Source organism: Pseudomonas morbosilactucae (assembly GCF_023241665.1).
Lineage (GTDB): Bacteria > Pseudomonadota > Gammaproteobacteria > Pseudomonadales > Pseudomonadaceae > Aquipseudomonas > Aquipseudomonas morbosilactucae.
In genome coordinates this window covers 1-44,650 of sequence record NZ_JALQCX010000064.1, presented here as the reverse complement: position 1 = coordinate 44,650, position 44,650 = coordinate 1, and the positions used below count along the sequence as shown (strand labels likewise).

The window sequence follows — 44,650 nt, the reverse complement described above, 5'->3', positions numbered from 1 at the left end:
TTTTTGGGGGAAGGGGCGTCTTTATTGACCCGCTTGCAATTTCAAGACTTCTTGCGCCGTCACGGGCTTGCCCGCGATTCCCCAATCCCCGCTCTTGACCTCTTCGAAGATGACCCAGGTGAGGGGGCGCATGTTTTCACCTTCCACAGACACCATGGCGTCCGTCACTTTCTGAATGACTTCGGCTTTCTGCTGATCGGTAAAAAGGCCTTCAATGCTCTTGATGGTAATGAGCGGCATGGTGTGCTCCTTGATGTCTGAAGTGGCCAGTGATGAAGCAGTCAGTCCTCAGGCTTGGTCTGCAAGGTAGTGCGGGTAGTCGGTGTAACCCTTGGCGATGCGATCGCTGACACCGTAGTAAGTCGTGCGATCGCCTTCTGCCAGTGGCCAGCCGTTCTGCATGCGCTCTACCAGGTCAGGGTTGGCGATGTAGGCGGTTCCGAAGGCGATCAAGTCAAGTTCACCTTTGGCCAGCTCCGACTCAGCGAGGGCCTGGGTGAATCCGCCAGCAGCCATCAAGGTCCCTTTGTAGGCTTCACGGAACGCCGCGCTGAAACCAGGCGGCGTTTGCGCGGTGACGAGGGTCGGTTGGTAGTTAAGGTGGATATAGGCCAGCTCACGCTCGTTGAGCGCTGCTGCCATGCTCATCCAGGTTTCTGCCTCACCTTCGTAAACACCAAAGTCGTACAGGCGACCAAATGGCGAGAACCGTACGCCAATCTTTGACCCGCCGATTTCGGCAGCAATCGCGTCGATGGTTTCCAGCAGGAAACGCTGGCGATTGGCGATCGAGCCACCGTACTGGTCGGTACGGGTGTTCAAGGCGCTACTGAGGAACTGGTCAAACAGAAAGCCGTTGGCGGCCATGATTTCGACACCGTCAAAACCGGCTTCCATCGCCATGCGCGCGGACTTCACAAAGTCAGCGATGACCCGCTTTACCTCATCGGTATCCAGCGCACGGGGCACGCTGGGTTGCACAGGGCCGGACTCGCCGGGCTCGACCCAGGCGTAGACGGTGGTATCGACCGCCGGCTGAGTGCCCGAAGAAACCGGCACCAGGCCATGCACCGAAACATGGGACATGCGGCCAACGTGCCACAACTGAGCAAAGATTTTTCCGCCTTTGGCATGCACCGCGTCGGTGACCTTACGCCAGCCTGGCAAGTGTTCATCGGCGTAAATACCGGGGGTGTACAGGTAGCCGCGGGCTTCGTCGGAAACCGGTAAGCCTTCGGTGATCAACAGCCCGGCAGAGGCGCGCTGTGCGTAGTACAGCGCGGTGAACTCGTTAGGGATGTTATCCAGGGTCCGAGTGCGGGTCATTGGAGCCATGACGACCCGGTTCTGAAGTGCAGTACCGGACAGGTCGTAAGGGGTGAACAGCTTATTCATGATTAATCTCGAAGAGGTTGAGGGTTAAAAACCAAGCTGTCGGAGTTACGACTTGTCGAATGCGTCCAGCACGTGCGTGCTGTAAACCAGCGCCGCGCCAGCGTTCATGTTGATTGCCACACCCAGTGCTTCGGCAACTTCTTCACTGGTGACGCCGAGTTTCTTGGCTTCCGCGGCGTGGAAGGCGATACAGCCATCGCAACGGGTGGTGACAGCCACGGCGAGGGAGATCAGCTCGCGGGTCTTTGCGTCCAGGTGATGGGTCTTGCTGCCGGCAGCGCCCAGCGCAGCCATGCCTTTCATGGTTTCTGGAGACAGGCCGTTGAGTTCCACCAGGCGAGTGTTGATGTCTTTGCGGGTTTGCTTCCAATCTTGCATAGGATTCTCACAGAGCGATTTATTCAGGGTTTAGTTCGGTTTTTGAAATTGTTATTACGCTACCATTCAGTTGGTAGGCGTTCAATGTGGTTGTGGTGATTTCCACTATCAACGCTGTCGTATGGATTGAGGCTTATTTTCCTGATGGCCGGCACCCGTGGGGCGAGGGCGCGTCCCAAGTGGAGCAGGCAGCACGCCGATGGCTACGCGCCAGACAGTCCATCGACGAGTTGATATCGAGCGTCAAGTTGAGGGTGAAGTGGCCAGCACCATCAATGGCGGGGCGCGAGGAAGGTGGGGGGGGCAGGCAGGCGTGGACAAGTCGACCACGGCTAGTCCCCCGTTTTATGCGTATCACTTGCCCGTCATCGGGGGGCAAACCTTTCACATCACCCCTTTGAGGTGAAGACAAGGTCGTCGGGCGTCTATTGCTACGTGCGCCACCCCAGCGTCCATAGCCACCGCAAGATTCGGTAAAAACACAGGTCATTTCCGACCAGTCGACTGTTCCGTGCGTCCTTATGATGGGCTCGCAGGCCGCTGTGCCTGTTCGCGTGTAGACCCATTACAAGAATAAAAAAGGTAGTCGCAGATGAACAAGTTAAAAGCCGTTGCCATGTCGACGTTAGTGCTGTCTGTTGCCTCGAAAAGTTATGCGTTCGATGGTCATCCAGGGGATTACTTATGGCTCCCGGATCACTCTGCCGTCGCACTGATTTATGGACAGTATCAATCGGCCGACTCGTTCAAGGTCGATGGTGGCAATACCGTGCCGAAGTCGAAACTTGAAGCGGCTACATCGATTGTGCGGGGCGTGTACTTCAGGGACCTGGGGGGCGTTAAAACCTCCTTTCAGTTTTTTGTGCCGGCCGGGGAGTTTCGTACGGCGCGTGTCGGCGGGGTTGATCAGACCACGTCCAACGGCATTGGCGACCTGACGGTGGGGGCCACGATCTATCCGCTGGCTTCCATGGAACCCACCGGAACCACCCTGGGGATCACGGCATTCCTCACCGCACCTACGGGGCAGTACGACGTGCGTGATGTCTCCATCGGTGGGGGCGCCTGGGTGTTTACCCCGCAGTTGGGGATGACCCAGGGGCTGGGGCACGGCTTTTACCTGGACGCTTACCTGGATGTGGCTTTTCGTCGCGACAGCACTGACCGAGGAATAAAAGACTCGGTTGATCCGGCCACCCAGTTGCAAACCTATCTGCGTTACCAGTTCAACCCGACGGACTCGCTGACCTTTGGTTATTCGGGACGCTACGGCGGTAAACGTTACCTGGATGATGATTACACCGGGACCAAGACCCGTAATGATCAACTGCGACTGTTTGCGGGCAAGTGGATATCGGCCACCTCGCAAATCGAAGGGATGCTCGGTCGAGATATCAACGTCAAGGGTGGCTTCAAGAATGATTACGTCGTGCAGCTGCGCCTGGCGAAGTTGTTCTGAACAGTGCGTCGATATAAGCGGACAACCGAGCAAAAGACTGGATAGAACCGCCCTCCAAGTGCACTGCAGGAATAGACAAAAACGGCGGTAATTCTGTGTATAGACCCTGCCGCTGCTTCGCTCTACCTTGTTGCATAGCCCAATAATAAAAGCCCGTCGAGGGCCCCGATGGAGTCAGAGAATATGCCTGTTCTCACGTCCGACCTTGCGAACGCTGATCTTGATCAGCGCCCCGATTTGAAAAGCCCCGACCTCTATGTCAATCGGGTGCCCCACGAAGTGTTTGCCCGACTGCGCCAGGAACAGCCTGTGTATTGGAACCCCGAAGCCGATGGCGCCGGGTTCTGGGCGATCCTGCGTCATGCCGACATCGTCGAAGTCTCGCGCCAGCCGCTGTTGTTCTCTTCGGCCCATGAAAACGGTGGCCATCGGATTTTCAACGAAAACGAAGTCGGCCTCACCAATGCCGGTGACTCGGCCATTGGCGTGCCGTTCATTTCCACCGATCCACCCGTGCACACCCAGTACCGCAAGGTGGTGATGCCGGCGCTGTCTCCGGCCCGCCTGGGGGATATCGAACAACGCATTGAGGCCCGTGCCGAGGCCTTGATCGACAAGATCCCCCTGGGCGAACCGGTGGACCTGGTGCCGTTGCTGTCGGCTCCTTTGCCGCTGCTGACCCTGGCTGAACTCTTGGGTTTGGGGGAAGAAACCTGGCACGACCTGTACCACTGGACCAATGCCTTTGTGGGTGAGGATGACCCTGAATTTCGCCAGTCGCCCGAGGCGCTGGGCAAGGTCCTGGGGGAGTTCATGGCGTTCTCGCAGACGCTGTTCGAAGACCGCCTGGCCAACCCAGGCCCGGACATCGCGTCGCTGCTGGCCCATGCCCAGGTCGATGGCCGCAGCGCTTCGTTGCGGGACTTTATCGCCAACCTGATTTTGACCCTGGTCGGTGGCAACGAGACGACCCGCAACTCCATCAGCCACACCATCGTCACCTTTGCCCAGCAGCCCGAGCAATGGCAGCGCCTGGTGGACAACCCCGACCTGCTGAAAACGGCCGCCGCCGAGATGGTGCGTCATGCCAGCCCAGTGATGCACATGCGTCGGACCGCGATGCAAGACACGGTCATCGGCGGCCAGGCCATCGCCAAGGGCGACAAGGTGGTGCTCTGGTACATCTCGGGCAACCGTGATGAAGCGGTGTTTGCCAATGCCGACCAGTTCGACGTGACCCGCACCGGGCCGCAGCATCTGGGGTTCGGCTCGGGGCAGCACGTGTGCGTGGGCTCGCGGTTGGCCGAGATGCAGTTGCGGGTGGTGTTTCGCATCCTCGCTCGACGGGTCCAGCGTTTTGAATTGTGTTCGGCGTCCCGCCGCTTTCGTTCCAACTTTCTCAATGGTCTGAAAAACCTCAACGTCGTTCTGGTCCCGAGGTAGTCGATTATGCAAAGGCCACGAGAAACCTGGACCAGCGAGGCGATTATCAGCGACGCCCTGTGTTGCCCGCCCGATGTGTCGTACCGCTCGACCGAGCAGGGCTGGCAACTTACCCGCTGGCGTCAATTTGTCGGTCATTACCAACTGCCGGCTTTACCCAGCTCTTTGTACGTGGCGCACATTGGCGGCAAGCAACAAGTACGCATGTGGGAGCGCGGCAGTTGGAGCGACGTGTGCTCAAAACCCAGCGACGCCACCGTCGTGCCCCAGGGCATGGGGTCGCGCTGGTTGGTCGATGGCGAGCTGGATGTGGTGACCCTCAGCGTGGGCGTCGGCCCCCATTCATTGGCGCAGCATGAGATTCCCTTGCGCTTTGCCTACACCGATCCGTTCGGCATCGCGCTGGTCCGGCAGATTCTCACCCAGCTCTACGAGGAGGAGACGCTTGAACGCAACACCTACATCGAGGCCCTGTTCGCCGCGTTCAAGGCGCACTTGAGCCGTGGTGTGGGCATCGCGCCGACGCAGATACCCTGCACCCTGTCGTCGCCCCATCGCTTGCACGCGGTGTTGACGAAGATCCGCGAGTGCCCCGAAGCGGACTTCAGCCTGGAGTCCTTGGCAATGCTCGCCGGCATGAAGCCCTCGCACTTCTGCCGCATGTTCCGCAACGCCATGGGCACCACGCCGCACCAGTACGTGGTTCGCAGCAAGTTGCGGGTGGCCGAGGACATGTTGCGCAACTCGCGGTTGTCGATCATGGCGATCGCCGACGCACTGGGCTTCAAGACCCAAGGGCACTTCACGCGATTGTTCCGCCAGCAGGTGGGCGAAACCCCCACCGACTTTCGGCGCCGTGGTTGCACAGGAGAATGATCATGTTGCCTTTCCCGAAACTCGAACTGCCGGAGCGGGCGCTGTATGCCGGTTCCGAACGCCTGATCACCCAGGCCGTACTGGTGGATGAAGACCCGTGTAGCGGCCAGACCATCACTGAAATTGCCGACGCCACGGTCGAGGATGTCGATGCGATTGTCGGTGCCGCCAACGCGGCGTTCGAAAGCGCTGCCTGGCGGGGCATCACGCCCCTGGCCCGTGAGCGTTTGCTGCACCGCTTTGCCGATGCCATTGAGGCCGACTCAACTCGTCTGGCCGAGTTGGAAGCCCTGGACACGGGCAAGCCCATCAGCATCGCCAGCGGCGTCGATCTGCCGGCCGTGGTCAGCTGGTTGCGGGTTTTTGCCGGCTGGCCGACGAAACTGGCCGGGCGTGCCGGAAACCTGAGCGTCACGCCGGGCGATTTTCACGTGTACACCCGGCGCGAACCCGTGGGCGTGGTGGCGGCGATTACCCCGTGGAATTTTCCCCTGGTACTGGCCATGTGGAAAATCGCCCCGGCCCTGGCCGCCGGCTGCACCGTGGTGCTCAAGCCTGCCCCGGAAACCTCCCTGAGCGCCTTGCGCCTGGCACAGATCGCCCTGGAAGCCGGGCTGCCACCGGGGGTCTTGTCCGTGGTCACCGGCGGCGGGGCGGCGGGCGCGGCACTGGCGGCCCATCCGGGTATCGCCAAAGTCGCCTTCACCGGTTCCACCGCCACCGGACAATCGGTGCTGCAGGCGTCGGTGGCGGACATCAAGCGCGTGACCCTGGAGCTGGGGGGCAAGTCGCCGACCATTATCTGCAAGGACGCCGACCTTGCCCGGGCCATTCCCCAGGCCGCCATGGCGTGCTTCTTCAACAGCGGCCAGGTGTGCTACGCCGGCACTCGCCTGTACGTCCAGCGCGCGGTCTATGAGCAGGTGCTGGAGGGAATCGCCGGCGTGGCAGGGTCGCTGAACATCGGCGCCAGCCACGATCCGGCCAGCCAGCTCGGGCCGCTGATCAGCGCCCGTCAGCACGAGAAAGTCTCGGGGTTTGTCGAGCGAGCGCTGGCCCAGGGCATTGAGCGTTACCCGGCGCACTCGGGGCGCCTGCCCGAACGTGGGCACTACTTCGCCCCGACCTTGCTGCGCGACGTTCCGGCCGACGCCGAGGTGGCCCGCGAGGAGGTCTTTGGCCCAGTGCTGATCGCGGCACCGTTCGACGAGTTGGACGAGGCCGTCGCCCTGGCCAACGACAGCGTGTATGGCTTGGCCGCCCATGTCTGGAGCCGTGATCTGGCAACCAGCCATCGGACCGCCGCCAGGCTCGATGCCGGCACCGTTTTTGTGAACTGCGCGTTACTGGCCGACCCCGGTTTTCCGTTTGGCGGCATGAAGCGCTCCGGGCTGGGCCGGGAAAACGGCATGGAAGTGCTGGAGGCCTACCTGGAGCCCAAATCGATCGTCATGTCCCTGGCCTGAACACCGCCATCGCGCACCCCATAACAATTATTAGCAGGTACTCACTATGCAGATAAAAGCTGCTGTAGCTCGTAAGGCGCACGCGCCATTTACCGTTGAGCAGGCTCAGCTCGATGGGCCCCGGGACGACGAAGTGCTGGTCCGCATTGTGGGCGTCGGGTTGTGTCACACCGATTTGGTCGCCCGTGACCAGTTCATCCCGATCGCCTTGCCGGCGGTACTGGGCCATGAAGGGGCGGGCATCGTTGAGCAAGTGGGGCGGCACGTTACTCGGGTGGCTCCCGGGGATCGGGTGGTGATCAGCTTTGCCCACTGTGGTCACTGCCCGCGTTGCCACGAACAGTTGCCGTCGTACTGCCAGACCTTTCCTCAACTGAACTACAGCGGGGCCCGTGAAGACGGTTCAGCGGCGATTCACATCGGTGATGAGCGAGTTTCGTCGAACTTCTTCGGCCAATCGTCCTTTGCCAGTCACGCCCTGGCCACGGAGCGCAATGTCGTCAAGATCGACGATGAGCAACTGCCGCTGGAGATCCTCGGGCCGCTGGGCTGTGGCTTGCAGACCGGGGCCGGCGCCGTCATGCGCTCCATGGCGTGCCCGGCAGGCTCGACCCTGGCGATTTTCGGCGGTGGCCCGGTGGGCTTGGCGGCGGTGATGGCAGCGAAGATTCAAGGCTGTGCCACGGTGATCCTGGTCGAGCCGCAGCATGGGCGTCGCGAACTGGCCTTGACCTTGGGCGCGCATCACGTGATTGACCCCACGGCCTGTGACGTGGCCGCGCGCATCCGTGAAATCCTGCCCTTGGGCGTGGATTTTGCCTTTGAGTCCAGCGGCCGAGAGTCGGCGGTCGAAGCGGCCCTGGCCGCGCTGGCCAGCCATGGCTTGCTCGGCCTTGCCGGGGTGCCGCCGACACCGCAAAGCGCAGTGTCGATCAACCTGGCGTCGCTGATCACCTTTGGTCATCGCCTCCAGGGAATTATCGAAGGCGACAGCGACTTGCACGGGTTCATCCCCGAGTTGCTGGCCCATTACAAGGCCGGGCGCTTCCCGTTCGACAAGCTGATCAAGACCTATCGGCTGGAACAGATCAATCAGGCGATCGCCGACCAGGCCAGCGGTGAGTGCATCAAGGCCGTGCTTCTGCCTTAGCGCCCAGCGCCGTGTTTTACCGGCCGTGCGACCCGCGACGGCCCAACATTTCAAGGAAACGATCATGCCCACGATCAACGTGATCTGCCGCGATGGCGGCCAGATGCAAGTCCGTGCACCCGTTGGTATCTCGCTGATGGAGGCCCTGCGCGACGCCGGCGTCGACGATGTCCGGGCGTTGTGCGGCGGGTGCTGCTCCTGCGCCACCTGCCATGTGTTTGTCCTGCAAGGTGCCGAGCATCTGGCGCCGATGGGCAGCGACGAGGCCGACATGCTCGATTGCAGCCTCTATCGGCGCGACACCTCGCGCCTGGCGTGCCAGCTCAACCTGGACGCCAGTAGCGAAGGCCTGTGTGTCGAGGTGGCCCCCGATGAATGAAGCCCCGCCTGTGCAGCACTTTGACGTGTTGATCGTCGGTGCCGGGCATGGCGGCGCGCAAGCCGCCATCGCCCTGCGCCAACAGGGCTTTGCGGGCAGCCTGGCGCTGCTGGGCAAAGAGCCCCATCTGCCTTACGAGCGCCCGCCCTTGTCCAAGGAATACCTCGCCTTGGAGAAACCGTTCGAGCGCATTGTGCTGCGGGCGCAGGGCTTCTGGCAGGAGCGCGGGATTGCCTTGCAGCTGGATTGCGAAGTGGTCCGGGTCGATGCGACGCAGCATTGGGTCGAGACCGCGCAGGGCGAGCGCATCGGCTACTCCCGACTGATTTGGGCCAGCGGTGCCCGACCGCGCCCGCTGGCCGTGGCCGGCGCGCAGTTGCAGGGAGTGCACTGCATTCGCAGCCGTGCCGATGTCGACGCCATCATGGCCGAGCTGCACGCGGTGCAGCACGTGGTGGTGATCGGCGGTGGCTTTATCGGCCTGGAAGCCGCCGCGGTGCTGCGCAAGCTGGGGCGTGAAGTCAGCGTGGTCGAAGCCCAGGATCGGGTGCTGGCCCGAGTGGCCGGGGTGGCGGTGTCGCGCTTTTACGAGGCCGAGCACCGTGCCCAGGGCGTGGTGGTGCACCTGGGCCTGGGTGTTGACTGCCTCCTGGGCAAACAGGGCAGGGTGGCCCACGTGCGCCTGTCTGACGGGCGTCAACTGGCGGCCGACATGGTGATTGTCGGCATTGGCGTGCTGCCGGACATCGAACCGCTGATCGCCGCCGGGGCGGCCATCAGCAACGGCGTATCGGTGGACGGGCGCTGTCGCAGCTCGTTGCCGGACGTCTTCGCCATTGGCGATTGCGCCAGCCATTTCAACCGCTTTGCCGACGGCTTGGCGATTCGCCTGGAATCGGTCCAGAACGCCAACGACCAGGCCACGCTGGTGGCCCGGGAAATCCTCGGCAAGGGCGAAGACTACGCCGCCTTGCCTTGGTTTTGGTCCAACCAGTACGACCTGCGCCTGCAAACCGTCGGCCTGTCGACCGGGCATGACCAGGCGGTGTTGCGCGGCGACCCGTTGAGCCGAGCGTTCTCGGTCATCTACCTGAAGCGCGGGCGCGTCATCGCCCTGGATTGCATCAATGCCTCGGCGGATTACGTCCAGGGCCGCGGGCTGGTGCTCGCTCAAGCCTGTATCGCCCCCGAGGTGCTCGCGGATACCTCGGTGCCGCTCAAATCGTTGCTGTGATCGCAGCTCGCAACAGCCATAAAAAAAGCAAGGGGATCCATGCATATGCAGACCAAGGCAATAGCAGCAGTAGTGACCGGCGGTGCGTCGGGCCTGGGGGGCGCCGTCGCGGCGCGATTGGCGGCCGCCGGGGCCCGAGTGGCGATTATCGACCTCAACCCGGTGCTCGGCCGGCAGCACGCCGAGGCCATCGGCGGGGTGTTTATCGAGGCGGATGTGACCGACGAGGTCGCCATCGAAGACGCCCTGGCCACTGCCGAAGGGCTGCATGGCAAGGCCCGTATCCTGGTCAATTGCGCCGGTATCGGGCCACCGGCCAAGGCTCTCAACCGGGACGGCACGGCGCTGCCGCTCAAGGACTTCATGCGCATCATCAACATCAACCTCAATGGCAGCTTCAACGTGCTGTCGAAGTTCGCCGCTCGCCTGCACAGCGCCGAACTGCTGGGTGAGGAGCGTGGGGTGATTATCAACACCGCCAGTGTCGCCGCCTTCGACGGCCAGGTCGGCCAGCCGGCCTACGCCGCGTCGAAAGCCGGGATCGTTGGCATGACCTTGCCCCTGGCCCGGGAGTTCGCCCGCTACGGCATCCGCGTCATGACCATTGCCCCGGGGATTTTCCTCACGCCGTTGCTGGCCTCGCTGCCCCAGGAGGCACAGGCCTCGCTGGGGCAACAGGTGCCGTTCCCGAGTCGCCTGGGGCAGCCGGACGAGTTTGCTCAACTGGTCCAGGCCATTGTCGAAAACCCCATGCTCAACGGCGAAGTCATTCGCCTGGACGGCGCAATACGGATGGCTGCCCGATGAGTACGGACGACATGCAACTGGCGACCGCCATCGCCGAACGGGTGGAGCGTTTTGTGCGCGACGTGGTGGTGCCGTACGAGCAGGACCGGCGCCGCGATCATCACGATTGCCCCACTGATGAGCTGGCGGCCGAACTGCGTCAGAAAGCGCGCGAGGAAGGGGTGCTGACCCCGCACATCCTGGCGGACGGCCGTCATTTGAGTCAGCGCGGCACCGCCGTGGTGTTGGCGCGCACCGGCCTCTCGCCCCTGGGCCCGTTGGCCTGTAATACCTGCGCGCCGGACGAGGGCAACATGTATTTGCTCGGCAAGGTGGGGAGCCCGGCGATCAAGCAACAATTCCTCGAGCCGCTGATCGCCGGGCGCGCCCGCTCGGCCTTTTTCATGACCGAACCGGCAGCCGAAGGCGGCGCCGGCTCAGACCCTTCGATGATGCAAACCACCTGCTGGCGTGAAGGTGACAACTGGGTCATCCATGGCCGCAAAGCCTTTATCACCGGCGCCGAGGGTGCGCAGATCGGCATTGTCATGGCCAAGGCCGAGGAGGGCGCCTGCATGTTCCTGGTGGCGCTGCCCGACCCCTCCATCCGCATCGAGCGAGTGCCCCGCACGCTCGACAGTTCCATGCCGGGCGGCCACGCGATTGTGACCCTGGATCACTTGCGGGTGCCTGCCGAGCAGATGCTCGGCCACGCGGGCGAGGGCTTTCACTATGCCCAGGTCCGGCTGGCGCCGGCACGACTGTCCCACTGCATGCGCTGGTACGGCGCCTGCCTGCGGGCCAATGAAATCGCCACCGACTACGCCAACCGGCGCATGGCCTTCGGCAAGCTGCTGATCGACCACGAAGGCACGGGGTTCATGCTGGCGGAAAACCTGATCGAGCTGAAACAGGTGGAGCTGATGATCGACTGGTGTGCCGGGGTCCTGGACGGCGGCGCCCAGGGCGGTGCGGAGAGTTCGATGACCAAGGTGGCGGTCAGCGAAGCCTTGATGCGGGTCGCGGACCGTTGCGTGCAGGTCATGGGCGGCAGCGGGCTGACCGAAGACAGCATCGTCGAGCAGTTGTACCGGGAAATTCGCGCGTTTCGGATCTACGACGGGCCGACCGAGGTTCACAAATGGTCGCTGGCCAAGAAAATCAAGCGGGACTGGGCGAGGGCGCAAGCATGAAGGCCATGGCACAACAGACCAGTGCCGGTGCGGTACGCCCGGAAATGGCGTTCAACGAGGGGGCTCTGCACGACTGGATGCAGGCCCATGTCGAGGGCTTTCGCGGGCCGATGACGGTGTTGCAGTTCAAGGGCGGCCAGTCGATCCCCACCTACCAGCTCGACACGCCATCGGGCAGCTACGTGCTGCGACGCAAGCCCACCGGGCCGTTGCTGCAAGGCGCCCATTCGGTGGAGCGCGAGGCGCGGGTGCAGCAGGCCTTGTCCAAGGTCGGCTTTGCGGTGCCGCGCATCCATGGGCTGTGTACGGACGAGTCGATCATTGGCAGCTGCTTTTACGTGATGGAGCGGGTCCAGGGCAGGATCTTCTGGGATGCGACCTTTCCCGAGGTCGAGCGCGAGGAACGACCACGCTACTTCGATGCGATGAACGCCACACTCGCCGCGTTGCATCGTCTGGACCCGGTCGAACTGGGGCTGGGCGATTACGGCAAGTCGGGCAATTACTTCGCTCGGCAAATCAGTCGCTGGTCCCGTCAGTACCTGGAAGACACTGCCGCCGGGCGAGATTCCAACATGGACGCCCTGATCGAATGGCTGCCGGCGCACATTCCCGCGGGCGACGAGACGAGCCTCGTGCACGGTGATTTTCGCTGCGACAACATGATTTTCCACCCCAGCGAACCCCGGGTCATCGCGGTGCTGGATTGGGAGCTGTCGACCCTCGGGCACCCGCTGGCCGACTTCGCCTACCACGCGATGATGTATCAGATGCCGCCAACCATCGTGGCCGGTCTGTCGGGCGCCGATCTGGCCGCGCTGAACATTCCCTCCCAGGCCGACTACCTGGCGGCGTATTGCGCGCGTACAGGGCGCGGGCCCATTGCCTCCTGGGAGTTTTACATGGCCTTCAACTTCTTCCGCATGGCGGCGATTTTTCATGGCATCAAGGGCCGGGTCATTCGCGGCACGGCGTCGTCGGCCCATGCCCGCGAACGGGCCGAAAGCTTCCCGGTGCTGGCTGAACTGGCACGTCGCTGCATGGAGGCCTGCCCATGAACGATGGCGTACTGCTGGACCTTGACGGCCCGGTGGCCAACCTCACGTTGAATCGGCCGCAACGGGGCAACGCCATCGACTTGTCAATGGCACAGACGCTCCTGCGTGCCGCCATCCGCTGTGACCAGGACCCGGCGATTCGTTGCGTGGTCATCACCGGGGCCGGCCGGTTGTTCTGTGCGGGCGGTGACCTGGGGGCGTTTACCGCCTCAGGCGATGAGGTGCCGGGCTTTCTCAGCGAGTTGGCCGGGGTGCTGCACCTGGCCATCTCACGTTTGATGCGCATGGCCAAGCCCCTGGTGGTGCTGGTCAATGGCCCGGCTGCGGGGGCCGGCATGAGCCTGTCGCTGCTCGGTGACATCGTCCTGGCCAGCGGCTCGGCCCATTTCACCCCGGCTTATAGCGGCATCGGCTTGAGCCCCGACGGCGGCCTGAGCTGGCACTTGCCACGCCTGGTCGGCTTGCGCCGGGCCCAGGAAATCCTGCTGCTCAACCGCCGACTCGACGCCGCGCAGGCCCAGGACCTGGGCCTGATCACCCGTCTGGTCGACGACGGTCAATTGCTGCCAGAGGGGCGCCAGATTGCCCAGGCCTTGGCCGCCGCGGCCACGCCGGCCCTGGGCCGGGTGCGCCAACTGTTGTTGCACAGCTATGGCGCGCAGCTTGAAGCCCACCTGGAGCAGGAGGCGCGCAGCATCAGCGCGGTCAGCCACGGCCCGCAAGCCCGTGAAGGCTTGGCGGCATTCATTGAAAAACGTCCACCCCATTTCCATTCAGGAGTCTGAACATGGCCGATGCCTATATCGTTGAAGCTGTCCGTACCGCCGGGGGACGTCGCAATGGCCAATTGGCCGGTTGGCACCCCGCCGACATGGGGGCTGAAATCCTGGATGCGCTAATCGAGCGTTCGGGTATCGATCCCGCCCTGGTCGAGGATGTGATTTTTGGTTGTGTGACCCAGGCTGGGGAGCAGTCATTCGCTTTCGCCCGCAATGTGGTCCTGGCCTCGACACTCCCGCAAAGCGTGCCGGCGGTGACCATCGACCGCCAGTGCGGCAGCTCGCAGCAGGCGGTGCAGTTTGCCGCCCAGGCGGTGATGTCGGGCATGCAGGACGTGGTCATTGCCGGCGGGGCGGAAAGCATGAGCCGGGTGCCGATGTTCTCCAACATGTCGCTCCACGAGCAGGCCGGGATTGGCGTCGGGCCCTTCAGCGAGCGGATCCAGCGCCGTTTTGGAGTGCAGACGTTCAGCCAATTCGAAGGCGCGCAAATGCTCGCGAAAAAGTTCGGCTACGACCGTGAAACCCTGGACCGCTTCGCCCTGCAGAGCCACCAGCGCGCCTCCCGGGCCACCGCCAGCGGCGCCTTTGCCCAAGAAATCATCGGCCTGGCCACCGCCAACGGCCTGCACCTGCGCGATGAGGGCATCCGTGACGACGCCAGCCTGGCGTCGATCAGTGCGGTCAAACCGTTGCTGGAGGGCAGCGTGTTGTCGGCGGCCAATGCCAGTCAGGTCTGCGACGGCGCCTCGGGCGTGCTGGTGGTCAGTGAGCGCGCCCTCAAGCAGTACGGGCTGACCCCCATTGCCCGGCTGGTCAACATGACGGTGACCGCCGGCGACCCGGTGATCATGCTGGAAGAGCCGATCCATGCGACTCGCAAAGCCCTGAAGAAAGCCGGCTTGAGCATCGCCGACATCGACCTGTACGAAGTCAACGAGGCCTTCGCGCCGGTCCCGCTGGCCTGGCTCGATGCGCTGGAGGCTGACCCGGAGCGGCTCAATGTGAACGGCGGGGCCATTGCCCTGGGCCACCCGCTGGGCGCCTCGGGCAGCAAATTGTTGACCACCCTGATCCATGCCCTGAAAGCCCGTGGCCAGCGCTATGGCTTGCAGACCATGTGCGAAGGCGGCGGCATGGCCAACGTCACTATTGTGGAGGTGCTCTGAGATGGCTTTTCGTAATCGCGTGACCGAGATGCTTGGCATTCGCCACCCCATCGTTCAAGGCGGGATGATGTGGGTCGGACGGGCGGAGCTGGCCAGTGCTGTGTCCAACGCCGGCGGACTGGGTACCCTGACGGCACTGACCCAACCGACACCTGACGACCTGCGCCGGGAAATCGAACGGTGCCGCAGCCTGACGGACAAGCCGTTCGCGGTGAACCTGACCCTTCTGCCATCGGTCAATCCGCCGCCCTATGCCGAGTACCGCCAAGCCATCATCGACAGCGGTGTGCGCATCGTCGAAACCGCCGGCAACAAACCCCAGGAACATGTGGAGGCCTTCAAGGCCAGTGGCCTGACGGTGATTCACAAGTGCACGGCGGTGCGCCATGCCTTGTCGGCCCAGCGCATGGGCGTGGACATCATTTCCATCGACGGTTTTGAGTGCGCCGGGCACCCCGGCGAAGACGACATTCCAGGGCTGGTGCTGATTCCCGCGGCAGCCGACCAGATCCACATTCCCATGATCGCCAGCGGCGGCTTCGGCGATGGCCGGGGGCTGGCGGCGGCCCTGGCGTTGGGCGCTGAGGGCATCAACATGGGGACGCGTTTCTGTGCCACCCGTGAGGCGCCGATTCATGAGGCCATCAAGCAGTTTTTGGTGAACAACGATGAGCGCGCCACGCACCTGATTTTCCGCAACTTTCACAACACCGGCCGGGTGGCCCGCAACAGTGTTTCGGACAAGGTGGTGGAGCTGTCACAGGCCATCGGCGCCAGCTTCGACGACATTCGCGCTTATGTCTCCGGCGCCAAGGGGCGAGAAGCGCTCGAAACCGGCAACCTGGATGCGGGCCTGGTCTGGGCCGGGCAGGTCCAGGGCCTGATTCGCGACATCCCCAGTTGCGCCGAGCTGCTTGAACGCATCGTCAGCGATGCCCAGGCCATCATTCAGCAGCGGCTGGCCGGCATGCTCGATCACACACCGGGGGCCGGCCAATGACTTACCAATACATCAGCGTCGAACGGGAAGGGCACCTGACGCTGGTGACCCTCCAGCGGCCCGACAGCCATAACGCATTGAACGCCGCCGCCCATGAAGAACTGCAGCAGGCGTTCGACGCCTTTGCCGACGATGAGCAGCAATGGGTGGCCATCATCACCGGTGCCGGCAGCAAGGCGTTTTGCGCTGGCCATGACCTCAAGCAGCAAGCCAATGGCGGCGGGCTGGTGACCCCGACCAAGGGCTTTGCAGGCCTGAGTGCCCGGTTTGACCTGAACAAGCCGGTGATCGCAGCGGTCAACGGCGTCGCCATGGGCGGAGGTTTCGAGTTGGCGCTGGCTTGCGACCTGATCATTGCCTCGCCCCACGCCGTGTTCGCCCTGCCGGAGCCGAAAGTCGGGCTCGCGGCGCTGGCCGGTGGCCTGCAGCGCCTGCCGCGTTTGATCGGCCTGAAGCACAGCATGGGCATGCTGCTCACCGGCCGGCGTGTCAGCGCGCAGGAAGGGCGCGAGCTGGGGTTTGTCAATGAAGTGGCCGAAGACGACGTCCTGACGGCGGCGCGGCGTTGGGCCGAGGCCATCATGGCCTGCAGCCCGTTGTCGGTGCGGGCCACCAAAGAGGCGGTGCTACGCGGGCTGGACACGCCCATCGAGCGGGCTCTGGTGGATGAATGGGACTACCCGCAGATGCAAGCAATGCTGGCCTCCAGCGATGCCATCGAAGGCCCGCAGGCGTTTGCTGAAAAGCGTCAGCCGGTCTGGACCGGGCGCTGATTGACCGTGAAGCACGCGACCCCATAACGATAAAAACGAGGAACAGCCATGCACCCCATTACCCACGCGCGCACCCGGCCGGATAAACCGGCGTGCGTCTTGGCCGCCAGCAACCAGGTGCTCACCTACCGTGAGCTGGACCAGTTGGCCAACCAGGGGGCGCACCTGCTGCGCGACCTTGGCCTGGTCCGTGGCGACTGCGTTGCCGTGCTGCTGGAAAACGGCTTCGACATCTTCACCGTTGCCTGGGCCACCCAGCGCGTTGGCCTGTACCTGACGGCGATCTCCTGCAAATCCTCGGCGGCGGACCTGGCCTATGTGGTCGCCAACTCCGGGGCCAAGGTACTGATTGCCAGCGACGCCCTGGCGGCGGTTGCCGAGCAGGCGGCCGGGCTGGCCGGTGTCGAGGGCGTGCAGTTGTTCAGCTCGGCGCCGGGGCGCGTACCCTTTGCCCAGGCCCGCTCAAGCTACCCGACCACCGAGGTCGCGGACGCCACGGCGGGTGGCGACATGCTCTATTCGTCGGGCATGACCGGCCGCCCCAAAGGCGTCAAGCCACAGCTACCCGACGGGCCGATCGATGCAGTCACGCCGCTGATGAACATGGGCCAAAGCCTGTATGGCATGGACGCCGACAGCCGCTACCTGTCGACCTCGCCGCTGTACCACGCGGCGCCGCTGCGCTGGGCCATGGTGATTCAGCGCTTGGGCGGCACCGTGGTGATCATGGAACGCTACGACGCCGAGCAGGCCCTGCAGTTGATCGAGCAGTACCGCATTACCCATTCGACCTTCGTGCCGACCCACTTCGTGCGCCTGCTCAAACTCCCCGAAACCGTACGGCAGGCCTACAGCCACCGTTCACTGCGTGCCGTGGTACACGCTGCCGGCCCCTGCCCGGTGCCGGTCAAGCAGGCCATGATCGACTGGTGGGGGCCGATCATTCACGAGTATTACTCCGGCACCGAAATGTGCGGCATCACCGCGCTCGACTCGCAGCAGTGGCTGAGTAAACCCGGTTCCGTAGGGCGTGCGGTCCTCGGCACGGTGAAAATCGTCGGGCCGGACGGTGAAGAACTGCCGCGGGGCACCCAGGGCGATATCTACTTTGCCGACGGCCCGCGGTTCGAGTACCACAACGACCCCGAGAAAACCCGCCAGGCCTACAACCACCAAGGCTGGGCGACGCTCAACGACATCGGCTGGCTGGATGAAGACGGCTACCTGTTCCTGACCGATCGCAAGAGTTTCATGATCATTTCCGGAGGGGTGAACATCTACCCGCAGGAAATTGAAAACCTGTTGATCACCCACCCCGATGTCGAGGACGTGGCGGTCATCGGCGCGCCGGACGAAGAAATGGGCGAGCGGGTGGTCGCCGTGGTCCAGCCCCGGGTCGGCGTCGAAAGCGGGCCCGGGCTGGCTGAAGCGCTGCGGCGTTTTGTGCGCGAAGGCCTGGGCGGGGTCAAATGCCCCCAGCAGTTCGACTTTCGCGCGACATTGCCGCGTGAACCCACCGGCAAGCTGATGAAGCGGCTGTTAAAGGCGGAGTATGAGGCTCGATAGGTGGGTAGTGGGCGGGCATCCCGGCGAGAGGCATCACCGGTAAGGCCGGCGAAGCTCTGTGTCGGGGCCAGCACACCCTGAATGCCCTCACTCGATGGCGGTATCGGCGGTCTGAGCGGCCAACGATGGGCCGTCAGTGCCAGCCAGGCTGGCAGGCGAGGACCTTGGGTTTTCCGATTCGGGCCCGGCTTGATTAACGTCAAGGCCATGGAACCGTGCGCTCGATATTCTGCGGCGCAGCCCGCTGCTGGTGGGTGTCACGGCTAAAACCGTGAGCCTCCGGCAATCGGTGTTGAGCCTTGAAGGTGATTCCACCTCGACCCATTGCGCCGACCCCTTGAGAGCGAGAATCCATGCTCTATCCGCTGTTTTTAACCGTGCATTTGTTTGCCGCGCTGATCTTTATCGGCACTGTGTTCTTTGAAGTGCTGTTCCTGGGCAGCCTCCGCAAACAGTTGCCCGTCAAGGTCATGGTGCTGGTCGAGCAGGGGGTTGGCCGACGGGCTCGCCGCCTGATGCCGTGGGTCCTGTTGCTGTTGTTCGGCGCCGGCCTGGGGATGGTCTGGTTGCGCTATCTGCCAGCCCTTACCGCGCCCTGGTCCTCCTCTTTCGGCACTTTGCTGATGATAAAAATAGCGGTTGCGGCCAGCGTACTGGGGCATTTCCTGGTGGCCATGTTGTTGTTCAAGCGTGGTCGAATGCAGGCTCGATACGTGCAATTCATCCATGGCAGCCTGTTTTGCCACATGGTGATCATCGTGCTGCTGGCCAAGGGGCTGTTTTACCTGACGTGGTGAGTGCAGGTTGCCTGGGTTTGACACACATCAAGAGGCCTGTACTTCCAGCCCCAGACACTGTCGCTCCGCAGCCCGTTTCGGAGACCCCTCATGCTCAATCTGTTTCAGCAACCCGGCGAGCCGAACCTTCGGTGTGACCAGGGCGTACTCGACCCCGATATGCATGTCGGTACTGAGCAGTTTCATGAGGGCATCGGTTCTCTGGATTTGCTTCGGGCCCTGCGCAGCAGTCGCCAGAAGCGCCGCCCCTTGTCCCTGAACGTACAGGTGCCGGGCAACCTGAGGGCTTCCTTCCCTGTTCCCGACTCCTCCGATCACCGCCCAGGCGAACGGGGGACTGTCGAGCGTTACCTGCAGTGCCTGGAACATGAAATTGATATCGTCGCCTGTCACTTGGGGGCCGGGCAACGGGTCGAGCAGTTTCATTTGGGCGGTGCGACGCTGGCCATCGCTCACCTGCGGCGACTGATGAGCCACCTGCGTGGTCGCTTCAACTTCCCGGGGCATGAGTGCGTTGATTGCAGCATCGATGTCGACCTCAACACCACCGATTGGTCGACCATGGGCGTGCTGCGCGACCTGGGCTTCAAGCATGTCAGCATCGGCATTCCGGACCGGGAGGGCGACAGTGCCGGGTCGTTGGCCCGTTGTCAGGACCCGGCACCCATTGAGTCGCTGATCGATGCCGCACGAACCTTTGGTTATCGCTCCGTCAACGTCGACCTGGGGTTTGGCCGGGCCTGGCAGACGCCAGAGAGCTTTGCGCTGAAACTGGCGACCCTGATCGAGTTGGAGCCGGACAGGCTGCTGGTGTTCGACTATGCCCGGCCGCCCCAACGCTATCGTTCATTGAACCGCGACAACGCGGTGGCCCTGTGCGCCGAGGACGACAAGGCCGCGATGCGCCAAAGCTGCTTTGACCAGTTGATCGGTGCGGGCTACCACTACATTGGCCTGGGCCAGTTTGTGCGGGCCGATGACGACCTGGCGATTGCCCAGGAGCGAGGCCGGTTACGCCGCACCTGTGAAGGCTTCACCCGTCATGGCTATTGCGATCAGATCGGCTTCGGCGTGGCGGCGATCAGCCAGATCGACGAATTGTACACGCAGAATAGCGCTGAGCTTGAACGCTACAGCCGGCAACTGCAGCGCGATCAGTTGCCGACCCACCGTGGCTGGCGTTGCGAGGCGGGTCACCAGGTTCGGCAACGGGTCATGGAGCGACTGGCGTGTGATTTGGAGCTGGATATCCAGGCCATCGAAACCCGCTACGGGATGAATTTTCGACAGTATTTTTCTTCCGCCTGGCCAGTGCTGGAGCAGTTGAACCGTGATGGCCTGATTGAGCTGTCCGAGCGTTTCATCTGCATTCTTCCGGTCGGTCGGCCGCAGGTGGATGCCATCTGCAACCTGTTTAAACAGGCCAATGGCGAGGCGCTGCATTCGGTGCATGGCGGGTGATGGGTCAGCCACAGTTCATCCGGGTTCTCCTTGCCAGCGTCCGCTTGCAAGTGTCAGGAAAAGTACAGGAGTGAGGTTATGCAAGTGCTTGAACGCCGTAAAGCGATGGCGATCCCACCGTTGTTACGGTTGGCGTTTCGGCCGTTTTTTCTCGCGGGTTGCCTGTTGGCAGTGCTGGCCATCCCCCTTTGGCTGGCGGCGTTCAGTGGCTTGATGGGCAACTGGCAGCCGGCCGGCGGTTGGTTGGGCTGGCACCGGCATGAGTTGCTGTTTGGCTTTGGGCTGGCGATCATCGCGGGCTTTCTGCTGACGGCCGTGCAGACCTGGAGCGGTCGCCCCGGCCTGAGCGGCACACCCTTGGCTGCCCTGGCGCTGCTGTGGCTGAGCGCACGCCTGGCCTGGCTGGTCAATGCGCCCTGGCCGTTGCTGGCTGTGCTGGAGTTGGCGTTTCCACTGGCGGTGGCTTTGCTGATGGGGTTCACCCTGTGGAAGGTGCGGCAAACGCGCAACTACCCGATTGTGTTGGTGTTGCTGCTGTTGGCGGTGGCCGACGGCCAATCCCTGTATGGGCGGGTGGAGGGCCATGAAGGTTGGCAGCGCCAGGGCGTGCTGACCGGCCTGTGGCTGGTGGCCGCGATGATGGGGTTGATTGGCGGGCGGGTCATTCCTTTTTTCACCCAGCGCGGCCTGAGGCGGGCCGAAGGTGTCGTCGCCTGGCCTTGGCTGGACCGGTTGCTGCTGGTCGGTTCCCTGCTGGTGGCGGTGCTGTATGCGGTGGGGCCAGCGCTCAACCCCAGTGCCTGGGTCGGGGTGCTGTTCGCGGCACTGGCGGCGGGACATCTGCTGCGGCTGTTGCGTTGGCATGACCGAGCGCTTTGGCGCGTGCCGCTGCTGTGGTCCCTGCACCTGGCCTATGGCTGGCTGGCGCTGGCGTGCCTGGGCATGGCGCTGTGGCATCTGGGCGTGCCGATCAACCCGAGCCTGGCCGTGCATTGCCTGACGATTGGCGCCATGGGCGGCCTGGTTTTGGCGATGATTGCCCGGGTGACCCTCGGGCACACCGGTCGCGCCCTGGAACCGCCGTCCGGCATGACCCTGGCGTTTATTCTGCTCAACTTGGCGTGCCTGTGCCGGGTGCTGCTGATCGTGTTTTTCCCGTTGCTGGCGTTGTGGCTGGCCGGTGTGTGCTGGGCGCTGGCGTTTGCCCTCTACGTCTGGCGCTACGGGCCGATGCTGCTGCGGGCCCGGGTTGACGGGCATCCGGGGTGAGTCGGCAAATCGTTGGAGGTTGTCGCTGATGTACCCGTTTCTGCTGATCGTTCATTTGCTGGCCGCCATTGGGTTTATCGGCACCCTGTTCTTCGAGGTGGTGATCTGGCACTGGGCCCGCCAACGGTTGCCGGACGCTGCCCAAGTCACGGCGGATCAGTCGATTGCATTACGCTCGCGCAAGGTCCTGCACGCCGTGGTGTTGCTGTTGTACGGCGCCGGCATCGGCTTGGCGTGGCAATACCGAGACGCCTTGAGCCAACCGCTGGCCAGCAGTTTCGGCACCTTGCTTAGCCTGAAAATCCTCCTGGCCCTGAGCATCATTGGCCATTACCTGCTGCTGGCGTATTGGCTGACCCACGCCCGCTTGACCACCGCCCGCGCAAGGGGACTGCGCCGCAGCATCCTCGTGCACATGCTGCTGATCGTGGTCCTGGCCAAAGCCATGTTCCACTGGTCGCTGCCTTGAGCCCCTGTCGGTTCGGTCGAGGTACCTCCTTGGAGGAATAGGCCGGGCCACGATTCCGGTTCAGGCTGGGCCATACCCTCATTTACGGGAACCCCTGGATATGGCCCACCTGACGCAACGCACCTTTGAACCTCTGAACATTGCCGTATTAACCATCAGCGACACACGCACCATCGACACCGACACGTCGGGACAGACCCTGGCGGATCTGCTGCAAACCGCCGGGCATGTGCTGATCGACCGAGGCTTGGTCAAGGACGACATCTATCAGGTCCGTGCCAGGGTGTCCCAATGGATCGCCGACCCCCAGGTACAGGTGGTGTTGATGACCGGCGGCACCGGGTTTACGGCGCGTGACAACACGCCGCAAGCGGTGCTGCCGCTGCTGGATAAACACGTTGATGGCTTTGGCGAGCTGTTCCGGCAGGTGTCCCTGGAGGAAATCGGCATGTCCAGCCTGCAGTCGCGGGCCTTGGCCGGAATCAGCAATGGCGTGCTGCTGTGCTGTCTGCCGGGCTCGCCGGGCGCCTGCCGCACAGCCTGGAACAAAATCCTCCTGGGGCAACTGGACAGCCGTACCGGCCCCTGCAATTTCGCCCCGCATTTGAAGGTGCAGGCGCAGCGCTCGATCGATGCCTGCGAGACACGCTCGTGAGCACCCCAGTGTGTGACCTGGGCAACCTGATGCCGGTGGACGAGGCCATTGGCCGCTTGTTGAGTCAGGCACCGCCACCGCCGTTGTCGCAATGGGTTTCCCTGGACCAGGCCTTGGGGCGGGTGCTGGCAACAGACCTTCACTCGCCGCTGAACCTGCCGGCCTGGGACAACAGCGCCATGGACGGTTATGCCCTCAGGGCGGCAGACCTGCCCCTCGAGGGTGGGTATTTGCCGATTGGCGGGCGAATTGCCGCGGGGGACCGGGCTGACTCGCCTTTGCTTCCACAGCACGCCGTGCAGATTTTTACTGGCGCGCCGCTGCCGCCCGGAGCCGATACGGTGGTTGCCCAAGAGCGCTGCCGGGTCGAGGGCAAGCGCGTTCACGTGCCCCCCGTCACCCTGGGTGACCATGTGCGCTGGGAGGGCGAAGAGCTGCGCCGCAGCGACCTGTTGCTCAAGGCCGGCAAGCGCCTGCGCGCCCAGGAACTGGGCCTGTTGGCCGGCGCAGGCATATCGCGGGTCGAGGTTTATCGACCGTTGCAGGTGGGGCTGCTCAGCAGTGGCAATGAACTGCGTGAACCGGGTGAGGCCTTGGCGCCGGGGCAGATCTATAACAGCAATCGTTATTGCCTCGCGGCGTTGTTACGCGGCTGGGGCGTTGAAGTGCACGACTATGGGGTCATGGCCGATGAACCGCAGGCCAGCCGCCAGGCCTTGAGCCTGGCGTCGTCGGCGTGCGATCTGTTGCTGACCTCCGGAGGGGTATCGGTGGGTGAAGAGGACCACCTCAAGCCGGCCATCGAAGCACTGGGCCATGTGGCTCTGTGGCGGCTGGCCATTCAGCCGGGCAAGCCGCTGGCGTTTGGCGATGTGCTGGGCAAGCCCTGGATCGGGCTGCCGGGTAACCCATCGGCGGCGCTGATTACGGCGTTGCTGGTGGTGCGCCCCTTCCTGCTCAGGGCCCTGGGCGTGACAGACGTGCTGCCGCGACCACTGGCGGTGCCGGCCGGGTTTGACTGGCTGCGCCGCAACAAGCGCCGGCAGTACTTGCGCGCGCGGTTAGCGCCCAGTGCCGAAGGTCGTTTGAGCGTCGAATTGCACCCTCAGCAAAGCTCGGCGATGTTGACCGCTGCCTGTTGGGCCGACGGGCTGGCGCTGATCGAGTGCGAGCAGCAGGTGCTCAGGCACGACGAGGTGATGTTCCTGTCCTTCGCCGACCTGATGCAGTGAGGGCAATTGATTGCCGTCAAGGCCGGGCCTGTTGTGCTGGCTAGACTGGCCGCGGGCTTTTTTTGAGCGGTGCACCCGAGGCACCGGGCAAAGGCCCGACCGGTTTTTTCACGAGGATTAGCCATGCAACTGGTCTGCCCGGCAGGCAATCTGCCTGCGCTTAAAGCAGCGGTGCGCCAAGGCGCCGATGCGGTTTACGTCGGCTTTCGCGATGACACCAATGCCCGGCATTTCGCCGGCCTGAACATGGACGATAAACAGTTCGATGCCGCCGTTGCCCATATCCGCCAGCATCAACGCAAACTTTATGTCGCGGTTAACACCTACCCCCAACCCAAGGGCTGGGAGCGCTGGCAGCGCGCGGTGGACCGTGCCGCCGATGTCGGCGTGGATGCACTGATAGCCGCCGACCCCGGGGTTCTCGACTACGCCTGCCGGCGGCATCCGCAACTGGCCTTGCACCTGTCGGTCCAGGGCTCGGCGACCCATGCTGCCGCGCTGGAGTTTTATGCCCAGCGCTACGCTATTCGTCGCGCCGTGCTGCCCCGGGTGCTGTCGTTGGCCCAGGTGCGCCAGGTCGCCGCCAGCAGTCCGGTGCCCATTGAAGTGTTTGGCTTCGGCAGCCTGTGCATCATGGCCGAAGGGCGCTGCCATCTGTCTTCCTACATCACCGGCGAGTCACCGAACCTGTGCGGTGTCTGTTCGCCGGCCAAGGCCGTGCGCTGGAGCGAGGAGGCCGACGGCTTGAGTGCGCGCCTCAGCGAAGTGCTGATCGACCGTTACGGCCCCGATGAGCCTGCCGGTTACCCGACCTTGTGCAAAGGTCGCTTTCTGGTGGCGGGCCAACGCTTCCATGCCCTTGAAGAACCGACCAGCCTCGACACCCTGGACCTGCTGCCGGAGCTGGCGGCCATCGGTGTCGAGGCGGTGAAGATCGAAGGTCGTCAACGCAGCCCGGCGTACGTCGAGCAAGTGACGCGTGTCTGGCGGGCGGCACTGGACGCCCACCGCAGTGCGCCCGGCAGCTTTCGAGTCAAGGAGGAATGGCGCCGGGTGCTGGCCGGCTTGTCCGAAGGCAACCAGACCACCCTGGGTGCTTACCATCGATCATGGCAATGAGGGACGACACATGAAGCTCAGTCTGGGGCCGGTTCTGTTTTATTGGGACAAAGAGCAACTCAGCCACTTTTACGCCGAGATGGCGGCGATGCCCTTGGATGTGATCTATCTGGGGGAAACTGTCTGTTCGAAACGCCGGGCGTTTTCCCTGGATCAATGGCTGGGGTTGGGCCGGGAATTGCAAGCGTGCAGTCAGGCACAGTTGGTGCTTTCCAGCCTGACGCTGCTCGAAGCCGCGTCCGAACTCTCCAGCCTGCGCCGGCTCTGCGACAACGGCCAACTGCTGGTAGAGGCCAACGACATAGGCGCGGTGCAGCTCCTGGCCGAGCGCAAGGTGCCGTTCGTGGGTGGCCCGGCGCTGAATGTGTACAACGGCCACACCCTGGCGCAACTGCTGGACTGCGGAATGATCCGCTGGGTGCCGCCGGTGGAGTGTTCCGCCACGCTGATTGGCGAGGTGCTCGAGCAGGTGCGCGATCTGGGTCGCAGCGTGCCGCAAGTCGAAGTCTTCGCCTATGGGCATTTGCCGCTGGCTTACTCCGCCCGCTGCTTTACCGCCCGCGCGCAGAACCGGCCGAAGGACGATTGCCAGTTTTGTTGCATCGACTACCCCGATGGCCTGGCGCTGACCAGCCAGGAAGGGCAGGCGTTGTTCACCCTCAACGGCATTCAAACAATGTCGGCCGAGGTCACCAACCTGTTGGCGGACTATGCCGGCTTGCTGGCGTGCGGGGCCGACTTGCTGCGCTTGAGCCCTCGTGCCCAGGGCATGGCCGAGGTGATTGACGCCTATCATCGAGTGCGCCTGGGCGAGACCCCACCGTTGTTCGTCGACGGCTGTAACGGCTACTGGCATGGCCAGGCCGGGATGCTGCGGGTGGAGGAGGTCGGGCTGTGTTGAAACAGCAAACCCTGTGGTTGAAAGGCGCCGACCGTTTACTGCCGTTGGTGCACCGCGTGCCCTTTGTGGTGCAGCGCCTGGCGTTGCAGCAAGCGCTGAATCGCTGCCTCGCCGAGCCGCTGCGAGAAGGCGGCTTCGAGGTGTTGCGCGGGCGTTGGCTGTGCCTGCGCATTACGGATTTGCGCCTGTCCTGGTACGTGACCCTCGGCCATCAGGGGTTGCAGATTGCCCAGCACGCCGCGGCGCACGTGACCATCAGCGGCCACTGGCGAGAGTTCTTGCTCCTGGCCAGCCGCCAGGAAGACCCGGACACGTTGTTTTTTCGCCGGCGACTGGTCATCGAAGGCGATACCGAACTGGGGCTGGCGGTGAAAAACCTGATCGACAGCCTGGACCCCGACGTATTGCCGACCTGGCTGTGGCGCAACCTGGAGCGGGCAGGGAAGGGCCTGGTGGCGGAAAGGGGGGTGAGAGACGGCCTAGTGGAAAGCGGCTAGCTGGTCGGCGGCGAGGATGCTGATTGTGCGTCGCTCGACGGCGATCAGGCCGCTCTCCACCAGACGGTGCAAAATGCGCGAAAAGGTTTCCGGTTGAATCCCCAGCTTCGAGGCCACCAGGCGCTTGGGGATTTGCAACACCACCACATCGCTGCCCGGGTCGCGCTCCTGAAGTAGAAAGCTGACCACCCGGCGGCTGGCACTGGCCAGGGTCAGGGTATCGATGTCTCTCAGGCGCTGATGCAGGTGCACGCTCATGCTGGCCAGGACGGCCAGGCAGACCTTGGGCTGGTCCTCCAGGGCGCTGCGATAGTGGTTGCCTTCGATGCTCACCAGCACGCTGTCCTTCAGCGCCGTGGCGCTCACCGGGTAATACCGGGTGTGGCTGAACAGCAAGGCTTCGGCGAAGGTCTGCCCGGGCTGGATAATCTCCAGCAGGTTCTCTTGGCCTTCGCCTGTGAGTCGGTACAACTTGACCTGGCCACTCACCAGCAGGAAAAACCGCTTGGCCGGCTCCCCCTGGTGTATCAGCGTGCTCTGGACGCTCAGGCGCTTGAGCTGGGCCAGGTTGCAGACATCCTGGAAGACGTTGTCCGGCAGTTGGTTGAACAAGTGATGCCGGCGCAAGGTTGAAACGATGGCAGGGTGGGTGAGCATGGGGTACCTCCGCGGGCGCTCATAGTAGAGCGCGCGGGCCCGCCAACCTATGCCTCGGCAGGCCTACCTCCAAGGAGGGATGGCGATCAGTTGGAGCCGCGCAGATGCTCCATGGCCCACACGGCGGCTTCAACCCGCGAACGCAAGCCGAGTTTGTGCAGCAGGTTCTTGACGTGAACCTTGACCGTTCCTTCGGTGATCCCCAGTTTGTGCCCGATGACCTTGTTGCTGAAGCCGCTGGCGATGGTTTTCAGCACCTGGCGCTCACGTTCGGTCAGCTCCACCACGGGCTGGCGCGCCGGTGCGCGTAGCGCCTGGGCCATGACCCGGGTCAGCCCCGGGCTGATGACCAGCGCGCCATCCAGGGCATCACGGATGTACTGCACCAGCAGTTCGGGCTCCATGTCCTTGAGCAGATAACCGTCGGCATCCAGGCGCAGGGCATCACGAATATCGTCTTCGTCATCCGACACGGTGAACAGCAAGACTTTGCCGGTGTAATGCAGGGCCCTCAAGCGGCGCAGGGTCTCGATGCCGTTCATTTGCGGCATGTTGTTGTCCAGCAGGACCAGGTCCGGTTGCAGCGGTTCGATGAGGCTGAGGGTTTCTTCGCCGTTGCCGGCTTCACCGACGATGTTGAAATCGTCTTCGAGTTCGAGCATCTGGCGGATGCCACGCCGCATCATCGGATGGTCATCGACCAGCAGGATGCTGTGTTGCAGAGCAGGTTTCATGTGACGCTACCTTCTGTGTGCTGTCCGAGGAATTCCGGCTGGAAGGCCAATTGGACGCGGGTGCCTTGGGGCTCCCTGGAGACGATCTGCAACCGGCCGTGCAGGCTGCGAGCGCGCTCATCCATGATGTTCAAGCCATGGTGCTCGCGCTGGTCGACCGTGCCGCTGAAACCACGGCCATCGTCTTCGACCGAGAGCCTGACGGTCTCGCCGTCCTGGCGCAGTTGCAGCCAGGCGTTTTCTGCATGGGCGTGGCGCAGGCAGTTGGACAGTGCCTCGCGGGTGATCTGCAAGAGGTGGATTTGCTCGCTGGCCGAGAGCTGGAAGGCCAAGGCATCGACGTGCAGGTGCACCTGGAACTCCCCGCGGCGGGAGAACTCCTCGGCGGTGTCCTTGAGTTCCTGAACCAGCCCTTCATCGTGAATCTGCAGGCGAAAGGTGGTCAGCAGTTCGCGCAATTGGCGGTAAGCCGTGTTCAGCCCTTCGCGCAATTCGCCGGTGACGGTCTCCAGGGTGGCGACCGGTTCGCCCCGGCGCATCAGGGTCTGCATGCGGCTGACTTGCAACTTCATGTAGGACAGGGCCTGGGCCAGTGAGTCGTGGAGCTCGCGGGCAATAATGGTGCGCTCCTCCAGCAGTAACAGGCGATGATCCTGCTCGCGCTGACGCTTGAGCGAAAGTGACGTGCCGATAAGGTTGGCCAGGGCCTGGATCAACTGGGTTTCCCAGGCTTGGGCGCCGTGCCCGTCGATAAAGTGCGCCTTGAGTTCGCCCAGTTCATTGCCCTGGTTGCTGATGCTGAAGGTTTGCAGGCTCTGCTGATGGTGCTTCTGGCACGTGGCGCAGTCGCTGCTGGCGCATACATCCCGGCTGTTGGCGCCGTGCAGGGCGATCAATTGCTGGGCCGGTGCCTGCAAGTGACCTTGCAGGCACAGGGACAGGCGCAGGCCGGGCAGGCGTTGTTGGAAGCGCCGGATCAACTCATCCAGCCCCTCGGCATTCGCCAGGCGCGTGGCCAGGCTTTGGCTGCTTTGATAGAGCAGTTCGAGGGCGGCGTTAGCTTGTTGCAGGTTCAGGGTCTTTTGCTGGACCTGATGCTCCAGGGTGCGGTGGGAGTCGGCGATTGTCTCGGCCATGGCGTTGAAGCTTGTGGCCAACTGGCCCAGTTCGTCGTGGGACTGGTGGTTGACCCTGACCTTGAAGTCGCCCCGCCGAAAGCGTTGGGTCGCGGCGACCAATTCTTGCAGCGGCATGACCACGCCGTATTGCAGTTCGTAGAGCCCCAGCAGCAAGACCAGCAGGGTGGTGAACAGGGCCAGGCCCTGGATCATCTGCTGCCAGCCCTGTTTCTGTTCGCTCTGGCGCTGCAACAAGTGGACGAACTGGTTCAGTTGTTCGACGAATGCCGGCGCCTTGGACTGGTACGCGGCAGCATCGCCGCGCTGCAGTGCCGGCAGCAGGTCCGCGTTCCAGTACTGCTGGATTTGCCCATAGCTGCTGTGCAGCGCGGTGCTCGGACCATCTTCCAGCACCGCCTTGAGTGACTGGCTATTGAGGCGGGTTTGCAGGCTCTGGGTGATGCTCGCGATGTCGGCGGCGGGGGCGTTGGCGGCGAGTTTCCAGCTCAGGTGGTAAGTCTCCATGCGCACCGAGCCTGCGGTGTTGATCGCAGCCCCATCACCCTGGCTGAACCAGGCGATCAATCCGGCACTCAAGGAGCTGGCGAGGGCGAGCACGGCGATCAGGATCACCGCCAGCCCGGCACGCGCGGGCAGGGAGCTGCGTAACCAGTGCAGCATCAGTGCAGGTCCGCATTCAGAAAGGGATAACAGGGCATGGAGAGCGTCCGGTGTGGTTTGGCTGCCGATCCTGGGCGCGCTACCTCTAAAGAGTTGCCGACTGTTCCTGGACGGCAAAATGGCTGCTTGAGAGTATTAAGTTGCTGATACACAAGGGGTTTAACGGAATGTAGAGGCTACCTCCTAAGAGGTAGAACGGCGCAGCATAGGCTTGTAGCCCCCTGGGCTTCGTTGATATGGGTCAAGTTTTTGCGGGGTTCGCCTCTCTAGTCTGCCGCCATGGCTAACTGACTGGAGAGCACTGTGACCCAACCCCGCGTACGACAAGGCTTGGTGCTGGGCATGAGCACGCTGGCCTTCACGGTCTGCTTCATGGTCTGGATGATGTTTGCGGTGCTGGGGGTGCCGATCAAGGAGTTGCTCCACCTCAACGACACTCAATTTGGCCTGCTGGCCGCGACCCCGGTGCTCACCGGTTCGCTGGTGCGTTTACCCCTGGGCCTGCTGACCGATCGCTTTGGTGGGCGCAGCGTGTTCCTGCTGTTGATGCTGGCCTGCGTGGCACCGCTGTACCTCATCAGCCACGCCACCGCCTACTGGCAGTTCCTGGTCCTGGGCTTGTTCGTCGGCCTCGCGGGCGGCTCGTTTTCCGTGGGCGTTGCCTACGTCGCCAAATGGTTCGACAAGGATAACCAGGGCTTTGCCATGGGGCTCTTCGGCGCGGGCAACGCCGGGGCCGCGGTGACCAAGTTTCTGGCACCGGCGTTGATCGCTGCCGGCAGTTGGCAACTGGTGCCGAAAGTCTTCAGCGCGATCCTGTTCATCACCGCACTGCTGTTCTGGTTTCTCAGTGCCGAAAACAAAGACCACCGCAGTGCCGCCGGCGCCAGCCTGGCCGAACAGTTGAGCGCGCTGAAGGACCCGGCCGTGTGGCGCTACTGCCAGTACTACTCGATCGTCTTCGGCGGTTACGTCGCGCTGGCGTTGTGGATGACCCAGTACTACGTGCAGGAATACGGCTTCAGCCTGCAAAGCGCCGCGCTGCTGGCGGCCTGCTTTTCCCTGCCCGGCGGTGTGTTGCGTGCCGTTGGCGGCTGGCTGGCGGATCGCTGGGGCGCGCAAAGCGTGACCTGGTGGGTGTTGTGGGTCAGCTGGATCTGCCTGTTCCTGCTGTCCTACCCCCAGACCCAATTGCAGGTGCAGACCGTCAACGGCCCGGTGGACTTCCACATCGGCCTCACCCCGGCGCTGTTCACCGTGCTGCTGTTCGTCATGGGCATCGCCTTCGCGTTCGGCAAGGCTTCGGTCTTCAAGTACATCGCCAACGACTACCCGCAGAGCATGGGCGCCGTGTCCGGCATCGTCGGCCTCGCGGGCGGCCTGGGCGGTTTTGTGCTGCCGATCCTGTTCGGTGCCCTGGTGGACCTCACCGGCGTGCGCTCTTCCTGCTTCATGTTGATGTACGGCGTGGTCTGGGTCTCTCTGATTTGGATGTACCTCAGTGAAGTCCGCCAGCGCCCGCTGCTGGGCAAACAGCCGCCCGCGACATCGTCCCCGTTTTCCAGCATTGCCCAAGGAGAAGAACATGTCCGTTCTGCAAACGCCTGAAAAAGGTCCGGTCATTCATGACTGGCGCCCCGAGGACCCTGCATTCTGGGGAAGCAGCGGCAAACAGACCGCCACCCGCAACCTGTGGATTTCCATTCCTGCGCTGCTGTTGGCCTTTGCTGTATGGATGGTCTGGAGCACGGTGATCGTGCGCTTGAATGCCATCGGCTTCAGCTTTACCACCGACCAGTTGTTCTGGCTCGCGGCTTTGCCCGGGTTGTCCGGTGCGACCCTGCGGGTCTTCTATTCGTTCATGGTGCCGATCTTCGGCGGCCGGCGCTGGACCGCCCTGAGCACGGCCTCGCTGTTGCTGCCGTCAGTCTGGATGGGCTTCGCCGTGCAGGACCCGAGCACCTCCTACAGCGTGTTCGTGATCATCGCCTTGCTCTGTGGCTTGGGCGGCGGCAACTTCGCCTCGAGCATGTCCAACATCAGCTTCTTCTACCCCAAGTCCCAGCAGGGCACCGCACTGGGCCTCAACGCCGGCCTGGGCAACCTGGGTGTCTCGGTGATGCAGTTTTGCGTGCCGCTGGTGATCACCTTCGGCGTATTCGGCGTCATGGGCGGCCAACCGCAAGGCCTCGCGGACGGTGGTCAACTGTGGTTGCAGAACGCCGGTTTCATCTGGGTACCGTTCATTGTGTTGGTGACGCTGCTGGCCTGGTTCGGCATGAACGACCTGTCCAGCGCCCGCGCCTCGTTCAGCGAGCAGGCGGTCATCTTCAAGCGCAAGCACAACTGGCTGATGTGCTGGTTGTACCTGGCGACCTTTGGCTCGTTCATTGGCTTTTCCGCGGCCTTTCCACTGCTGATCAAAACGGCGTTTCCGGAAGTCATCGCCTTGAAGTTCGCCTTCCTCGGGCCATTGGTCGGTGCCCTGGTGCGCCCTCTGGGCGGCTGGCTGGCGGACAAGCTCGGCGGTGCCAAGGTGACCTTGTGGAATTTCGTGCTGATGATCGTGATGGTCTTTGGGGTCTTGCACTTTCTTCCGGCCAGCAGCCCCGATGCCCTGGCGCAAGGCGCCTCGGGCGGCAACTTCTACGGCTTTCTCGGGATGTTCATGCTGCTGTTCATCACCACCGGCGTGGGCAACGGCTCCACCTTTCGCATGATCCCGGTGATTTTCCGTACCCAGCATGAGCAAGCCTCGGCCGGCAAACCGGCGGCCGTACGTGAACAGGCGCTCAAGGATGCCGGCAAAGAGTCGGCCGCGGTGCTGGGCTTCAGCTCGGCCATGGGGGCCTTCGGGGCGTTCTTCATTCCCAAGTCCTTCGGCACCTCGATGGCCCAGACCGGTGGCCCGGAGGCGGCCTTCTACATGTTCGTGGGCTTTTACCTGAGCTGCATCCTGGTGACCTGGTGGTGGTACGCGCGCAAAGGCGCCGCGACGCCCTGCTGAGTCGAGCCGAACCCAACCATTGCGTGGGCGGGGCACAGAACCCCGCAGCAAGCCTGAGAGGTGTACACCGTGAGTCACTTACTGGACCAATTGCGGTTTTTCAATCGCAAGCAAAACGAATTTTCCGACGGCCATGGAGAGACCCGCAAAGAGTCCCGCGACTGGGAGAACGTTTACCGTTCGCGCTGGCAGTACGACAAGATCGTGCGCTCCACCCACGGGGTGAACTGCACCGGGTCGTGCTCCTGGAAAATCTACGTGAAGAACGGCCTGATCACCTGGGAGACCCAGCAGACCGACTACCCGCGCACCCGCAACGACCTGCCCAACCATGAGCCACGCGGCTGCCCCCGTGGCGCCAGCTACAGCTGGTACATCTACAGCGCCAACCGCTTGAAGTACCCGAAGATCCGCAAGCCATTGCTCAAACTGTGGCGCGAGGCGCGCCTGACCCTATCGCCGGTCGAGGCCTGGGCCAGCATTGTCGAGGACAAGGCCAAGGCCGACGCCTATAAAAGCAAACGCGGCATGGGCGGCTTCATCCGTTCCAACTGGGATGAAGTCAACGAGATCATCGCGGCGTCCAACGTCTACACCATCAAGCAATACGGTCCGGACCGCATCGTCGGCTTCTCGCCGATCCCGGCCATGTCCATGGTCAGCTATGCCGCGGGCTCGCGTTACCTGTCGTTGATTGGCGGCGTGTGCCTGAGTTTCTACGACTGGTACTGCGACCTGCCACCGGCCTCGCCCATGGTCTGGGGCGAGCAGACCGACGTGCCGGAATCGGCCGACTGGTACAACTCCAACTACATCATTGCCTGGGGCTCCAACGTCCCGCAGACCCGCACCCCCGACGCGCACTTCTTCACCGAGGTGCGCTACAAGGGCACCAAGACCGTGGCCATCACCCCGGACTATTCGGAAGTCGCCAAGCTCACCGACCTGTGGCTCAACCCCAAGCAAGGCACCGACGCCGCGCTGGCCCAGGCGTTCAACCATGTGATCTTCAAAGAATTTCACTTGGACAAGCCCAGCGCGTACTTCACCGACTATGCCAAGCGCTACACCGACTTGCCGGTGCTGGTGATGCTCAAGCCCATGACCGGTTTTGCCCCGGGCGCAGGCTTCCAGCCCGACCGTTTTTTGCGGGCATCGGACCTGGTCGACAACCTTGGCCAAGACAACAACCCGGAATGGAAAACCATCGCCCTCGACGAGAGCGGCGAACTGGTCTCGCCACAAGGCGCCATCGGCTATCGCTGGGGCGAGAAGGGCAAGTGGAACATCCTCGCCAAAGAAGGCGGTGAAGGCCGCGAGATCGACCTGAAATTGAGCCTGATTGGCGATGACGTCGCCGAGGTGGCGTTCCCGTATTTTGCTGGTGAAGCCCACGACTACTTCCAGCACGTGGCCGGCGATGCCGTGCAGTTCCGTCGGGTGCCGGTGCACAGCGTGACCCTGGCTGATGGCACGGTGGCCAAAGTGGCGACGGTGTTTGACCTGTCCGCCGCCAACCTGGCCATCGACCGTGGCCTGGGCGGCAGCAACGTGGCCAAGGACTACAACGACGCCAGCGTGCCGGGTACACCGGCCTGGCAGGAAGCAATCACCGGCGTCAGCCGCGAGAAAGCCATCCAGATCGCCCGTGAGTTTGCCGACAACGCCGACAAGACCCGTGGCCGTTCGATGATCATCGTTGGCGCGGCGATGAACCACTGGTACCACATGGACATGAACTACCGTGGGTTGATCAACATGCTCATGCTCTGCGGTTGTGTCGGCCAGACCGGTGGCGGTTGGGCGCACTACGTGGGCCAGGAAAAACTGCGCCCGCAATGTGGCTGGCTGCCCCTGGCGTTCGGCCTGGACTGGAACCGTCCGCCACGCCAAATGAACGGCACCAGCTTCTTCTACGGCCACAGCTCGCAATGGCGCCACGAGAAGATGAGCATGCACGACATCCTCTCGCCGCTGGCTGACAAGTCGCAGTTTCCCGAGCATGCCCTGGACTACAACATCCGCGCCGAACGCGCCGGCTGGTTGCCCAGCGCACCGCAACTCAACACCAACCCGCTGCACATTTGTCGCGACGCTGCTGCCGCGGGCATGGACCCGAAAGACTACGTGGTCAAGTCCTGGCAGGACGGCTCCCTGCGCTTTGCCTGCGAGCAGCCAGACAGCCCGGCGAACTTCCCGCGCAACATGTTTATCTGGCGTTCCAACCTGCTGGGCTCCTCGGGCAAGGGTCACGAGTACATGCTCAAGTACCTGCTGGGCACCAAGAACGGGGTGATGAACGAAGACATCGGCCACAGCACCGAGTGCAAGCCCACCGAGGCCGAATGGGTCGAAGACGGCGCCATCGGCAAGCTGGACCTGGTGACCACCCTGGACTTCCGCATGTCCTCCACCTGCGTCTATTCCGACATCGTGTTGCCGACCGCAACCTGGTACGAAAAAGACGACATGAACACCTCCGACATGCACCCGTTCATTCACCCATTGTCGGCGGCGATCGATCCAGCGTGGGAGTCGCGTTCGGACTGGGAAATCTACAAAGGCATCGCCAAGGCGTTCTCGGCCATGTCGGTCGGCCACTTGGGCGTGGAACAAGACCTGGTCACCGTGCCGTTGATGCATGACAGCGTCGGCGAACTGGCCCAGCCGTTTGGCGGCACCGACTGGAAAAGCGCCGGTGTGGCGCCGGTACCGGGCAAGAACGCGCCAAACATGGCGGTAGTGGAACGCGATTACCCGAACATCTACAAGCAGTTCTCGTCCCTCGGGCCCCTGCTGGAGAAGCTCGGCAACGGCGGCAAGGGCATCAACTGGAACACCGATGAAGAAGTCGAGTTCCTGGGTGAACTCAATCATCACGAAGGCGATGCGGGCATCAGCCACGGTCGGCCGAAAATCGACACGGCCATCGACGCCGCTGAAGTGATCCTGTCCCTGGCTCCGGAAACCAATGGCAAGGTCGCCTTGAAAGCCTGGGCCGCGCTGTCGGAATTCACCGGCATCGACCACAGCCACCTGGCGATTTCCAAGGCCCACGAAGCGATCCGCTTCCGCGATATCCAGGCGCAGCCGCGCAAGATCATCTCCAGCCCCACCTGGTCGGGCCTGGAAGACGAGCACGTGAGCTACAACGCCGGCTACACCAACGTCCATGAAAACATCCCATGGCGCACCATCACCGGCCGCCAGCAGTTCTACCAGGACCACCCGTGGATGCAGGCGTTCGGCGAGCAATTGATGAGCTACCGGCCACCGGTCAACACCCGCACCATCGAAGGGGTCAAGGGCAAGCGCAGCAACGGCGAGACCGAGATCGTCCTGAACTGGATCACCCCGCACCAGAAATGGGGCATCCACAGCACCTACAGCGACAACTTGCTGATGCTCACCCTGAGCCGTGGCGGGCCGATTGTCTGGCTCTCGGAGAACGACGCGAAACGCGCCGGCATTGAAGACAACGACTGGATCGAGTGCTTCAACGTCAACGGCGCCCTGACCGCCCGTGCGGTGGTCAGCCAGCGGGTCAAGGAAGGCATGGTGATGATGTACCACGCCCAGGAACGCATCGTGAACGTGCCCGGCTCCGAGACCACCAAAACCCGCGGCGGCCACCACAACTCGGTAACCCGCGTGGTGCTCAAGCCGACCCACATGATCGGCGGCTACGCCCAACAGGCCTACGGTTTCAACTATTACGGCACGGTCGGTTGCAACCGCGACGAGTTTGTCGTGGTGCGCAAGATGGCCAAGGTCGACTGGCTCGATGGTTCCAGCGGCGATGATTTGCCCCGCCCATTGCCGACCGGTATCGAGGAGAACTGAGATGAAGATTCGCTCACAGATCGGCATGGTCCTCAACCTGGACAAATGCATTGGCTGCCACACCTGTTCCATCACTTGCAAAAACGTCTGGACCAGCCGTGAAGGCATGGAATACGCCTGGTTCAACAATGTCGAGTCAAAGCCTGGTATCGGCTACCCGAAAGAATGGGAAAACCAGGACAAGTGGAAGGGCGGCTGGGTGCGCAATGCCAATGGCTCGATCAACCCACGGATCGGCGGCAAGTTCCGGGTGTTGGCGAACCTCTTCGCCAACCCCGACCTGCCTAGCCTGGACGACTACTACGAACCCTTTGATTTCGACTACCAGCACCTGCACACCGCGCCTCTGGGCGAGCACCAGCCGACTGCGCGCCCGCGCTCGCTGGTGTCCGGCAAGCGCATGGAGAAAATCGAATGGGGCCCGAACTGGGAAGAAATCCTCGGCACCGAGTTTGCCAAGCGGCGCAAGGACAAGAACTTCGAGCAGATCCAGGCGGACATCTACGGTGAGTACGAAAACACCTTCATGATGTATTTGCCGCGCCTGTGCGAGCACTGTCTCAACCCGACGTGCGCCGCATCGTGCCCGAGCGGGGCAATCTACAAGCGCGAAGAGGACGGCATTGTCCTGATCGACCAGGAAAAGTGCCGCGGCTGGCGCATGTGCATCAGCGGCTGCCCGTACAAGAAGATCTATTTCAACTGGAAGAGCGGCAAGTCAGAGAAGTGCATCTTCTGCTACCCGCGGATCGAAGCCGGGATGCCGACCGTGTGCGCTGAAACCTGTGTCGGGCGCATTCGTTACCTGGGCGTGCTGCTGTACGACGCCGACCGCATCAGCGAAGTGGCGAGCACCGCCGATGAACAGGACCTCTACGAGAAGCAGTTGGAAATCTTCCTCGACCCGAACGACCCAGCGGTGATTCGCCAGGCCCTGGCCGATGGCGTGCCGCAGTCGGTGATCGACTCGGCCCAGCGTTCGCCGGTCTACAAAATGGCCGTGGACTGGAAGCTCGCGCTGCCGCTGCACCCGGAATACCGCACCCTGCCGATGGTCTGGTACGTGCCGCCGCTGTCACCGATCCAGAACGCCGCCACCGCTGGCACCGTAGGCATGAACGGGGTCATTCCGGACGTCGACAGCCTGCGCATCCCCCTGCGTTACCTGGCCAACCTGCTGACGGCAGGCGATGAAGAACCGGTCAAGCGTGCACTCAAACGCTTGCTGGCCATGCGCGCCTACAAACGCAGCGAGCAAGTCGACGGCCTCCAGGACCTGCAAGTACTCCAGGAGGTGGGCTTGAGCGTGACCCAGGTCGAGGAGATGTATCGCTACCTGGCCATCGCCAACTATGAAGACCGCTTTGTGGTGCCCAGCGCCCACCGCGAGGACGCCATGAGCGACGCCTTTGCCGAGCGTTCCGGCTGTGGTTTCAGCTTCGGCAGTGGCTGCAGCGGCAGCTCCGACACCAATCTGTTCGGCGCCAAGAAAGCCAACCGGCGCGACATTCTGAAAACCGTGCAGTTGTGGGAGGAGTGAGCATGCAAATTCTTAAAGTGATTTCGTTGCTGCTCGACTACCCGACCGAAACCCTGGTGGGCGGTCGCGACGAGCTGGAACAGGCCATTATCCAGGCACGGGAAATCAGCCGGAAGCAGCGGGGCGCGCTGTTCGAGTTGCTGGAACTGATCTGCGCCCATGACTTGATGGACGGGCAGGAGCACTACGGTGCGCTGTTTGGCCGGGGCCGCGCGCTGTCGTTGTTGTTGTTCGAGCATGTGCACGGTGAGTCCCGTGATCGGGGCCAGGCCATGGTCGACATGATGGCGCAATACGAGGCGGCGGGTTTTGCCATCGGCGTTAAAGAACTGCCCGATTACATCCCGCTGTACCTGGAGTTCCTGTCCACCCGCGAAGACCTTGAGGCCCGGGAGGGCCTGGCGGATGTCTCGCACTTGCTGGCCTTGCTCGCCGCGCGCCTGGAAGAGCGTGAAAGCGCCTACGCCAGTTGCTTCCGGGCGTTGCTGCAAATTGCCGGGGCCAAGCCTCAGCAAGCGGTGGCCGAGCTGCGTGCGCACGTGGCCGCGGAACCCCGGGATGACTCGCTCGAAGCCCTCGACAAAATCTGGGAAGAGGAGGCTGTGGACTTTCTCCAGGCCGAACAACAGGACCGTTGCAGTTCGTTGCCGAGCACTCCGGGCCGGGCCCGGGAGGAAAGCGCTGTGCCGCTGCACTGGGTCGATTTTCAGCATGACGGGCTGGCCGCTGTGCCCGCCCAGGAGGTGGGCAATGTCTAAGTGGGATCTGTTGTTGTTCGGGGTTTACCCCTATGTGGCGCTGGCGATTTGCCTGTTGGGCAGTTGGGCACGTTTCGACCTGTCGCAGTACACCTGGAAGGCCGGCTCCAGCCAGATGCTCAGCTCGCGGGGCATGCGCGTGGCCAGCAACTTCTTCCATATCGGCGTGCTGTTTGTGCTGGCCGGTCACTTTGTCGGCCTGCTGACCCCCGCGTCGGTGTATCACCATGTGATCAGCACTCAGAACAAGCAGTTGCTGGCCATGGTTTCCGGCGGGTTCTTCGGCCTGTTGTGCCTGATCGGCTTGTTGATGCTGGTCAAGCGGCGCCTGACCGATCCTCGGGTTCGCGCCACCTCCAGTACCTCGGACATCGTGATCCTGCTGGTGCTGCTGGCACAGTTGCTGCTCGGCTTGCTGACGATTGTTGCGTCCACGGCGCACATGGACGGCTCGGTCATGGTGAGGCTCGCCGATTGGGCGCAGAACACCGTGTTGTTGCGTCCGATGGACGCGGCGGCCGCCATCGCACCGGTTGGCTTGACCTACAAGCTGCATGTGTTTCTTGGCTTGACCTTGTTTGTGCTGTTCCCCTTCACCCGCCTCGTGCACATGGTCAGCGCACCGATCTGGTACCTGGGACGGCGTTATCAAATCGTTCGGCAGAAGTTTTGAGGAGAGCATCATGGCAGGTGGATGTGGGTGTGGCGGCGGTAACGGGGGCAGCGGTGGCTGCGGTTCTTCTCAGCACAAGGCGCCAGAACACTCGAGCGGCGGGCCGGTGCCGTTCGAGGTGCATGACGCGGTGCCGGCGGCCGCTGAAGCCCCGGCGCAACTGATTGCCAGCAGCGAGCAGGAATGGCCGATCATCAGCGTCAATGACGTGTCGATCACCCCGCAGGCAATGGCCCAGGAACTGCAATATCACCCGGCTGAAAGCCGCGAGGAGGCCGTTTACCTGGCCGCCAGGGCCTTGGTGATTCGTGAGTTGTTGCAGCAACGCATCGCCGAACTGGGCATCGCCCTGGACATCGGCGCCGGTGAAAACGAAGAGGAGGCGGCCACGCGCTTGTTGCTTGAGCGCGAGGTGCAGGTCCCGGCGTGCGACGAGGAGACCTGCCAGCGCTATTACCAGAGCAATCGTGGGCGCTTTCACAGCGCGCCATTGCTGGCGGTGCGGCACATCCTGCTGGAGTGTGCGCCGGACGATGCCGAGGCCCGTGCGCTGGCCCTGACCCAGGCGAACAGCCTGCTGCAGCGGCTGACGGATGTTCCCGGGAGTTTCGCCGAATTGGCTTTGCAGTACTCGGCTTGCCCATCGAAGGCGCAGGGCGGTTCTCTGGGGCAGATCAGCAAGGGCCAGACGGTGCCCGAGCTGGAACGCTCGTTGTTCACCCTGGCGCCGGGGCTGGCCGGCAAACCGCTGGAAAGCCGCTACGGCTGGCATGTGATCAGCGTCGATCAACGGATCGACGGCCTGCCGTTGCCCTACGAGGTGGTCGCGACGGCGATCCGCACCCAATTGCAGCAAGGCGTCTGGCAAAAGGCCCTGGTGCAATACCTGCAAACCCTGATCGGCGCAGCGGACATTCGCGGCATCCGCTTGCAGGGCGCCGACTCACCGTTGGTGCAGTGACATGCGCCTGGTGGATGGGGTGGGGCGCCCGATCGATTACCTGCGCCTGTCGGTGACTGACCGCTGTGATTTTCGCTGTGTGTACTGCATGGCGAAAAACATGACGTTCTTGCCACGCCAGCAGGTGCTGACCCTGGAAGAACTGCAACGCCTGGCCGCGCTGTTTGTCGGCCAGGGCGTGCGCAAGATCCGCTTGACCGGCGGCGAGCCGTTGATTCGCCCGGGCATCGTCGGCTTGTGTCGCAGCATCGCTGCGCTGCCGGGGCTGAGGGAGCTGGTGATGACCAGCAACGGCTCGCAGTTGCGACGGCTGGCGCAGCCGTTGGCGGCGGCGGGGGTCAAGCGCATGAACATCAGCCTCGATAGCCTGGACCCCGAGCGCTTTCGCGCGATCACCCGCAACGGTGATTTGCGCCAGGTGCTGGACGGTATCGAGGCGGCGCGGGAGGCCGGGTTCGAACGGGTCAAGCTCAATTGCGTGGTGATGAAGGGGCGCAACTTCGATGAAGTGCCGGCGCTGGTGCAGCACGCCATCGACCAGGGCGTGGACATCAGCTTTATCGAGGAAATGCCCCTGGGGGATGTGGGGCGTTCCCGGGGAGAAACGTTCTGTGCCAGTGACGACGTGCGGGCGGTGATTGCACGGGAGCATGGGTTGCTCGATAGCACCGAGACCAGCGGGGGGCCGGCGCGGTATGTGCGGTTGGCGCGGCATCCCGATACGCGCATCGGCTTTATTTCGCCCCACTCCCATAACTTCTGTGGCAGTTGCAACCGAGTGCGGATGACCGTGGAGGGCCAGTTGCTGTTGTGTCTGGGGCAAGACAATGCGCTGGATTTTCGAGCGCTGCTGCGCCGCTACCCGTTGGACGATGGGCCGTTGATCGAGGCATTGCACAACGGTTTGAGGGGGAAGCCGCAGCGTCATGATTTTACCGGGGCAGGGGAGGTGCAGGTGGTGCGGTTTATGAACATGAGCGGGGGGTGAAGGGCTGCAAGAGCGCAACCCCATCAGCTGTTACCGCAAAAACGGATAGATCCTCGCACTGAAAAACTTGACCCCGATCAATGGCAATCCGCTTCATCCTCCGTAGCCTCACTGCATATTGTGTCAAAGCAATAAAAAACACCTATATGTAGTGTTTGGAGCCCGGAAATGCAAAGCACGCTCATCCCGCTGGTCAGCACCCGCCTACACAAACGCGACGGCAGCCTAGTTCCCTTCAACGCCGAAAAAATCCGCCACGCCCTGATCGCCGCCGGCACCGCCACCGGCGAATACCGAACCACCGAAGTCGACCTGTTACTCGGCGCCGTGCTCGCTCGCCTCAGGGGCATCGAACACCTGGACGTCGAGCAAATCCAGGACAGCGTCGAACGCGTGCTGATGGACGCCGGCCACTTCCTGTCGATGCGTGCCTACATCGTCTACCGCGAACAACACGGCCGCCTGCGCCGTGACCGCAAGACGATGGTGGAAGTCGCCACCTCGATGAATGAATACCTCGACCGCGAAGACTGGCGCGTACAAGCCAACGCCAACCAGGGCTATTCCCTTGGCGGCCTGGTGTTGAACGTGTCGGGCAAAGTCACCGCCAACTATTGGCTCGACGAGGTCTACAGCCAGCCAGTGGGCCGCGCGCACCGCGAGGCGGATTTGCATATCCATGACCTGGACATGCTCGCCGGTTATTGCGCCGGCTGGTCTTTGCGTTCGTTGCTGCATGAAGGCCTCAATGGGGTGCCGGGTCGCGTCGAAGCCGGGCCCCCCAAACACTTGAGCAGCGCCCTGGGGCAGATGGTCAACTTCCTCGGCACCCTGCAAAACGAGTGGGCCGGTGCCCAGGCGTTCAGCTCGTTCGACACCTACCTCGCGCCCTATGTGCGCAAGGACCAACTGAGCTACGCCGAGGTGCGCCAGGCGGTGCAGGAGTTCATCTACAACCTCAACGTGCCCTCGCGCTGGGGCACCCAGACGCCATTTACCAACCTGACCTTCGACTGGGTGTGCCCAGAAGACCTGCGCGAGCAGGTGCCGGTGATCGGCGGTGAAGAAATGCCGTTTGCCTACGGCGACCTGCAAGCGGAGATGGCGTTGCTCAACCGGGCCTATATCGACGTGATGCAGGCCGGTGATGCCAAGGGCCGGGTGTTCACCTTCCCGATCCCCACCTACAACATCACCCACGATTTCCCCTGGGACAGCGAGAACGCCGACCGCCTGTTCGAGATGACCGCGCGTTATGGCTTGCCGTATTTCCAGAACTTCCTCAATTCCGATATGCAACCCAACCAGGTGCGCTCGATGTGCTGTCGCCTGCAACTGGATGTGCGTGAACTGCTCAAGCGCGGCGGCGGCCTGTTCGGTTCGGCGGAGCAGACCGGATCATTGGGCGTGGTGACAATCAACTGCGCGCGCCTGGGGTATCTGTTCAAGGGCGATACCAGCGGCTTGCTCGTGCGGCTGGACACCTTGATGGCGCTGGCGATGGAGAGCCTGGAGGTCAAGCGCAAAGTCATCCAGCACCATATGGACGCTGGTTTGTACCCCTACACCAAGCGCTACCTGGGCACCCTGCGCAATCACTTCTCCACCATCGGCCTCAACGGCGTGCACGAGATGCTGCGCAACTTCACCGACGACGCGCAGGGCCTGCACACCGAAGATGGCCGGCAGTTCGCCTTGAAGCTGCTGGATCACGTGCGGGCCACCTTGCTGCGTTTTCAGGAAGACACCGGCCACCTCTACAACCTGGAAGCGACCCCGGCGGAAGGCACGACTTATCGCTTCGCCAAGGAAGACCTCAAGCGCTATCCGGACATTCTCCAGGCCGGCACGGCGCAAGCGCCTTACTACACCAACTCTTCGCAACTGCCGGCGGGCTACACCGACGACCCCTTCGAAGCCCTGGAGCTGCAAGACGAACTGCAATGCAAATACACCGGCGGCACTGTGCTGCACCTGTACATGGGCGAACGGATCTCTTCGCCCGAAGCCTGCAAGCAACTGGTGCGCAAGGCCCTTGGACGCTTTCGCCTGCCGTACCTGACCGTGACCCCGACATTCTCGATCTGCCCGGTGCACGGCTACCTCGATGGCGAGCATGAGTTCTGCCCCAAATGCGACGAAGCGCTGCTGCTGCAAACAGCGCAAGCCGACAGCGGTCACTGATTTCAACCCACCCAAGCGTAAGGAGTTTCACCATGGCATCCTCGCAAACACTGCCCCTGGCACAACGTCAACGCTGCGAAGTCTGGACCCGGGTGATGGGTTATCACCGTCCTGTTTCGGCCTTTAATCCGGGTAAACAATCCGAGCACCGCGAGCGGCTGCACTTCACCGAGCCTGCGGCGCTGGCCGAGCGTCCATGAGTCGAATACTCAGGGTTGGGGGCCTGGTGCCCCTGACCACCATCGACTATCCGGGGCAGCTGGCCTGCGTGCTGTTTTGCCAGGGCTGTGCCTGGCGTTGTCGCTACTGCCATAACCCGCAACTGATCCCGCCTCGCGGCGCCGAGGAGGTGGATTGGCCGCGGGTGCTGGCGTTTTTGCAGCGCCGTCAGGACCTGCTCGATGCCGTGGTGTTCAGCGGCGGCGAACCGACCTTGCAGGACGGCTTGCTCAACGCCATGCAGGAGGTGCGGGCGATGGGCTTCCGTATTGGCCTGCACAGTGCCGGGATCAAGCCGACAGCGTTTGCCAGGGCCCTGCGCGGTGCCGACTGGGTCGGTTTTGATGTCAAGGCGCTGCCCGAGGATTGCCAGGCGCTGACCCAGGTCGCCGGCAGTGGCGCGGCCAACTGGCGCAGCCTTGAGCTGTTACTGGCCAGTGGTGTGGATTACGAATGCCGTACCACCGTGCATTGGCACCTGTGCCAGCCGGCCCGGTTGTTGACCCTGGCGCAGCGCCTGAGTGGGTTGGGGGTCAAGCGCTTTGCCGTGCAGAGGGTGCGTACCGAGCAGATGCTTGACCCCCTGCTGCCCAATGCCGGCGCCGACGCCCCTCTGGCAGACCTGTGGGGCGCTCTGCGCGAGTTGTTCCCCACCTTTGTGTTGCGCGGCTAGCTGCGGGCCGCTTTTACATCGCGCCTGAGCGGCAAGGGCAGGGGCTCTGTATCGATTCTTGATATCCATCAAGGAGGGTTTTACCCGAAGGTTATAGCGTGCAAAAACGC

At 63.0% G+C, this 44,650-nt stretch carries 41 protein-coding genes; 35 read left to right on the top strand and 6 right to left on the bottom strand.

All coding sequences use genetic code 11. From position 1 onward, the window contains the following. Positions 1–21 precede the first annotated feature (21 nt). Genes M1B35_RS28220 through M1B35_RS28210 form a run of 3 tightly spaced genes read right to left on the bottom strand, consistent with a single transcriptional unit; the run spans position 22 to position 1,773 of the window. Complete coding sequence (locus tag M1B35_RS28220) at positions 22–240, bottom strand: tautomerase family protein (RefSeq protein WP_123333998.1); 219 nt, start codon at positions 238–240, stop codon at positions 22–24. 48 nt (positions 241–288) lie between these two features. Beyond that, complete coding sequence (locus tag M1B35_RS28215; protein WP_268263690.1) at positions 289–1,395, bottom strand: alkene reductase; 1,107 nt, start codon at positions 1,393–1,395, stop codon at positions 289–291. Between the two features lie 45 nt (positions 1,396–1,440). Next, entirely contained in the window at positions 1,441–1,773 is a 333-nt protein-coding gene (locus tag M1B35_RS28210) for a carboxymuconolactone decarboxylase family protein (RefSeq protein ID WP_123333994.1), read from the bottom strand. A 592-nt stretch (positions 1,774–2,365) separates the two neighbouring features. Between M1B35_RS28210 and M1B35_RS28205 the strand changes: the two genes are divergently transcribed. The 24 genes from M1B35_RS28205 (at position 2,366) to ubiT (ending at position 26,504) form a co-directional block, all read left to right on the top strand. Then, on the top strand, positions 2,366–3,232 hold the full coding sequence (locus M1B35_RS28205) for a transporter (protein WP_268263689.1): 867 nt from the start codon (positions 2,366–2,368) through the stop codon (positions 3,230–3,232). 183 nt (positions 3,233–3,415) lie between these two features. After that, the gene (locus M1B35_RS28200; protein WP_268263688.1) at positions 3,416–4,675 is read left to right on the top strand and encodes a cytochrome P450; all 1,260 of its coding nucleotides are present in this window, start codon (positions 3,416–3,418) and stop codon (positions 4,673–4,675) included. A 6-nt stretch (positions 4,676–4,681) separates the two neighbouring features. Beyond that, complete coding sequence (locus tag M1B35_RS28195; RefSeq protein ID WP_268263687.1) at positions 4,682–5,551, top strand: helix-turn-helix domain-containing protein; 870 nt, start codon at positions 4,682–4,684, stop codon at positions 5,549–5,551. A 2-nt stretch (positions 5,552–5,553) separates the two neighbouring features. Beyond that, positions 5,554–7,017 (top strand): aldehyde dehydrogenase family protein, encoded by a 1,464-nt coding sequence (locus M1B35_RS28190; protein ID WP_123333986.1) that lies wholly within the window; start codon positions 5,554–5,556, stop codon positions 7,015–7,017. 46 nt (positions 7,018–7,063) lie between these two features. Beyond that, entirely contained in the window at positions 7,064–8,167 is a 1,104-nt protein-coding gene (locus M1B35_RS28185; RefSeq protein ID WP_268263686.1) for an NAD(P)-dependent alcohol dehydrogenase, read from the top strand. A 64-nt stretch (positions 8,168–8,231) separates the two neighbouring features. After that, on the top strand, positions 8,232–8,546 hold the full coding sequence (locus M1B35_RS28180) for a 2Fe-2S iron-sulfur cluster-binding protein (RefSeq protein WP_123333983.1): 315 nt from the start codon (positions 8,232–8,234) through the stop codon (positions 8,544–8,546). Continuing rightward, a complete protein-coding gene (locus M1B35_RS28175; protein ID WP_268263685.1) occupies positions 8,539–9,780 on the top strand; it encodes an NAD(P)/FAD-dependent oxidoreductase in 1,242 nt (413 codons plus the stop codon). Before M1B35_RS28180 ends, M1B35_RS28175 begins: the two co-directional genes overlap by 8 nt. A 45-nt stretch (positions 9,781–9,825) precedes the next feature. Next, entirely contained in the window at positions 9,826–10,587 is a 762-nt protein-coding gene (locus M1B35_RS28170; protein WP_268263691.1) for an SDR family NAD(P)-dependent oxidoreductase, read from the top strand. After that, positions 10,584–11,759, top strand: coding sequence for an acyl-CoA dehydrogenase family protein (locus M1B35_RS28165; RefSeq protein WP_123333977.1), 1,176 nt, complete (start codon positions 10,584–10,586; stop codon positions 11,757–11,759). The genes M1B35_RS28170 and M1B35_RS28165 overlap by 4 nt, the downstream gene beginning before the upstream one ends. Beyond that, positions 11,756–12,817 (top strand): phosphotransferase, encoded by a 1,062-nt coding sequence (locus M1B35_RS28160; protein WP_268263684.1) that lies wholly within the window; start codon positions 11,756–11,758, stop codon positions 12,815–12,817. The genes M1B35_RS28165 and M1B35_RS28160 overlap by 4 nt, the downstream gene beginning before the upstream one ends. Beyond that, the gene (locus M1B35_RS28155) at positions 12,814–13,602 is read left to right on the top strand and encodes an enoyl-CoA hydratase/isomerase family protein (RefSeq protein ID WP_268263683.1); all 789 of its coding nucleotides are present in this window, start codon (positions 12,814–12,816) and stop codon (positions 13,600–13,602) included. Before M1B35_RS28160 ends, M1B35_RS28155 begins: the two co-directional genes overlap by 4 nt. Before the next feature lie 2 nt (positions 13,603–13,604). Continuing rightward, positions 13,605–14,765 carry an acetyl-CoA C-acetyltransferase gene (locus M1B35_RS28150; protein ID WP_268263682.1) on the top strand — a complete coding sequence of 387 codons (1,161 nt, stop codon included), beginning with the start codon at positions 13,605–13,607 and terminating at the stop codon, positions 14,763–14,765. Position 14,766: 1 nt separating this feature from the next. Next, positions 14,767–15,765, top strand: coding sequence for an NAD(P)H-dependent flavin oxidoreductase (locus M1B35_RS28145; RefSeq protein ID WP_123333969.1), 999 nt, complete (start codon positions 14,767–14,769; stop codon positions 15,763–15,765). Continuing rightward, the gene (locus M1B35_RS28140; RefSeq protein WP_268263681.1) at positions 15,762–16,538 is read left to right on the top strand and encodes an enoyl-CoA hydratase-related protein; all 777 of its coding nucleotides are present in this window, start codon (positions 15,762–15,764) and stop codon (positions 16,536–16,538) included. The genes M1B35_RS28145 and M1B35_RS28140 overlap by 4 nt, the downstream gene beginning before the upstream one ends. A gap of 48 nt (positions 16,539–16,586) precedes the next feature. Next, the gene (locus M1B35_RS28135; protein WP_268263680.1) at positions 16,587–18,104 is read left to right on the top strand and encodes an acyl-CoA synthetase; all 1,518 of its coding nucleotides are present in this window, start codon (positions 16,587–16,589) and stop codon (positions 18,102–18,104) included. A gap of 353 nt (positions 18,105–18,457) precedes the next feature. Continuing rightward, positions 18,458–18,901: a CopD family copper resistance protein gene (locus M1B35_RS28130; RefSeq protein WP_123333963.1), complete on the top strand. Its 444-nt coding sequence runs from the start codon at positions 18,458–18,460 to the stop codon at positions 18,899–18,901. A gap of 90 nt (positions 18,902–18,991) precedes the next feature. Continuing rightward, positions 18,992–20,362 (top strand): oxygen-independent coproporphyrinogen III oxidase, encoded by a 1,371-nt coding sequence (locus M1B35_RS28125; RefSeq protein WP_268263679.1) that lies wholly within the window; start codon positions 18,992–18,994, stop codon positions 20,360–20,362. Positions 20,363–20,440: 78 nt separating this feature from the next. Next, positions 20,441–21,631 (top strand): NnrS family protein, encoded by a 1,191-nt coding sequence (locus M1B35_RS28120; protein WP_123333959.1) that lies wholly within the window; start codon positions 20,441–20,443, stop codon positions 21,629–21,631. Positions 21,632–21,659: 28 nt separating this feature from the next. Further along, positions 21,660–22,100 (top strand): hypothetical protein, encoded by a 441-nt coding sequence (locus M1B35_RS28115; RefSeq protein ID WP_123333957.1) that lies wholly within the window; start codon positions 21,660–21,662, stop codon positions 22,098–22,100. A gap of 100 nt (positions 22,101–22,200) precedes the next feature. Next, a complete protein-coding gene (moaB, locus tag M1B35_RS28110) occupies positions 22,201–22,755 on the top strand; it encodes a molybdenum cofactor biosynthesis protein B (RefSeq protein WP_123333955.1) in 555 nt (184 codons plus the stop codon). Continuing rightward, positions 22,752–23,987: a molybdopterin molybdotransferase MoeA gene (locus tag M1B35_RS28105; RefSeq protein ID WP_123333953.1), complete on the top strand. Its 1,236-nt coding sequence runs from the start codon at positions 22,752–22,754 to the stop codon at positions 23,985–23,987. Before moaB ends, M1B35_RS28105 begins: the two co-directional genes overlap by 4 nt. Positions 23,988–24,110: 123 nt before the next feature. Beyond that, entirely contained in the window at positions 24,111–25,106 is a 996-nt protein-coding gene (gene ubiU, locus M1B35_RS28100) for a ubiquinone anaerobic biosynthesis protein UbiU (RefSeq protein WP_123333951.1), read from the top strand. A gap of 10 nt (positions 25,107–25,116) precedes the next feature. Further along, the gene (locus M1B35_RS28095; protein WP_123333949.1) at positions 25,117–26,007 is read left to right on the top strand and encodes a U32 family peptidase; all 891 of its coding nucleotides are present in this window, start codon (positions 25,117–25,119) and stop codon (positions 26,005–26,007) included. Next, positions 26,001–26,504 (top strand): ubiquinone anaerobic biosynthesis accessory factor UbiT, encoded by a 504-nt coding sequence (gene ubiT, locus M1B35_RS28090; protein ID WP_268263678.1) that lies wholly within the window; start codon positions 26,001–26,003, stop codon positions 26,502–26,504. Before M1B35_RS28095 ends, ubiT begins: the two co-directional genes overlap by 7 nt. Here ubiT and M1B35_RS28085 read toward each other — a convergent pair. The 3 genes from M1B35_RS28085 to M1B35_RS28075 all read right to left on the bottom strand — a co-directional run bounded on the left by M1B35_RS28085 (position 26,487) and on the right by M1B35_RS28075 (position 29,694). Next, on the bottom strand, positions 26,487–27,161 hold the full coding sequence (locus M1B35_RS28085) for a Crp/Fnr family transcriptional regulator (protein WP_268263677.1): 675 nt from the start codon (positions 27,159–27,161) through the stop codon (positions 26,487–26,489). The two genes, ubiT and M1B35_RS28085, sit on opposite strands and share 18 nt — an antisense overlap. A gap of 86 nt (positions 27,162–27,247) precedes the next feature. After that, positions 27,248–27,895: a two-component system response regulator NarL gene (gene narL, locus M1B35_RS28080; protein ID WP_268263676.1), complete on the bottom strand. Its 648-nt coding sequence runs from the start codon at positions 27,893–27,895 to the stop codon at positions 27,248–27,250. Continuing rightward, positions 27,892–29,694 carry a HAMP domain-containing protein gene (locus M1B35_RS28075; RefSeq protein ID WP_268263675.1) on the bottom strand — a complete coding sequence of 601 codons (1,803 nt, stop codon included), beginning with the start codon at positions 29,692–29,694 and terminating at the stop codon, positions 27,892–27,894. Before M1B35_RS28075 ends, narL begins: the two co-directional genes overlap by 4 nt. Before the next feature lie 303 nt (positions 29,695–29,997). On the opposite strand from M1B35_RS28075, the gene M1B35_RS28070 reads away from it, so the two are divergent. From M1B35_RS28070 to M1B35_RS28020, 11 genes are all read left to right on the top strand, one after another. Further along, on the top strand, positions 29,998–31,302 hold the full coding sequence (locus tag M1B35_RS28070; RefSeq protein WP_268263674.1) for an MFS transporter: 1,305 nt from the start codon (positions 29,998–30,000) through the stop codon (positions 31,300–31,302). After that, a complete protein-coding gene (locus M1B35_RS28065; RefSeq protein WP_123333937.1) occupies positions 31,280–32,701 on the top strand; it encodes a NarK family nitrate/nitrite MFS transporter in 1,422 nt (473 codons plus the stop codon). The genes M1B35_RS28070 and M1B35_RS28065 overlap by 23 nt, the downstream gene beginning before the upstream one ends. Positions 32,702–32,770: 69 nt before the next feature. Continuing rightward, complete coding sequence (locus M1B35_RS28060; RefSeq protein ID WP_268263673.1) at positions 32,771–36,544, top strand: nitrate reductase subunit alpha; 3,774 nt, start codon at positions 32,771–32,773, stop codon at positions 36,542–36,544. Between the two features lies 1 nt (position 36,545). Then, positions 36,546–38,084: a nitrate reductase subunit beta gene (gene narH, locus M1B35_RS28055; protein ID WP_123333935.1), complete on the top strand. Its 1,539-nt coding sequence runs from the start codon at positions 36,546–36,548 to the stop codon at positions 38,082–38,084. A gap of 2 nt (positions 38,085–38,086) precedes the next feature. Next, the gene (narJ, locus tag M1B35_RS28050) at positions 38,087–38,842 is read left to right on the top strand and encodes a nitrate reductase molybdenum cofactor assembly chaperone (protein ID WP_268263672.1); all 756 of its coding nucleotides are present in this window, start codon (positions 38,087–38,089) and stop codon (positions 38,840–38,842) included. Further along, on the top strand, positions 38,835–39,515 hold the full coding sequence (gene narI / locus M1B35_RS28045) for a respiratory nitrate reductase subunit gamma (RefSeq protein ID WP_123333931.1): 681 nt from the start codon (positions 38,835–38,837) through the stop codon (positions 39,513–39,515). Before narJ ends, narI begins: the two co-directional genes overlap by 8 nt. Before the next feature lie 10 nt (positions 39,516–39,525). Beyond that, complete coding sequence (locus M1B35_RS28040; protein ID WP_123333929.1) at positions 39,526–40,476, top strand: peptidylprolyl isomerase; 951 nt, start codon at positions 39,526–39,528, stop codon at positions 40,474–40,476. Between the two features lies 1 nt (position 40,477). Further along, positions 40,478–41,464 carry a GTP 3',8-cyclase MoaA gene (moaA, locus tag M1B35_RS28035; RefSeq protein ID WP_123333927.1) on the top strand — a complete coding sequence of 329 codons (987 nt, stop codon included), beginning with the start codon at positions 40,478–40,480 and terminating at the stop codon, positions 41,462–41,464. Positions 41,465–41,632: 168 nt separating this feature from the next. Next, positions 41,633–43,648: a ribonucleoside triphosphate reductase gene (locus M1B35_RS28030; RefSeq protein ID WP_268263671.1), complete on the top strand. Its 2,016-nt coding sequence runs from the start codon at positions 41,633–41,635 to the stop codon at positions 43,646–43,648. 32 nt (positions 43,649–43,680) lie between these two features. Beyond that, positions 43,681–43,848 carry an anaerobic ribonucleoside-triphosphate reductase gene (gene nrdD, locus M1B35_RS28025; protein ID WP_123333923.1) on the top strand — a complete coding sequence of 56 codons (168 nt, stop codon included), beginning with the start codon at positions 43,681–43,683 and terminating at the stop codon, positions 43,846–43,848. Next, a complete protein-coding gene (locus M1B35_RS28020; RefSeq protein ID WP_123333921.1) occupies positions 43,845–44,540 on the top strand; it encodes an anaerobic ribonucleoside-triphosphate reductase activating protein in 696 nt (231 codons plus the stop codon). Before nrdD ends, M1B35_RS28020 begins: the two co-directional genes overlap by 4 nt. The last annotated feature ends 110 nt before the right edge of the window (positions 44,541–44,650 follow it).

Excerpts from the sequence above, each read along its gene's own strand:
- M1B35_RS28220 (WP_123333998.1), bottom strand. The coding sequence starts at position 240 with ATGCCGCTCATTACCATCAAGAGCATTGAAGGCCTTTTTACCGATCAG.
- M1B35_RS28215 (WP_268263690.1), bottom strand. The coding sequence starts at position 1,395 with ATGAATAAGCTGTTCACCCCTTACGACCTGTCCGGTACTGCACTTCAG.
- M1B35_RS28210 (WP_123333994.1), bottom strand. The coding sequence starts at position 1,773 with ATGCAAGATTGGAAGCAAACCCGCAAAGACATCAACACTCGCCTGGTG.
- M1B35_RS28205 (WP_268263689.1), top strand. The coding sequence starts at position 2,366 with ATGAACAAGTTAAAAGCCGTTGCCATGTCGACGTTAGTGCTGTCTGTT.
- M1B35_RS28200 (WP_268263688.1), top strand. The coding sequence starts at position 3,416 with ATGCCTGTTCTCACGTCCGACCTTGCGAACGCTGATCTTGATCAGCGC.
- M1B35_RS28195 (WP_268263687.1), top strand. The coding sequence starts at position 4,682 with ATGCAAAGGCCACGAGAAACCTGGACCAGCGAGGCGATTATCAGCGAC.
- M1B35_RS28190 (WP_123333986.1), top strand. The coding sequence starts at position 5,554 with ATGTTGCCTTTCCCGAAACTCGAACTGCCGGAGCGGGCGCTGTATGCC.
- M1B35_RS28185 (WP_268263686.1), top strand. The coding sequence starts at position 7,064 with ATGCAGATAAAAGCTGCTGTAGCTCGTAAGGCGCACGCGCCATTTACC.
- M1B35_RS28180 (WP_123333983.1), top strand. The coding sequence starts at position 8,232 with ATGCCCACGATCAACGTGATCTGCCGCGATGGCGGCCAGATGCAAGTC.
- M1B35_RS28175 (WP_268263685.1), top strand. The coding sequence starts at position 8,539 with ATGAATGAAGCCCCGCCTGTGCAGCACTTTGACGTGTTGATCGTCGGT.
- M1B35_RS28170 (WP_268263691.1), top strand. The coding sequence starts at position 9,826 with ATGCAGACCAAGGCAATAGCAGCAGTAGTGACCGGCGGTGCGTCGGGC.
- M1B35_RS28165 (WP_123333977.1), top strand. The coding sequence starts at position 10,584 with ATGAGTACGGACGACATGCAACTGGCGACCGCCATCGCCGAACGGGTG.
- M1B35_RS28160 (WP_268263684.1), top strand. The coding sequence starts at position 11,756 with ATGAAGGCCATGGCACAACAGACCAGTGCCGGTGCGGTACGCCCGGAA.
- M1B35_RS28155 (WP_268263683.1), top strand. The coding sequence starts at position 12,814 with ATGAACGATGGCGTACTGCTGGACCTTGACGGCCCGGTGGCCAACCTC.
- M1B35_RS28150 (WP_268263682.1), top strand. The coding sequence starts at position 13,605 with ATGGCCGATGCCTATATCGTTGAAGCTGTCCGTACCGCCGGGGGACGT.
- M1B35_RS28145 (WP_123333969.1), top strand. The coding sequence starts at position 14,767 with ATGGCTTTTCGTAATCGCGTGACCGAGATGCTTGGCATTCGCCACCCC.
- M1B35_RS28140 (WP_268263681.1), top strand. The coding sequence starts at position 15,762 with ATGACTTACCAATACATCAGCGTCGAACGGGAAGGGCACCTGACGCTG.
- M1B35_RS28135 (WP_268263680.1), top strand. The coding sequence starts at position 16,587 with ATGCACCCCATTACCCACGCGCGCACCCGGCCGGATAAACCGGCGTGC.
- M1B35_RS28130 (WP_123333963.1), top strand. The coding sequence starts at position 18,458 with ATGCTCTATCCGCTGTTTTTAACCGTGCATTTGTTTGCCGCGCTGATC.
- M1B35_RS28125 (WP_268263679.1), top strand. The coding sequence starts at position 18,992 with ATGCTCAATCTGTTTCAGCAACCCGGCGAGCCGAACCTTCGGTGTGAC.
- M1B35_RS28120 (WP_123333959.1), top strand. The coding sequence starts at position 20,441 with ATGCAAGTGCTTGAACGCCGTAAAGCGATGGCGATCCCACCGTTGTTA.
- M1B35_RS28115 (WP_123333957.1), top strand. The coding sequence starts at position 21,660 with ATGTACCCGTTTCTGCTGATCGTTCATTTGCTGGCCGCCATTGGGTTT.
- moaB (WP_123333955.1), top strand. The coding sequence starts at position 22,201 with ATGGCCCACCTGACGCAACGCACCTTTGAACCTCTGAACATTGCCGTA.
- ubiU (WP_123333951.1), top strand. The coding sequence starts at position 24,111 with ATGCAACTGGTCTGCCCGGCAGGCAATCTGCCTGCGCTTAAAGCAGCG.
- M1B35_RS28095 (WP_123333949.1), top strand. The coding sequence starts at position 25,117 with ATGAAGCTCAGTCTGGGGCCGGTTCTGTTTTATTGGGACAAAGAGCAA.
- M1B35_RS28085 (WP_268263677.1), bottom strand. The coding sequence starts at position 27,161 with ATGCTCACCCACCCTGCCATCGTTTCAACCTTGCGCCGGCATCACTTG.
- narL (WP_268263676.1), bottom strand. The coding sequence starts at position 27,895 with ATGAAACCTGCTCTGCAACACAGCATCCTGCTGGTCGATGACCATCCG.
- M1B35_RS28075 (WP_268263675.1), bottom strand. The coding sequence starts at position 29,694 with ATGCTGCACTGGTTACGCAGCTCCCTGCCCGCGCGTGCCGGGCTGGCG.
- M1B35_RS28065 (WP_123333937.1), top strand. The coding sequence starts at position 31,280 with ATGTCCGTTCTGCAAACGCCTGAAAAAGGTCCGGTCATTCATGACTGG.
- narH (WP_123333935.1), top strand. The coding sequence starts at position 36,546 with ATGAAGATTCGCTCACAGATCGGCATGGTCCTCAACCTGGACAAATGC.
- narJ (WP_268263672.1), top strand. The coding sequence starts at position 38,087 with ATGCAAATTCTTAAAGTGATTTCGTTGCTGCTCGACTACCCGACCGAA.
- narI (WP_123333931.1), top strand. The coding sequence starts at position 38,835 with ATGTCTAAGTGGGATCTGTTGTTGTTCGGGGTTTACCCCTATGTGGCG.
- M1B35_RS28040 (WP_123333929.1), top strand. The coding sequence starts at position 39,526 with ATGGCAGGTGGATGTGGGTGTGGCGGCGGTAACGGGGGCAGCGGTGGC.
- moaA (WP_123333927.1), top strand. The coding sequence starts at position 40,478 with ATGCGCCTGGTGGATGGGGTGGGGCGCCCGATCGATTACCTGCGCCTG.
- M1B35_RS28030 (WP_268263671.1), top strand. The coding sequence starts at position 41,633 with ATGCAAAGCACGCTCATCCCGCTGGTCAGCACCCGCCTACACAAACGC.
- nrdD (WP_123333923.1), top strand. The coding sequence starts at position 43,681 with ATGGCATCCTCGCAAACACTGCCCCTGGCACAACGTCAACGCTGCGAA.
- M1B35_RS28020 (WP_123333921.1), top strand. The coding sequence starts at position 43,845 with ATGAGTCGAATACTCAGGGTTGGGGGCCTGGTGCCCCTGACCACCATC.